The organism is Brevibacillus massiliensis, from assembly GCF_000311785.1.
GTDB lineage: Bacteria > Bacillota > Bacilli > Brevibacillales > Brevibacillaceae > Brevibacillus_C > Brevibacillus_C massiliensis.
Window position 1 is genome coordinate 1 of sequence record NZ_HE978542.1, and the last position, 57,250, is coordinate 57,250.

The following is a 57,250-nucleotide window of genomic DNA, read 5'->3' on the forward strand; positions in this document are numbered from 1 at the left end:
CAAAGAACATTCAAATTAGTATCGTCGGTATCAAGCGCCGACCTTTTTAATACTATCACATCGAACTCAACTTTGCAAGAGTTATTTTTTGCTATCGATTTCGTTCGCAGCGACAATGATTAATATAGCAAATCTATACGCTGTAGGTCAACAGGAAAATAATCACATGTAAAACATTTTCACGGGCAGATAAGTTTTGCATAAATACGCCATACTAACGTAACGAACCAAAGGCAGGTGATAGGAATGGGTAAACGGAAACACTTTAGCGAACTTCGCACAGTAGAATCCACGCGAAATGAGCTTGCCCGCGAAGAATTTCCCGAGGGTCCATACGGCGCCTCCACCAATGAAATCAGACTTGGCAAAGCAACTGGCTGGGAGGAAGGCCAATACTCTTCTCCCACGCAGTTTGGCTACGAAAATCGCGAATTGCATGAAGACATCAGCAGACAATTCCCTGGATCCCATCCGGCAAACGACCAGCCGGAGATGCCTGATGATTACTGAGGCCCGATTGAAATACACCCTCTTACTGGCGGTAAGAGGGTGCCTCTCATTAACTGTCTGCTACGACGCGATTCGTCAATGTTCCAATTCCTTCAATCGTCACGGAGACCTCATCGCCCGGCTGAAGCGGTCCTACTCCTGCGGGCGTCCCGGTAAGCACCACGTCACCCGGGAGGAGCGTCATTACGGAAGTAATCGCCTCGAGCAGCTGCGGAACCTTAAACACCATTTGGCTGGTATGAGAATCCTGGCGTACTTCCCTGTTTACTCTCGTCGTAATCCGCAAATTGTCGTAATCCAATTTTGAAGCGATAGCCGGCCCCAACGGACAAAAAGTGTCAAAGCCTTTGGCCCTGGTCCACTGTCCGTCATGGTTTTGCAGATCTCTCGCCGTCACGTCATTGGCACAGGTAAAACCGAGGATGTAGTCATCGGCTTCCTCTGCCTTGATTCGGTAAGCCTGTTTTTTTATGACGACCGCCAATTCCCCTTCGTAATGCAGGTTGCTCGTCAATGTCGGGTAAACGACAGCTTCCTCCGGGCCGATCACCGATGTAGACGGCTTGAGAAACATCAGCGGTTCCTCCGGCAGTTTCATCCCAACCTCTTCCGCGTGATCCTTGTAGTTGACACCGATGCAGACCACCTTGCTAGGTGTGCACGGGGTCAGCACCTTCACCTCGTTCAGCGGCAATTCCAGTCCGGTCATTACTGTAGATTTCCCGTCTCGCTTGTAAATGTCGCCTTCAATGACGCGTATCTTATTCTCTTCAGCTACAGTCCAACCGTGCTTGATCTTCCCGTTTCGTTCATAACGAATGATCATGGTTCTCCTCCCTGCTCTGCCTTCAAGCTAAAACAAATCGGCAACGGCCCCGCGCGGCTGTGTGGTGATTACTTCCACAGCCGTCTGTTCTACGGCACGCGAGACAAGATTCTCGATGTCAAGCTTCTCCTCGTATCGGCCGGCCATCTCCGGACGCGGCCGGGTTACCGGATTTTTCGGCGTAAAAATCGTACAGCAATCTTCATATGGCAAGATGGATAGTTCAAAGGTGTCGATTCGCTTGGCAATCTCGGTAATTTCCGTCTTGTCCGATGCTACCAGCGGCCGCAGGATCGGGATATTGACCACGCTGTTGATCGTGTTCATGCTCTCCAGCGTTTGCGAGGCGACTTGTCCCAGACTTTCCCCGGTAGCCAGGGCAAGCGCACCCGTTTTGGCTGCGATCCGTTCGGCGATCCTCATCATAAACCTGCGCATGATCGTGATCGTATAGTCTTCCGGACAGTGTTCGCGAATCGATGTCTGTATCTCGGTAAAGGGAACAACGTGCAGGTTAATCGAGCCCCCCCATTTGGTCAGCTTGTGGGCCAGATCCCGCACTTTTTCCAATGAGCGTTCACTTGTAAACGGATAGCTGTAAAAGTGGACGGCCTCAAGCGTAACCCCCCGTTTCATCATCGACCAGCCGGCAACCGGGCTGTCGATGCCTCCTGACAGCAAGAGCAGCACTTTTCCGGCCGTACCTACCGGCAAACCGCCTGCTCCGGGCAGCGTCTCGGTAGAAAGGAACGTCCCTTCCGTTCGGATTTCGATGCTGATGGTTGCCTGCGGCTGATGCAGGTCAACCTTGATCCCGGGCACATTTTTCAGGATGTGTCCTCCCACCAAACGGCTCACCTCCATCGATTGAAGCGGAAAACGCTTGTCGGCGCGCCTGGTCTCGACGCGGAAAGTGGCCGGCGGTGGGGACATGGAGGTGATCAGCTTCTCTGCTCCCTGTTTGATTGCCTCCTCGTTTGCTTCCACCTTAATGGTCGGACTGAGGGACGTAATGCCAAAAATGCGCTGCAGCCGCTCGGAGATCTCCCCGGCGCTCTCTCCGTTCAGTTCGACGTACATCCGTCCGTAATTGCGCCACACCCTGCAGCGGCGGAATTCTTTTAAGACCGATTTTACGCTTCGGAGCAGCGTCTCTTCAAACACCTCGCGATTGCGCCCCTTCAGGGCCAACTCGCCGTAACGTATTAAAATCGCATCGTACTCCATACCTGTCTCCTTCACTTGTTCATCAAAGGTCGAATATAGTTGATACAGTCCCTGAGCGCAAGTAAAAATTGTTCCATGTCCTGAAGCTGATTGTTTCGTCCAAGACTTACCCGTACGGCCGATACAGCCCGCTCATGCCCCATGCCTGCCGCGAGCAGAATGCGGCTGGGTTCCCCCGTTTTGGAGGAACACGCCGATTTGGTGGAGACGAGAAAGCCGCGTTCTTCCAACGCATGCAGCAGCACCTCCGCCTTTGCGCCCGGCACGGAGAAGTTCATGATGTGCGGGGCCACTTCTGTTTTAGGCGTATTGACGACGCATTCGGGAAGCTGTTCGATGCCCTCGCGAAGTGTCTGCAGCAGGCCGTACAGCCGTCCGGTTTCCCGGTTTCGATCTTCCTCGGCAAGACGGATCGCCTTGGCCATGCCGGCAATCCCTGGGATGTTTTCCGTTCCGGAGCGAAGCCCCGCTTCCTGCCCGCCTCCGATCAAGAGCGGTTGAATCTGCAAGCCTTCTCGTTTTGCCAGGACGCCTACTCCGCGGGGACCGTAAAATTTATGGGCGGACAAACTGAGCAAATCAATTCCCCATTCGTGCATGCGGATCGGCAATTTGCCGAAACTCTGCACGGCATCGACGTGAAAGACGATTTTTGGATGCTGCTTCAAGAGCTTTCCAATCTGATCAATGGGCTGAATGGTTCCCAGTTCGTTGTTTACATGCATCACCGACACGAGGATCGTATCAGGCCGAATCGCGCGTACAAGCTCGTCCGGCGATACCCGGCCATCCTGGTCGACGGGCAAATACGTCACGGAAAAGCCAAATTCCTCTAACTGTTTGCAAACGTCGTAAACACAGGGATGTTCCACCTGTGTCGTAATGATGTGTTTCCCGCGTTGTTGAAACTGAAAGGCAACTCCCTTTAAAGCGGTATTATTGCTTTCTGTCCCTCCAGAAGTAAAAAATACTTCAGAGGGCTTCACCTGCAGAGCCTGTGCCACAACCAGCCTGGCCTGCTTCAAGACGTTTTCCGCTTCGATCCCCAAGGAGTGAAGCGACGAGGGATTGCCGTAATAGCTGTCCATCGCCCGCTTTACAGCTTCGATAACCTGCGGATATGGCCGGGTTGTTGCGCTGTTGTCGAGGTAAATCACAAAAGACACCCTTCCTGCTAAACCTTCTTCTCCATTCAATTATCGTTCATCACGAAACAGATTCCAAGGTTTTTTCCTGTTCCTCTCCTATTTTACCCAAGGCGCACGGGCCGCACTCCGGCACGGCTGCTGCAGGGAAAACAGTATGTCAGTTTTCCATAATCTTCTCCTTTACTTTGCCAAAACAACTTGTTAGAATAATCTTTAAATTCAATTTGGATACAACGTCAAGGAGGAGAGACATCGATGACGGGAAGTACAGCCATACAAGAGAAAATAAAGAAAATGGAAGACGAGCTGAAACAGCTGCAGCGGGAGCTGGATCGCATGAAACGCTCTTCTGACCATTTTGAGCCGACGGATGTACAAACATACTTAACGGAGGTATACAACGGATAAATGGCGGGCAGATTCCAGTCTCCTTACGAATAAGTGGTTGTTTGCGCGAGCTGTAGGCAAACAACCACTTTTTTTGCATTATTTCTGCGGGATTTCCCCCAGGTATACCCCGGTAAATACCTCTGTTGCCGGTCCGGTCATGTAGACGTGATTGTCGCTTTCCCGCCATTCGATCTTAAGACTGCCCCCCGGCAAATGTACAGTTACATTTCGCTCAGTCCGGCCGCTCAAAATAGCCGCGACGGCAGCCGCACATGCTCCCGTACCGCACGCGAGGGTGATGCCAGAACCCCGCTCCCAGACCTTGAACAAGATCTCCCGGCGATTTTTGATCTGGATAAACTCGACATTGGTCCGTTCGGGAAACCATTCATGCGCTTCCAGCAGCGGTCCGTATTTTAAAACGTCCTGCTCGTCCAAACGATCGACCATCAACACAGCGTGCGGGTTGCCCATGGATACGGCAGTCATGTGAAACGTGCGGTCCGCCACCACAACGGGATATTGAATCACCTGTTCCTCCGCAGGACCAGTCATGGGGATCTGCCTTCGCGTCAACCGAGGCTCCCCCATATCGATGACGACCTGCTCGACCAGGCCGCCTGGGCCAAGCTCGACGACAGGTGTGACAATGCCGCCCAAGGTTTCAATCGTAAACTGAACGCGGTCAGTCAGGCCGTGGTCATGAACGTATTTGCTGACGCAGCGAAGTCCGTTGCCGCACGTTCTCCCTTCACTTCCGTCGATGTTGAAGATCCGCATGCGAAAATCAGCCTTGTCCGAAGGCAGGATCAAGATCATCCCGTCCCCGCCGACGCCAAAGTGGCGGTCGCTGATGCGCCGCGCGAGCTCGGGAAGATCGACCTGCGAGAGATCTTCCTCAAAGCCGTTTATATAAACATAGTCATTGCCGAGGCCATGCATTTTGGTAAACTTCATCAACCTGGCCCTCCCCATCTTTTTCCCCTCATCTTACCACACGGAGAGGGGAATCGTGAATGGAAGGAAATCTGCTCTTTTGTGGTATACTTTTGTTCGTTCAGATCGATTCCAGGAGGGGACATCAATGAAACTCGCACTGGGCACGACAAATCAAGCGAAACGCGCAGCCGTGGTGCTTGCCACGGGGGTTGAACCTGTTTGCCATTTTATGCCTTCAGGAGTGTCTGATCAACCGCTGTCGGAAGCCGAGACCATTCAAGGGGCGATTAACCGGGCGAAGGCAGTAGCCTCGGCAGTGCCCGGAGCAGATATCGGACTGGGCCTGGAAGGCGGACTCACTTATGATGCGCAGTTTACCCGGCAGTGGTACCTGCTCTCCGTCTGCGCCGCTTGGGACGGGCAGCAGTTATATCTCGGAAAAGGGCTGTATTTTCCCATCCCCTACCAGATCGGCGAGCGGATAAAAGCGGAGTCGCTTGAACTCAGCCAGATCATAGACGAACTCGGCGGCACATCCGGCAGAAACCATCGCGACGGGGCATACGGCCTGTTTACCAATGGACGGATTACGCGGGCCGGTGTTTTCAGTGAAGCGGTGATCGCTGCTTTAACCCCTTTCCATTCAGAGCTGTACAAGCAGTAAACGAACAAAACGGTCATGACCGTTTTGTTGACCGCAAGCGGTCATATCCAAGTTTTATGAAAAACGTCAAGACGTTTTTCACAAACAAAAAACTCCAAGGATGATCCTTGGAGCATGACGCACATCCAATTTTAGTAAGCCCGGTAGTACGGGTAAATGAGCAGCGCGCCCAAAATGGCCAGGGCACCGATTACCATGGCCCACGTACCTGTTGTACGGGCATTGCGGCGAAAAGCCAGATACCCGACAATGATTCCGGCAGGGGCCAGCAAATAGGGGAGCAAAAACAAGGAGAGTACGGACAGGCCGATTCCAACCATACCCATGGTGTTTCCTGCGGCATCTGTCTCTGTGTCTGCGCCATCCGATGAGCGAAGATCGTCTTCTCCCTCATTCCTGGGATCATTGATCCGACCCACCGTCGGGGTTAACTCTGAGCCCATTTCGTACTTGGTTTCCTTATCATCGGCAGCATCATCCGTCTGATCCATCGCTACCGGTACGCCAAGCAAGGACGTTGGCGCCTGGTAAGCGGGATTTGTCGCGACTTCGGCACTCTGGTCGACCGGAGAATCCGGCTTGTCCGCTTGTTCGTTTGCCTGCTGTTTGCCGGTGTAAGCCTGATTTCCATTCGGCCTTGCCGCTTCTGGATTTAATACGGCTCCCATCCAGGTATCAGCGGCAAACTCCGTATCGATGTCGTTGCCTCGATCCGTGTTGTTAACCGATTGGCCATTGATGCTGCCGTTGGCGGTGGTTTGGTTTGCTACTTCCTTTTGGCTGGTATTTTCGCGATCATGTTGATCGAACGCCACGTTGCTCATCCCCTTCACAAAGGATTGGTAAGGAAGCAGCTAACTCTGTTTCGGTGTAAAGGTATGGCAGCAGGTCTCGGCGCTGCTGACAGCAGCGTCCTGATGCCGGGTGTCATAAGCAAATTCGCCGGTAAATTCCGCTTTAAAATCCTTCTTCGAATGCCTGTCAATCTCCACCATAATCAGGTCGGCGATACAGTTATTGTCCTCTCCCCAATAGGTGCAGTTAGACACGCTGCATTTTACAATCGGCAAAGTAATTCACCCCCCTAGGGGGTATCCTGCACTATGTCAAGAATGCTTATGCACTGCGGAGCAAGAACCAAAAATGGAAATGAGGGACGAGGGATGAACGCAAAACAGCACATTGTGGTTATTACCGGCGGCTCAAGCGGATTGGGTCTGGCGCTTGCCCGGCTGCATCTGAAGGATGGCGATCACGTCGTCATTACCGGCCGCGACCCCCATAAACTGCTCACGGCCGGCCAAGCTCTTGACAGTCCAGCGCACCTCGATACATATCCGCTGCAGGTAGACGACAACGAAGCCGTCCGGCGCTTCGCCGCCTGGGTGCAAATCCGCTTTGGCGGCTGCGATATCCTGTACAACAACGCCGGTTCAACCGTTTTCAAACCGTTTTTGCAGATGAGTCTGGAGGAGATTAACGAAACGATCCGCGGGAATGTTGACGGATTGATCTACATGACCCGTGCTTTTTTGCCGATGATGGTGGCAGAGGGCCGGGGCCGCTTGGTCAACATCGCCTCTCTCGCCGGCAGTGTCGCGACAGCGAAAGCCTCTGTCTACGCCGCCAGCAAGGCAGCAGTGATTCGCTTCAGTGAAGGACTGCGTCACGAATTGGCGGGGACAGGCGTCAGTGTCACCTGCGTCATGCCCGGTCCGATCGACACTCCGTTTCTCGATGCCACCGACCCTTCAGGAGGCTACCGTTCCCGTGTTCGCCGGTATCTGCTCTCGCCCGAACGGACGGCGCTTTCGATCAAGCGCGCCGCGGAGGCAAACAAGCCGGAAATTGCCATGCCGTTTCGCCTGCATGCGATGTCGGTCGCTTATCAATTGCTGCCCGCGGGAGTAAGGCGCCTGTTCGCTCCGCTGCTCAACCGGAAGTGACGATGCGCTGGCCTAAGCCGCTGAGCTTACTTTGGTCTTTTTATGTTTGGCCGCCGTCAGCCAGGTTATTCCCGAGCCGACTGCCCACAGCGCCAACATCCAGGCGACAGCAGCACTGCCAAACTGTTCAGAGGTGTAGCCCACCACCAGGCAGCTTGCCGAATACGTGCCCATCGTCAGCATCTCTCTGGCAGAAAACAGGCGGGCCAGATAATCCGGGCTTGCCAATTGCTGCATACGGGTCACTGTGATAATGACTGTACTAAAAGAAGCCAATGCCAACAGTAAGGAGCTGAGCACCATCAACGAGAAGGGCTTCAGCTGAAACAATCCCAGAATGGCAACCCCTACAATCACAAGAGCGCCGCCAAGCACCTTGTCGACAGCTTCTCTGCCTAACCTGCCCGCCCAGCGGCCGACGATAATACCCGCGAGCACACCGCCGATCCCGAGCGGAATATCCATTAAGCCAAACACGGCCAATGACTCTTTTCGTTCCTGCAACAGGTAATACATCAATAAAATGTAATACGCCCCCGCTGCCCTCTCCGCCATTTGCAGCCACAGCACTCGGCTGATTTCCCCGTGTTTAAAAATGTAGCCAAATCCTCTGCGCAGCCGTTTCCCCAGCGAGCCCGTTTTCTGCCGATTCTGAACGACCAATTTTGGCAGCCTGATCAACAGCAGCAGAGAAAAGAAGTAACAGCCGGCATCGATCAAAAAGTTCAAGCGGTAGGAAAACAGGGTGACAAGCACGGCAGCAAGTCCTTGCCCCACGATAATCAGAAAGGAACTGGTCCCCTGCAGGAGCGAGTTGGCCGCCAGGCGCTGCTCTCTCTTGACGGATTCCACGATCACCACTTGCATCGCCGGTTGAAAGAATGCGGAACAGACATTGAGCAGTATCAAGATGACAAAGGCTATCCAAAGATAACGTGGATCCACAGGCTTACCAGGATTCTGATATGCTCCCCTTATAGTAGACAGGTTAAATAATAAAACCTGCTACTGTGAGGGGAGCTTTTTCATGCCTAAAGTACAGTATAGTGCGTCAGAGAAACTGGCCGTTCTACGAGAAATTGAAAGCGGCCAGATTGGCGTTAAGGCTGCAGCTAAAAAATATGGGATTACGAAAACAACCTTAGCGAAATGGCGACGTCGTTATGAGGTGTACGGATACGAAGGGTTAGAGATTCGAACCCGCAATAGAAGTTATTCTGCGGAGCTTAAGCTTCAAGCGGTGAAGGATTACCTCTATGGGGGATTGTCACAATATCAGGTCATCGATAAGTACAAGATAGCCAGCCGAACACAACTCTCCAACTGGGTTAAGAAGTATAATGGTCATAGCAGCTTAAAAACCTATACAGGGGGAGCAAAAGCTATGACAAAGGGTCGGTCTACAACTTGGCAGGAACGGATTGAGATTGTTCTTTATTGTCTTGCCCATCACTATGACTATCAAAAGGCAGCGGAGAAGTACCAGGTCTCCTACCAGCAAGTGTACCAATGGGTAAAGAAGTATGAAGATGGCGGTCAGGATGCCCTGCAGGATGGTCGGGGACGAAAAAAAGCGCCTGAGGAATTAACGGAAGCGGATTGCCAAAAGCTCGCGATGAAGAAGCTGGAGTATGAAAATGAGCGGCTTCGGGCAGAGAATGCTTTCTTAAAAAAGTTACAGGAATTCGAAAGGAGGCGACTCTAAGCCAATACCGACAGGAGAATGTCTACCTTGCCATTCAAGCCCTTCAGCAAGAAGGGCAGTTCAGCGTCCAGGTATTGTGTGAAATCGCACTTCGTCAACCTCTTGTTTTCAGGGCCGATTAATGTCGGGCTGCCCAGCTTGATCAAAAAGCTGGGGTGGGAAGGGAGCGCATATGGCTTTCTCGAAGGAGCTGTTGGAGCGGGAGCGATTGCCGGCGCCGCTGTCGTCTGGCTGGCAAAGGGGCTGCGGGGCCGCTTCCGGCTGATTGCGCATTTTCTGGGGCTGATGGGGATGGCCGTCGCCGCACTCGGAACGATGAAATCATTGGGATTCGGGCTGTCGATGATGTTCATCACGGGCCTGACCATCAGCCTGGTGGATCTGCCGATCATCACGTACATCCAGACGATCGCAGCCCCGCACATGCTGGGCAGGGTCATGTCACTGCTGACAACGACATCTCTTGGACTCACGCCAGTAGGCTATACCGTGACCGCGTTCCTTCTGCAGCATGGCCTCGTTTCCTCCCAGGGTATTCTGCTGCTGAGCGGCATTGCCATGAGTATCTTTGGACTCGCCACCATCCTGCTTCCCAGCTTTCGCCATATGGAGCAGCATCCGAAGTGGCAGCAGGCCGGGCCGGGCGGTGCTGCAAATGCAGGGATAGAGGGCTTGGCGCAGCAGGCAGGAAACTGAAAAATGAACGAGCAAAGCCGGCCTTCGCCACAGCGAAGACCGGCCCGCAACCAGCTTTTACGTATTTGTTCCGCACGTTTAAGACGTTTTCCACTTTTCCAATTCCGAGTGAAATTTGTCGTTCAGGACCTTGATGTAGGTTCCTTTCATCCCCAGCGAACGGGATTCCAGCACACCGGCCGATGCCAGCTTGCGCAGCGCGTTGACGATGACCGAACGGGTCAAGCCCGCCTGATCCGCCAATTGGCTGGCGACGAGCAAGCCTTCCTTGGCATCCAGCTGCTCCATGATCTTCTCGATTGCGATCTGCTCGCTGTAGGACAGAGAGGAAAGAGCAATTTTGGCAAACGTTTTTTCCCGCACTTCGGTCTCAATTTCCTCTGTACGCTGGCGGACGATTTTCATGCCGATCACGGTAGCGCCTATTTCGGCCAGGATCAGATCGTCTGTTTCAAACTGGCCCATCGGGCGCAGCAGGACAAGGGTGCCCAATCTGCTTCCTCCGGCGTTAATCGGCACGATCGTCGTCCGCATCAGCGGAAAGAGCGACTTCCACTCTGTCGACACCATGCTGTACGGGCTGTCAATGTCTTCATTCGCCAGCGATTGGCCTACTTCCAACAGTTTGACGTTGTAATCTTTCGGCAATGGACTGGTGAATCGTCCTTCCTCCTGCAATCCGATTTCGTGGGATAAACCGCTGCCCAGAATCATGCCGTCCGCAGTAATGATGTAGACGTTGGCTGACATCACGTCGGAAAACAGCTTGGCCATCTCCTGGTAACTTACACCGCTTCCTCCCATTGTCTTTTGCAACATGGAATTCACTTTTCTTGTTTTCTCTAACAAACTCACCTGAAAATTCCTCCTCAAAGGGTTTTATGCTCTTTAGTATTGTCAGAAAAATGTGCCTTCATACCCTCGCTGTAAAAAACTTTTTTGCTCTATGCAAAAGAAGCACAGATCTGCCCCTCTGTACTTCTTCCCTTCTTTTACTTTTATATATGAGAAAACAAACCAAGCTGCCAAGGCTAAGGGTTTTCATTCTTTACCCGAACCGTAACGAAAAGCTGAAGAATACGGGAGATAATCACGGACCTCAACTTCACTTCCACTACTTTGCCGTCGATGACGTACTCCCGCCGCTCCAGCAATTCATGCAGGATGACGTGCATGTCTGAGAATTGCTCCACCTTCTTGCCTTTGAGGGGAGCGAGGTCGCTCTTCAATTTGCGGATTAGCGCCGCTTCGATAAACGCGTTCGGCTTGGGTTCCTCTACCGTCGCCTCAATCTCCTCGATCACGAGCTCACGTTTTTTGCGCTCGGCCTTATTGGTATTTCGCAGAATTTCGATATCCTGCAGCAGTTGTTCGTTATGGAGGCTGAGCAGTTCATTGGCCTTCATCAAATTTTCCAGTCTCTCCGCGTACAGAAACTGAAACATGCTGGCCCCTGCGATCGCGCCGAAAAGGAACATAACGAAATACCTCAGCAGCCCTCGTACGCGTTTTTTTACAGTCGTCATGGACGCTCGGGGACCAGGGCGTGAATCGATACCGTACCGGCATGCGCCCCGAGAAAGGCGGCAAAAATCAAGAGCAGCTGCTTGGCGACCGGAGAAAAATTGCCAAAGAAGATCTTCTCGATCTGGTAAAACGAGTCAAACGTCCCGCCTAAAGCCCCGACCAGTCCCCAAATCTTTAGCTGAGTTGCCAGGTCGTGCATTGTCAGCAGGGAAGGCTTGTTGGTTAAAAAAGCGCCAATGCCGCCCGTGAGCGTTCCGCCGACGACAATGCCGTAGGCTACGAAAAACGTCATGATAAATTGGATGATAAACTGTCCCATTCTCCCACCCCCACAGTAGGCGTTTGCTTATCCCTACGCAACTCGTCCGAAAAATATGATGGCGGGTTGATAAAACGCTCAGGTAATACCAACACTAATTCTCATGGAAATCGCCCGTGATTCGTGCTATATTGCTGTATTGGTGAATTCCTGCAATTCACGGGCGGGAGAGGGGCTTTTGCAAGAAGGATAAGACATGCAACGATACTTAGGGCGGCTGTTCGCATTGCGAAGCCATGGAACCACGGTTAAGACAGAAATCCTTGCCGGATTGACCTCGTACTTGACCGTCGTTTACGTGATTGCTGTAAACGCGGCGATCCTGTTTGACGCTGGAATCCCCTATTCAGCCGGCATGCTGGCGACGATCCTGACCGGATGTATCGGCTGCCTGCTGATGGGATTGTGGGCGAACTCGCCGATCGTGCTCGTCCCTGGAATGGGTGTCAACGCGCTGTTCACCTACACGATCGTCCATTCCTTGGGACTTGCCTGGCAGGAGGCCCTCGCGGCTGTCTTCGTCTCCGGGCTGATCTTCACGATCACTGCCTTTACCCGCTACGCTGCCGTGCTGGCACTGGCGATCCCGCAGTCCTTGAAGGAGGGGATTACCGTCGGAATCGGTCTGTTCCTGACGTTCATCGGCCTGCAAAAAGGCGGCCTAGTCGTCCCGTCGGAAACGACGTTCGTCGCGATCGGCCATCTGGGCAGTCCGCAGGCGTTGACCGCGATCCTGACGCTGCTTCTGACTGTGCTTTTGTTCGCGCGGAAAGTGACGGGAACCTTTTTGATTGCGATGGGGGCGGGAACGCTCGTGGCCGCGTTGTTTGGCCTCGTCGATTTTAGCGGGCTCAACTGGGCTGGGATTTCCTTTGCCGAGTATGCATCGGTGTTCGGGCAGCTGTCTTTTGACCGACTTACTGCCCTGCCGTTTTGGATCGCAGCTTTTTCATTGACGATGGTCGTGTTGTTTGAAAACATGGGGCTACTGTACGGACTGCTTCCGCAGAAAATTTCAGCGCTCCTACCAGGCAAACGCGATATCTGTGATGACAGCCGGACTTTTGGGCACCAGCCCGACCATCTCTGCGGCAGAGAGCGCAGCCGGGGTGGCCGCTGGCGGTAAGACAGGCTTGACAGCAGTGACAACCGGCATCCTGATCCTCGGATCCGTCTTGTTTATTCCGGTGATGAAGCTCATCCCGGACAGCGCCATTGCCCCGGTACTGATCGTCGTGGGCGGCCTGATGCTGCAAAACGTGAAAAACATCCCGTTCGCAGACTTCTCGGAAGGGTTTCCGGCCTTTTTGATCATCGCTTTGATCCCCTTCACCTACAGCATCGTAGACGGCATTGCTTTCGGTTTTATCGCCTACCCGCTGATCAAATTGGCGCTGGGACGGACGAAGGAGCTTTCCCTGCCGCTTTGTCTGATCTCGGGACTGTTTTTGCTCGGGCTTGTATTGGGAAGCAAATTGTAACAGGAGTAAGAAGCGATTGGCGTGATTGCCAATCGCTTCTTTTTGTGAATAGCAAGATGACGAATATTTACCGCTGCCTTTCTCCCATACTAAACAGGAATTGAACGGGAGGGGAGGTGTAGCCCTGCAAGCCTTAACAAAGACCTTGCTGAAAAATCGCCCCTATGTTTTCCTGCTGTTCGGAGTTTTCATCGTTCACGTCGCTACGTACCTGATCACTCCCATCTTTCCCGTCTTTTTGAAAAAGGTCCACTCCTTGTCTCTGACGGAAGTGGGGACCGTGCTGGGAATCGGAAGCTTCGCCTTCCAGGCGGGGAGTCTGGTTGGCGGGGTACTGGCTGACCGCTTCGGAAGACGCGCAGTGATGACGACAGGTGCCGCTTTGCAAGGTGCAGCCATGCTGGGCTACAGTTTTAGCCAGCCCTATCTGGCGTTTCTGGCGTTCTCGCTGATCAACGGGATTGGCCTGGGATTTTACGCACCGGCACTCAAGGCGATGATGGCCAATGTCGTTGCGGAGAAATACCGCACCACAGCTTTTTCGGGACGGGCTATCTCCGCCAATCTGGGGATCATTATCGCCGGCCTGGTGGTGACTTTGTTTGCGCTGACGCCGAATCGCCGCTTGTTCCTCTACGCCGCCGGGCTGTTCTGGCTGGTGGCGCTGCTCGCCAGATTTTCTTTGCCGGGCGACCGCTGTACCCGGGACGACTGCCGGCCGCTGCCCCTGCCTGAGTATACGCGAATTTTGCGGCATCGCAGTTTTTTGCTCTTTTCCGCTGTATCCCTGTTGATCTGGGCGCTGTATGCCCAGTTTGCCTTCGTCCTGCCGCTGCGCGGGGAACACGTCCTCGGCACAGCTGCCACGATCGGCCTGATCTACACCATAAACTCCACGGTTGTCGTCCTGTTTCAAGGGCTGATTTTGCGGCTTGTACTCAACAGGATAAACCCGTATATCTCCTTGGTCGTCGGCACGCTGCTGATCGGGACGGGGCTGTTTTTGCTGGGCTTTGCCCACAGCTTTCCGATGCTGAGCGCGTCGGCCGTCATCTTTATTTTTGGAGAAATGATGTTTTTGCCGGTGCTGGACAGTTTGATCGGATACTTCTCGGAGACACAATGGCTCAGCGTATACTTTGCGATCGGGAATTTCATTTCCGGGATCGGCAGCGCCCTGGGCACCTCGATTGGCGGCTACCTCATCCAAAAGTTAGGCGGCGTGGGCAGCAGCACCCCCTGGATCGTTTACGGATTGGTTACGGTGTGCTTCGCCTCTCTGGTCGGCCTGTTTGCCCTTTACGCCAAACCGCGCTACCGGCAGGGGCGGCCCGAACAACTCATCTTTCGCCGAAGGGAGAAACTCCGATGAACCATCGACCTTATGAAGAATACGACTTTGAATCCCGCGCTGTGCCGCTCGTTTCCCTGCTTTATCGCATGGAAGACAAGCAGGCGGCCAGGTGGCATGAGGAACTGCAAAGACAAGATGACGATTATCGCTTCCTGTACTGGGAATAGCGCGGAGGGGCTGCCATGGAGTATTCCAAAGAACGTGTTTCCAATAACGTCGACGTCCGCAAGGAGACCAACCATCAGCCAAAATCCGTGCAAAACGACGAGCCGGGACATGGCAGCAAAAAACTGGAGGGGCCAAACCGCCCGTCAACCTGAAAACGCAGAAGGTGTTTGCGAACTCAAGTCGTAAACACCTTCTCTTATGCCGTCCTACTTTTGGATGTTCCGTATCTTATACGGCACCTGCCAGCTTTCGAGCTGATCGTAAAACTGCCGTTCCTCCGCAAGCGGAATCCGCAGCAGCAGGTACTGGCCAAAATGGAACAGGATGCGCTCCCGCTCCCCCTCTGACAACCGAAAGCGAGGAAACTGCGCCACGTCCAGCAGCTTGTAAAAGTATTGAAAGCGCTCCTCGGTCAGCTCTGCGTGAAAACTGCGGCTGACGACGACATCGCCGCTCCTGTGATCCACCAGGTTATCCCGGCTCGCCCCCAAAAACCGGAGCACCTCACCGGCCCGCCGTCCCAGCTTTTCGGCGAGCAGGCTGTCGTTGTACTCCACCTCCAGGCGGTCCAAACGCCGACGCACCGAGTCGAGCATCGCCCTGAACACTTTGTGGACGACGAGATTGGTCGGGGCGAACTGATTTTCGTAAAAGTCGTATTCCAGCCGGGCATCGCCGTCCTGCTCCCAGCGGTAAAACAAGATCCCGTTCATCTGATCCCGGTCCCTCTAGCGAGCGCGAATCGCATCCAGCGCAGCCCGGTCCATCTTCTTCGCAACGGCGATCAGCAGCCGTTTGGCAGCTTCGTAGTCGTCTCGGTTCATGATCGCCGCATGGCTGTGGATGTAGCGGGCAGGAATGCCGATAACGGCAGAGGGTACTCCTTTTCCATGCAGGTGAACCGCGCCGGCATCCGTACCGCCCTGGCTGATGAAGAACTGGTACTTGATCCCTTCGCTTTCACAGATGTCGATCAGAAAATCCCGCAGGCCGGGCAGCGTCACCATGGTCCGGTCAAAAATTCGCATCAGCAGCCCTTCTCCAAGCTTGCCCATGCCGTCCTTTACTCCCGGTATGTCGCCTGCCGGACTGGCATCAAGCGCCAGGAACAGCTCGGGGTCGATCAGGTTTGCCGCCGTTTTGGCGCCGCGCAATCCCACCTCTTCCTGTACGGTCGCACCCGCGTAGATGACGTTCGGGTGGCCGGGATGCTCGCTCAGTTCTTTCAGCAGTTCGATCGCCAGGGAGCAGCCATAGCGGTTGTCCCAAGCTTTGGCCATGATCTTCCGCTCATCTGCCATGACAGTAAACGGACAGACGGGAACGACCGGCTGGCCGGGGCGAACGCCCGCTTTTTCCGCCTCTTCCTTGTTATCCACCCCGATGTCGATGTACATGTTTTTGATCTCCATCGGCCGGTTCCGCACCTCGTCACTCAGGACGTGCGGCGGAATGGAGCTGATCACTCCATCGATCGGCCCCTTGTCTGTGATCACCTGCACGCGCTGGGCCAGCAGCACCTGGCTCCACCAGCCGCCAAGCGGTTGAAAAGACAGGAAGCCTTTTTCGGAGATGCGGGTAACCATGAAACCGACTTCGTCCATGTGGCCCGCCACCATGATCCGCGGCCCCTGCTCGTCACCCCGTTTGACGCCAAAGATGCTGCCCAGATTGTCATATGTAATCTCATCCGTGTATTTTTCCATGTACTCCCGCATGATGACGCGAACGGGCCCTTCAAAACCGGGAACGCCCGGCGCCTCAGTGAGCCGCTTCCACAATTCCAGTTGAAAATCAGCGGTCAAGCGAACAACCTCCTTCGATACGATCCAGCTTGGGAAACCTACCATTTATTATCTGCTAACCGAAGGGCAAATGCAACCGGCTTTACGGCACGCAAACCGGGCGGCTTCCCCGGCGAATGGCACCGAGGTCTGACCGCTAGCGGGGGCGAACGCTGTCAATCACTTCTTCGGCGTTAAACAACGGCTTTAGCCGATCCTGCTGGGTTTTCAGCGAAATGCCGTCGATGTGCCGGCGGTCCATCATGACGGAATCGGGCGTGTGTTTGAGATAGGGAGCCGGTCCAACCGAGCAGAGCACGGGAAAACCCGCTTTGACCAGATAGTTGTACTTGGCGCTGCCCGTCTCGACCCGGCTGCCGTATGGATAGATGTAGACCGAGGTAGGTCCGACCAGCGGCTCCACTTCCTTTTTCCACTGCTGGGTATCATTGGCCAAGCGATCGTAACTTACCCGAACGGCATCCAGATGGCCGTAGCCGTGTGAGGCAAACGTCCACCCGGTCTCCTTCAGGCGGGCGATGACCTGCAGCGCCTGCTTCTTGACGGACTCGTATCCGGGCGAATCAAGCTCGTTGGTCCGGTAGCCCAGCACCCCTTGGTATCCGGTCAAGGCAATCACGCCTTTTGCTCCGTGAAAAGAGAAGTCCGGATGCTGCCCCACAAACGCATCCAAGAGCGGGATAATCTCGTTATCATGGGAGATGACCTCTTCTCCTTTCGGATTCTTCGAATACGTCGCAACATTTCCATTATCATCCAGAATCAATCTGTACACGTTGCCGTTCTCCAGCATGTAATCGTAGTAGTTGAGATCGTCGATGGAGAGAATCAGCGGCTTCTTATTCCTTGGCAAAAGCAGCTCTTTGGGCACGATCACCTTTTTGCCGTTCTCCATTTTTTCCTCGTACAGCGCGTGAATGTCAATCAGCACGTAATCGTGTTCATAGAGAGCCTGGATGATCCGTTCAAATTCCTTTACGGTGACAAACCAATCGTCATATCCCTTGGCCATCGCATCACCGTCAAACGCCAGTTCCGGGTAGGCGATCAAGGGATGAAAAAAAATATGTTCCACGGGTCCTTTGTAGACGACCAAATCTTCCGCTTCCGTATTTTCCGCCGCTTGATCAGGCTGCTCCTGCTGCTCTGACGGCGCCTGCGGCTCAGGCGGCTTTGCCGGCGTTTCCGCGGGATCAGGCGGCACGCTCGCCGCTTGCTGCTGCTCTCGATGCTCCGGCACCTGCTGCGGAGTATCGACCCCCATTCCGGTCGCTGCCGAACATCCCGTCAATAGCACAAAAGAGAGCGCCCCGATCAGTGCAGAGGCTGCCCCAAAATGTCTCATCTCCATCACCCTCTCTTGCCTATTTGGACGAAAGGCACCGGGTCGCCGTTACAATTTTTTCACTCGTCCTCCTTGGAAAGCGTTTTGCTTTTGCGCTATGATAGTACCAATTGCATTTAGGTATAAAGGATGGTTGTAAAATGGACACGAGCAACTACGATGTGATCGTCGTCGGCGGCGGGCCGGCCGGGTTAATGGCGGCAGCCTCGGCCTCTGCTGAGGGAGCTGCTGTCTGCCTGGTGGAAAAGGGAGCGAAGCTGGGGCGGAAGCTGATCATCTCCGGAGGCGGGCGCTGCAATGTCACCAACGCCAAAGAGTTGGACGAACTGATCAAGATGATGCCAGGCAACGGGCGGTTTATGCACAGCGCATTTGCCCAGTTCGGCAATCAAGACATCATCAGCTATTTTGAAGGGCTGGGGGTGGCTTTAAAGGAAGAGGATCACGGCCGGATGTTTCCCGTCACGGACAAAGCGTCCACTGTCGCGGGCGCCTTGATCGACAAGGTACGGCAGCAGGGGGTGACGTTTCGCCTTGCCAGCCCGGTCCAGCGTGTGCTGTACGAGCAGGGCAGCGTCCGCGGCATCCAGCTAAAATCAGGGGAAACTCTGCTTGCTCCTTGTGTCATCATCGCCGTCGGCGGCTGCTCGGTCCCGCAGACAGGATCCACCGGGGACGGATACAGCTGGGCGGAAGAAGCCGGACATACGATAACCGACCTGTACCCGACCGAGGTGCCGCTGGTGGCCAGCGACCCTTTCATCCGGGACAGGGTACTGCAAGGGCTGTCGCTGCGCGAGGTGGTGCTGACCCTCTACCATCCCAAGGGGAAAAAAGTGAGCACACAGACAGGAGACGTGATTTTTACCCACTTTGGCCTGTCCGGTCCGGCCGCTTTGCGGATGGGCCATTACGTCTCGGTCACACAACGTTCGGTCGGACAGGTCCCGCTGTCCCTCACGGTCGACATCATGCCGGATAAAACGCAGGATGAGATCTTTGCCGAGAGCTGGAGCCGCATGGCGGATCAGCCGAAAAAGGCGGTAAAAAACGTCATGAAAGGCTTTCTGCCGGAACGCATGATTCCGCTCCTGCTGAAGCTGGCAGATATTCCCGAGGAAATGACTTATGACCATCTGTCCAAGCGACATTGGCAGAAGTTTTCCGCAGCCATCAAACGCTTTCCCCTGACGATAACCGGCACGCTGTCGCTTTCCGAAGCTTTCATCACGGGCGGAGGCGTCTCAGTGAAAGAGATTGATCCCCGGACGATGCAGTCCAAGCTGATGCCCGGACTCTTTTTCGCCGGTGAAGTGATGGACGTCCACGCTCACACCGGGGGCTACAACATCACGATCGCCTTCTCTTCCGGTTATGTAGCCGGATACCACAGCGCTCGTATGGCGCTCGAAGGAAAGACAGAAAAAAGTCTCTGACCGGCTGGCGGTGAGAGACTTTTTTCAACTCTACTGGGTTGTCGCCCGATACAAGAGGGCAAATCCTGAGAGAACAAAGCAAAAGCCGAGTAAAAAGAATGTATTGGCGCGCGATTTTACCCGTCTTTGATCCCCGCCCACGTGCGCGGAGATGCGCCGCTGCCACCTTTTCGTCTTCGGCTGCCACATCACAAGCAGTCCGATCAGGATGAGGAATACCGGGTAAAACAAGGGCACTAATTCCCCGCTCCCTTCTGCTTTTTCCGCAGCAGCCAGCGGCTTGCGGCAACCGGCTCTTCCTCCGGCTCTCCTTCGACGACCAGCCGCGCCTCCTCAGCCAGCTGCATCGCTTCCTGGAAGCGCAAATCGCGGAAGGCCAGCTCCGCCTTGCCGAGCAGCTCGTCCACCTGCCTGTTGTGCCGGCGGTAGCGGTTCGTATACTGAATCGCTCCCTCTGCCTTTTGGCAGTAGGAGATCGTTTCTTTTGCCGATTTTTCCGTCAGCCTGAGTTCTTCATTGGCTTCGCGCAGCAGGATGGCGATTTCATCCATGCTGTAGTTGTACCGCTCCATGGCAATCTTGACGCGGCCCAGCGCTTGCACCACGCTGTCAAAGTGCATCAACACGCTGGCCGGAACTCCCGGCAGGTAGCTTCGCTTGATCTGCTGGCGGATCCGAACCAATGAGCCGGAGATGCGCTCCATCTCGTCGAGGACGTCATCCTCTGTTTCGAGAATCAAGTGGTACACGGACAGTGCCTGCTTCTCCGCCGGCGGCTCAGGTTCAGGCGCGGGCTCACTGTTCTTCGGAATTACCAGTTCATACTCAACCTCTTCTGCGGGCTCGCCGGCCGGTTCCCGGGAGGGTCTGGCAACAGACTGTTTCCCGTGCCTTTGCGCTGTGGTATCGGCTGGATTTACCTCACGTTCCACTCCCGGCCCGGGCACGAAGATCCCTGGAGCTTCCTCTCTTGGTTTTGCTGCAGGTGCTTCCGCCGGTTCCTCCGCCATTTCTGCTTCCACCTGCTCTTCAATGGCCGGCTCTTCGGCTGCGAGCGGCAGATCGGCTGCTGGTGTTTCGGCTGCGGGTTCTTCTACCGCAGGAGCTTCGGCTGCAGATCCCGGCTCCTCCACCGCCGGTTCGCCTCTTGCTTCCTGCGGGACTTTCCCGAGATCCCTTGGCAGCACTTTTCCAACCGGCGCATCGGGTGCCGCTTGCACTGCCGCCGCGGCCTCCCGCTGCTGCAGCGCACTCTCCTCCAAGCTGCGGTAGACGGCTTCGCGCTTGATTTCAAACGCCTTGATATGCGTCTCGACGAGCTGTACATTTCCTTCTTCAAAAGCGGTTCTCGCCGCGATGAGCAGCTGCTTCACCTGCAGCAGGGAGTCGTCGAGGTAACTTCGGCCAAGATCGTATCCGCTGCCAGCATGCTCCAAGATGTCGTTTTCCAACTGCTTCAGATCCTCGGGCAGTTCCTTGTTCACACGCGTATACAGCCCCGGCAATTTTTCCAGCGACTCCGATAAGGCCGTCAACTGCTGCTGAGTGCTCACGCTGATCTCATACGCTTTCAGTTCATCGCCGCTGGCCAGCGCCCGCTTCACCTCGGAGCGCCTTTTTTCCGCTTCGTCCAAGGCCGCCTTCATCTCGTGAAATGACAGCCCGTAATCCAGGCGGACATTGGTCAGCTTTCGTTCCACGCTCTCCAGCAGCTTGCCGATTTCCGGAATGGCCGACTTGTTCTCTTTTTTTGCCGTGGCGACCTTTGCCGTCTCTGCCTTTAATTCGGCCAGCTCTGCTTCTATCGACTCGAGCAGTTCTCGCCCTTCCTCCAGCAGGTCCAAAGCCTGGCCGAAGCGCATCCGATAACATGCTTCCTCCGCATCCAAAATGATCATTTCCACATCCGGTATGCGGACACGCAGCAGGTTTTCCTTGCGGTTGATCAGCTGCGTGTACCATTCCTCGGTCGATCCAGCGGCGTGGCGGAGCGATTTTTCCAAATCGATCGCGTTGATTTTTTCCACCAGTTCGTCCTTCCAGTCCTCCACATCGTCCACCTGGAAATAGAGGCGGCGGCGGGCAAAGGCGAACATCATCGCCGCAATTCCCGCGACGATCAACAGAAAGATCAGATAGACCCACCAGGGCACGATGCTCCAGAGAGACTGCTTGTCCTCCACTTTCTTTTCATCATCTGGCGGGGTGGCAGAATCAGCGCTGCCCGGCGTGCCCGTCGTTCCCTTGCCGGCAGCAATCTGCTCAAGCTCGCGGTTTACCTCCGTGACGAACAGTTCGATGCCGGGCAAATACCTTTTTTGGTTGCGATACGGCTCATAGTAAGCTTTGACCATGTCGTGAAGCATATCCATCGTTGCGCCCCTCGCCTCATAGGCGGGCCCGGGATATACCCCCAACTCTTGTGTTTCCATATCGAGAACGATCATTAACGTGTCTTCGCTTAAGTTGTAGTTGTCGTACAGCTGCCCGGCGTAGGCGTCAGGGGAATCGGCTTCCGGCTTGGTGCTTTTGACCACGACCACCTTGTACTCCCCAGCAAGCTGTGAAACGTAATCGGAAAAATTCTGACGATCCTGCTGTTGAAAACTACCCGTGGCGTCCTGGACGACAGCGTCAGTCTTTTCTGGAAAAGGCGCTGCTTTCGCAGCGTGGGAAAAACAGAGAACTCCCGCTGTGACGAGCAGTAGTATCTTTTGTTTCACGGTAGACAACCCCTTTGACAACTTGCCTTCCCTGTCGTCAGGAAGGATGAGTGGGTACTGCACTTATGTATGACGGACGTTCGCCTAAATCGTCACGTTCCTCTGAATGTCATGAGATACCCGCTGCCGTTTTGGCACGGGCGTTTTTGACCTGGAAAAGACTGCCGGCAGTCTGGAAGAGAACCGTATCTTCCACGCGCCGGCTCCCAGATTCATTTACAGATCTTATATATTATAGTACAGATTTCCCTCCAAAAAAAGCATCCGTTCTCGCATATTCGACAGCTATTTCTGCAGCTTCGCTCCCCGCAACAACAAAAGCGCCTTCCTGTTGGGAGAAAGACGCTTGACTGTCCTGGTGTCACTTTTGTTTTTGGGCCGGATTGGGCAAGCGGTAGGTCTTGCCGTAATTTTGCAGATAGGTGTCTACTTCCGAGTGCTCATAGATTCGTTGACCGTTCAGATCGTACCGGGAATGAATCCTCATCAATGTGCGGGTTGGCAGCTTGCTTGTCTTGTCGTAATAAAGCGTGTACTCCGCATCCAGCACCATGTTATTCAGCAGTTCGTCGATGTCGCGGTGAGATTGCCCTGCCTGGATGTGGGCCCCGCTGGAATTCGTTCGCCAATCCCGTGCGGACAGCTGCCAGGCCAACTTTTGTTTAGGAAGATGAACGGATTGCACTCGACTGCTTGCTTGATCTTTCAACTGCCTGGCGAGCAGTTCCTTCAGCTTGTCTGAGTTAAGCACTACCCGCATGGCTTGTATGTTGTCCGTTTGCACGCGATCGCGAACAGGCAGCACCATCGCCCTCATATCGTCCATTTGCAGAAAGGTCGTTATCGGATTCCAGTTGGCAAACTCCTGGATCAGACCGACATGATCATCGCCAACCGGTTCCCACTCCTGCTGATTGCTCTGTTTGACGTACAGGTTTCGGCCTTGGGATAAAAGCGACATGTTTTTCGAGTGCTTCTGATCAGGATCCGCTATGTTGACATTGAGCACCATATCCGATCCCTGCTTGTGCCCGAAAAAGTTGACCGGGCTGGCATCCACTGTATTTCCCGTCAGCGCCCTTGTCGTCCCGTAAAATGAATAGCTGTTCTCCGAGAGAAACTGGTTCCGCACCTGCTTGAATTCCGCCTCTGGACTTTGCGCGGTTTTCACCTGTGAACACCCCGCGATAACGGCCAGGGCGAGAATCAGACAAATGCCGTTACGCATCTGTTTCATCGCGGCTCCCTCCTTGTCCTGCTGTTAGGGTTTCCTTTGGACAGGAGGGTTATTCCAAGTCATGATCCGCCCATGCTGTTCGTCATGCCAGACAGATCTGGTTTCTGCCTTTGTTTTTCGCCTCATAGAGGGCGAGGTCGGCCAAATGAAACAGCCTGCTCACCGTCATCTCTTTCTGGACGGTCCGATCCCACTGCACAACGCCGCTGGAGATCGTCACCTGCGGCTTTGTCTCGGTCTCAACGCGGCTGCGGATGCGGTTGGCTATATTGAGCGCAGTCAACAAATCCACGTTGGGCAGGTAGATCGCCATCTCCTCTCCCCCCCAGCGCGCCGCAATGTCGCCCTCCCTGATATTCTGCTTGATCAGGCCTGCTACCTGAACCAGCACTTCGTCACCCATCTGGTGCCCGTACGTGTCGTTTACCTCTTTAAACAGGTCGATATCGACGAGGATAAGCGAACCGAAACTGTCCTGCTCCAAAGATGCCGCTATCTGCTCGTCCAGATAGCGGCGAACGAACAATCCGGTCAGGTTGTCCGTTATGGCCATCCGCTCCACTTCGCTGTGCAGCAGGGCATTGGTCATCGCCAGACTGGTGTGTTGGCCGAAGATCTGCAGCAGTTTAAAATCGTCAAAGCCAAAAAAATTCCGGCGCGAATCCAGGACGAGCAAAAGACCGACCACCTCTGCTTCATGCAGCAGTGGAACAGCCATTAAAGAAGCGTATGGCATGAGCGAAAACTCCCCCGACTCCGGGCGGGGACTGGCCAAAATAATCGGCTCTTTGTCCCGGACAATCTCGGAGAGCAGCGATTCCTCCACAGAAATCGTCCTGCCGATCTGTTCCGGCAAAGAGCTGGACAGCACAGTGAAGCAATCATCCGATTTTTCCAGTATGGCACAGTACTCGGCCGCAAAGTTGTCCAGCATCAGCGAGGTGACGAACCGCAGGATTTCCTGGACATCCAGACTGCGATTGAGCTGTTTGGCCATTTCGTTGATCAAGCGAAGCTCGCGGATGAGATTGCGGGATTGCTGATATAACTGCGCATTTTCAAAGGCCGTTCCGGCCGTTTCAGCCAAAATGCCGATCTGCTCCATCCCGTTGTCATCGATCTCAACTAGTTTTCCGGAAGTCAACTGCAGCACGCCGTAAATGCCCTGTTTTCCCATCAGCGGCGCTGCCACGATCGTCACCTGCCTGCCTGAGATGTGTTTGCTGCCGACGATCAAGCTTCCCTGCATGTACGCCTTGCTGCTGAAATCGCAGGCTTCGTCTTGAAAGGACAGCTGTTTTACCGGCAATGTCGTATTGGTATCGACCGTCAAATAGATATCCAGTTCGAAGCCGGGGTAGAGCTGGCCGACACTCTCCATGATCTCGGTAAGGACATCGTTGACATCGATGGATGCGAGCATCTTTCTCGTCAAACTGTACAGCATGTCTTTCTTTTGGGCCTTCTTCAGGATGTCGCCGGTAGTGACTGCCCGCAGCAGCACATTTTTCAGTTTTTCGCCCACGTTCGCCAGGAAAGCGGCATCCTGCTCGTCAAATCCACTGAACCATTGCTCAGAAGATTCGTGCAGAAAAAATGCGTAAAGTGGTTTATCCTCGCAGAAAACGGGTATTAAAACCAAGTGACCATTTTTCTCGTTTACCTGCTCAGTACACTTGATGCTGTTTTGGAAGAGGTACTCGCTCAGCAGATCATGGGCCCGCTGGTCCGTGCAGACCAATTCGCCCGGCATGACATATCCATTTTCATCCAATTTGGCTGCTGAGCAGTACCCTTTCCCAATTTTTTCCTGCACGTGTTCGATCACATACTTGACCATATCCCGTTCCCGGTCGCACTGGCTGGCGTACATCACGATCTCGGCTGCTGCCTGATCCAGGTAAGCTTCATAGCCAAGGCTCAGGAGCGATTCGACTCCGAGCAGACAACCGGCGATGTCGAACTGATTCCCTCCAGGGGGAACCACCATGCCGATCGTCGCACACACACTACCGTCGTCGCCAAGCAGCGGTACCACGCCCCAGTACAGATTGCTGTCCGCAGCCTTTACGGCAACCTGCTTGCTGCGGATCGCCTGGGCCACGGCTGTGTCGCCGCCTTCGGCAAGATTTACTCCGACGGCTATCGGCGGCAAAGACGGCGTCCAGGATTGTCTGCTTTTAAGCGGCGCAGCTTTCAACACACGACCATCCCTGTCGGTCAGGAAGAGGAAGCCGGAGTGGCGTTCCTGCCAAGTACGCAGGAAAAAGCGGCTCATGTATGTAAAGGCTATTTCTATTTTTCCAACTATTTTTTTGTTGATGACCACATAATCCCCCCTCTCCTTTTCCGCTCTTCCCGCCCAAGAACCGTTCAGCCGGATTTTCGCAAATGCTGAATGTCATTTACCTTTAACACTTCCCATTCCTTTTGATCGTAGCGCAGTACGTTAATCGAAGTATTCTCAAGCCGCGTCACGCCCGTCCCGCATGCACCGCCCGAGACGTAATGAAGGAACGAATTGATCAGACCGCCGTGACTGACTACCGCCAGCGTTTCGCCCGGATGAGCTTCTGCCAATGAGGTCAGACATTCATAGGCGCGCCTTTGCATAGCTTCGAATGGCTCGATGCCAAAGCGCGCTTCGTCTTGCTGCGGATTTTTGAGTTTCTTCCTGATTTCTTCATAAGAAAGGCCTTCCAGTTTCCCGTAACAGCGTTCGCGCAGGACAGGCAGCGTAAACAAAGGGCAACTGACTTTTTCAGCCACCCGTTTGGCCGTTTCGTATGCACGCTGCAGATCACTGCAGTAAACAGCGGAAAACGCCTGTCCGGCAAGGTGCTCAGCCAGTCGTTCAGCCTGTTCGATGCCCGCGGGTGTCAGGGCGATGTCGCTATGTCCCTGAATCCGTCGCGCTTTGTTCCACTCAGTCTCTCCGTGTCTGATAAAGTAGATGGTTGTACTCACGTGCAGATCCCCCGATGTAAAACATATCATTACTATTATAAGGGATTGGCTCGGGCACTGCTATAACCTCTTTTTGTCGAAAAAAGAGGTTTGAAGGAAAAAAGAAAATTCGCTCCTTTGAAACAAACGAACTTCTTACACGTCCATAGGAGTAGAAAAAACTCTGCTGTTAGGGAGGGACATTCATGAGAAAACTCTGGAAACAATCCTGCTTCATCTTGCTGTCAGCTTCCTTGGCGCTTCCCGCCACGACAGCCTTTGCCCAGTCTGCCTCAACCTCGGCTTCATCAGGGGCTGCCGTTTCCGTGAACAGCGTCAAGCTGAACAAGACGCAGGCACTGGCAGCAGCCACCCGCTTTGCCCAACCGCCGGATGATTACAAACTGACAGACACCTACCTGCGTTCCGCCGATCCCTGGCGCCCCTTCCCCGAGTGGTCCTTTCAATGGACGAAGGTAAACGACAAAGGGGAGCGGGGCAGCGGTTCGATCAGTGTCGGCGTCAATGCCGACACAGGTGAATTGACGAGCTATTATTCGTACGATGACAGCGACAATCAATCCTCCACCGGCAAACGCATCTCCCGGCAGGAGGCCCAGCAAGTGGCGGAGCGGTACCTGCAGCAGGTCGCGTCCGAGCGTGCAGGCCAGGTCAAACTGGATACTGCGGGTCCTGCACCAAAAACTCCGCTTGGCCCCAACGTCTATCACTCGTTCCATTACGTTCGGATGGTCGACGGGATCGCTGTCCTGGACAACGGCATCGACATTACGGTCAACGGTGCCGGCAAGGTGACCAATTACGGGCTGAACTGGGATGATCGGGCGCAGTTTGCCAAACCTGCCGACACGATCAGCACAGAAGCTGCGCTGGAACAGTTTACAAAAAACACCGCCGCCAAACCGATTTTCTTCATCCCGTGGGAGCGTCAGTCAGGCAAACAGACGGCCCGTCTCGCTTACCGCAACCCCTTTACCTTTTACGTGGATGCGGAAACCGGAGAAGCGCTGAACCAAATGATGCAGCCGCTGAAACAAGCTGCTCCCCCGGAGGCGGTCAGCAAGAACCCGCTCAGTCAGCGGAACAGAGGGGGCGAGCTCAACCAGGCGGAAGCGGTCAAGATGGCTGAGTCTGTACTCGGATTGTCCGGTTACCAACTGGAGGGGGCCAATTACTCGGAGAACGATTACCGCGGCACCCCCTTTTGGAGTCTGCAGTTTGCCAAAGGAAAGGACTCGGAGGAAAAGAAAGCCCTGTACGTGTCAATCTCGGCAACCACCGGTGACATCATGTCCTATTCGACCGACAGTATACGGCCCCTTGAAACCAAAGAGTCAAGCAAATTGACCGTCGAGCAGGCCAAGGAAAAGGCGATGGAAACCATCCGCAAGTGGTCTCCATCCGTTGCCTCGCAGCTGTTTTATACCAAGAACGAGGATGAAAAAGGGTTCGACCCGCGCTCCGAATGGGCCTATGTCCAATTCCAACGCCATGTCAACGGCATTCAAGCAGCGACGGGGGGCGCGTATGTCCACTTTGACGTCCGGACCGGCGAAATCAATTCCTACGACATCAACTGGGGGAACGAAACCTACCCGAGCAACCTGCCGGCTCACAAGCAGCCGGATGAAGCGGCAGAAGCGTGGTTGAAAGAAGGCCAGGTGGAACCGGTTTACATGTTCTACTCGGATGTTGATACGATCAACCGGATGAAAAAAGGCGAAGCGGTCGACCCCAACACCCCGCGCCGGGCCAAACTGGTCTACCGGGTGAATGTGACTCCATCGGAGGAATCGTACCTCTACGATGCGCAATCCGGCGAATGGGTCAGCGAACAAACCGGCAAGCCGATTGTCCTGCACAAAGAGATGCCGACTGACATCAAAGGCCACCCTGCCGAACAAGAGCTGATGCTGATGTACGAATACGACGCCATTTCCCTGATCGACGGCAAACTGATGCCAAGCAGGCCGATCAGCCGCGGCGAAATGATCGAGATGCTGATCATCAGTATGAATCAGGGTTCCTTCTACAGAGCCCAGTACGCCAACCGCAAAGCGACATTTAGCGACGTGGCCAGCGGCTCTCCCTATTTCGCATCCGTCGAGGCGGCGGTAGACAGCGGTCTGGTCGACAAGTCGCAAAAAGAACTGAAGCCGGATGAACAGATTACTCGCGGGGAACTGGCAGAGATGCTGGTGCGGGCACTGGGATACTCCAAGCTGGCAACCTATGACTCGATGTTCAAAACCGACCTGCAGGACGTGCAGGATTCCAAATACCGCGGACCGATCGCGATCGTCACCACACTGGGGATCATGACGCCGCAGGATCAGAAGTTTAATGTCCAAGGTGTCGTCTCCCGCGCCGATGCCGCCGTTGCCTTCTCCCGCTTCCTGGAGAAGAGAAACGAACTGTCAAGTCAGAGACTTCCCTTCATCGCTTACTAAGGGTGTCCACTAATTTCTCCTTGACTTTCCGGGGGGCAAGCGTATACTATTGATTGTATGTGTCAGGGTAGCATTGATTGTAGGTAAAAACGGGAGGAACCCTCTTAGTTTCATCCCTTTAGGCAGCGGCTGACTTCCCTAAATGGAGCACGATGCGGAAACGCTACCGTCCGACGTTCGTGTAGTTAAAGATGGAACTAACCTTCTGGAAGTAAACACCTACGAATCCACATTAAAGGAGAATGAATTCATGGCTCGTTACACAGGACCTCGCCACAAGTTGGCTCGTCGCCTGGGAATCTCCCTCGACGGAACCGGAAAAGACATTAAGCGCAACTTCCCGCCCGGACAACACGGCCACAGCCGCCGCAAGTTGAGCGAATACGGGATCCAGCTGCAAGAAAAGCAAAAACTGCGCCATATGTTTGGCATCAACGAAAAACAATTCCGCCGCACCTTCGAGCAGGCTTCCAAAATGCCTGGCGTCGTCGGCGAAAACTTCATGAAATTGCTCGAGTCCCGCCTGGACAACGTCGTATACCGCATGGGCTTCGCCCCTACCCGTCCGGCAGCTCGCCAATTGGTGAACCACGGTCACTTCCTGGTGAACGGCAAGAAGGTAGACATCCCTTCCTACCGCGTACAACCGGGTGATGTCATCAGCCTGCGCGAGAAATCCCGCAACCTGGCTATTGTAAAAGAATCTGTGGAAAACCGCAATTTCCTGCCGAATTACATCACCTTCAACGACAATGCAATGGAGGGTACTTTCACCCGCATGCCTTCTCGTGAAGAGATGCCGGCAGAAATCAATGAAACGCTGATCGTCGAGTTTTACAGCCGTTAATGGCCGTATACAACAACACGAAAGTCCTCAGAATTGCCCGCAGGCGATTCTGAGGACTTTCTTTTTACAACTCCCCGCTGTACCAAGACAATTGGCCTAATCTTCCCGAGATATAAAAACTGACCAGTACGAAGGCGACGACCGCCGCGAGAAACAGCCAGTCTTTTGCCGTTACAGACAGGCGCAGGTAAAACGTCCGCTGCCTGCTGCCGGTAAATCCCTTGGACTCCATCGCCATCGCCGTCCGTTCTGCCTTGCGGATCGCGCTCGCCAGCAGGGGGATCGCATAACGGCCAAGCTGTTTCACCTGATCGGCCCAGCCGCCTGTTACCCCCATTCTGCGGATCCGATGAGCCGTACGGATCACGGCAAGTTCCTCCTTCAGCAATGGCAAAAAACGGTACCCTGCCAAAATTCCGTATGCGATTTTCGGAGAGAAGCGGCATTGCTGCATCAGGCTGAACATAAAGTGACTGGGGCTTGTCGTCAGTACGAACAGCAGAGACAGCGCCGCAAACGACATCACTCTCAGCCCCAGGGAAATCCCCCGGGACACTCCGGCAGCAGTCACCTGCAGCGGTCCAAAGCTCCACAGGATCTGGGCATGTGCACCGGACGGGACGCGCCCGAACAGCATCGCCGACCAGACGTAGCCGATGGCGATGAGCAGAAACGGGCTGAGGCAGAGCAGCCACTTTTTGACCGAAACGCCTCCGAAGCGGCATGCGGCTGCACTGCTTCCCAGCAAGACCAACAGCGGCGTGACCGGATCAAAGGCGAACGCCAGCAGGATAATGGCGATGACGACTGCACCCGCTTTGACGCTCGGGTTAATCTCCTGCAGCCGCATGGCATTCCCTCCTTGAACCCGCATCAGCCGCAGCCTGGAACTGCTTGCGCAGCGACCAGCGAAACGGCGGGAGCAGCTGTGCCGCCTTCCAGGGCTCATCCTGCCGCGACCAAAGCTCGTTCGGCGGCCCGTCGAAGGCGATCCGGCCCTCATCCAAAAGAACAATCCGGTCGGCGTAGCGATCCGCCAGATTCATGTCGTGCGTAATCATGCAGACGCTGCCGCCTTGGCCCGTCACCTCTTGCAGCAGCGACATCAACATTTCGGTCGAGTGCGCATCCTGGCCGGCCGTCGGCTCATCGAGGATCAACAAATCCTGGTGGTTCGCAAGCATCGCAGCGATGCTCAGTCTGCGCTTTTGACCGAAGCTCAATGCGAATGGATGGGCCTTGGCCACCCCCGTCAAGCGGCAGCACTCCAGCAGTTCGGCTACTCTGTGGTCAATCTGCTCCGGCGTCCACTGCAGCAGCCGCAGGGAAAAGGCAATCTCTTCGTAGACGCTGTCAGTCACAAACTGGTGTTCGGGATTTTGAAACACATAGCCGATCCGCCGCCGCAGCGCAGATTCATTCCAGCTCTCCAACTCCTTCCCCGCAAAACAGATGCGCCCTTTCTGCAGCGGCAAAACGTTGGCCAACAGCCCAGCCAATGTCGTCTTGCCCGCCCCGTTGCGCCCGGCCAGCATCACCCACTCCCCGGAATACAGGCAAAGGTCCACCGATTCCAGCACCTGGACGCCGCCTCTGGCATACGCGAGCCGCTCCGCCGCAAGAAGCGGCGGACCTGCAGGCTTCATCCCGCCGCGGGAACGCTTGTGTTCCGCTCTCCAGTCTGCTTCTTGCTGATCCAATAACGCTTCCGCCATGGCGGGATGCCCCACCCCAGAGACCAGCTCGCCCTCTGTAATCGGCGGCAGAGATCCCCGGTAAATCCCTCTCGCCATCCATTCCCGCCCCAGCTTGTACGCCTCCGGCAAGCAGACTCCCTCTGCATCAGGGCGCTCTTGCAAAAAAGCGAAAGCAGAGCGCGGATCGCCTTCGAACACCAGTGAACCGCTTCGGTCAAGCAGCGCACAGCGGTTCGCCGCATCCATCCATTCGTCCAACCGGTGTTCGATAATGATGACAGTCAGTTTTTCCTCATGATGGAGTCGCTTTACCAGCCGGACAAACTCCCGTGCCGAGTGGGGGTCCAGACTGGCCGTCGGCTCATCGAGAATGAGAATACGCGGCTTCATCGCGATGACACAAGCGAGCGCCAGTTTTTGCTTCATCCCGCCAGACAGGGAATGGATCGGGGCGCGACGGTAAGGCGTCAAGCCGAACAAATCCAGTGTCTCCCCCGCGACCTTCTCGATGGCCTCCGGCGGCATCCCGAGGTTTTCCAGACCAAAGACAATTTCTTCCTCGACGCTGATCATGCAGAATTGACTCTCCGGATCCTGGAACACGACGCCGATCTCCCGGCAAACTTCTCCGAGGCGATACTCGCTCAGGCTTCGCCCCGACAGCGTGATGCTCCCGGCCAGAACGCCGTCTACCGCCTCGGGATACAGCCCGTTCAGGCAGAGGGCAAGCGTGCTTTTGCCCGAACCGCTCGGTCCGAGCAAAAGCAGCACGTCTCCCGGCTGAATGTCCAGATTGACCCCGTGCAGTACAGGAGCCTCCCCTTCGGCGAAGCGAAAGGTCAAATCGCGAACGCCGATCATGCCAGGCTCTCTCCCCGCCCTGCCCGTCCTTGGTTCCGCTCGGCCGAAGCGATAGCGAAGCCGCGCAGCGCCCCGGTCTTGAGCAGGGCATCGCAGATCCACTTGCCCAGCAGGCCGGCCAGCAAGGCACCGCTAATCAAGCGAACGGCAAACATGGCTGCAACATAGCCGGGGGCGAGGGCGGCAAAGCCGGAAATGAAGTATCCCCAGATAAAACTGGTCACGGCAGACCCCATACCGGCCGCCATCAGAACCGGCGTGCCAAATCGCTTGTAACGGACAGCGGCAAATACCAGTTCGGCACCAACTCCCTGGATGAAGCCGGACAGGATCAGACGCGGTCCAACGGCGTTGCCGATCAATAGTTCCACGATGGAGGCGACCACTTCCGCCAGCAACGCCGCTCCCGGCTTGCGAATGACGTTGGCCGCGATCACCGACACGATAAACCAGATGCCGAAGATCACCTCATACCCCATCGGCCCCATGAAGCCGGTCAAAACATTGCCGAGCTGCAAAAACAAAAGATAGATGACGGCGAATACCACCGACAGGACGGACATCATCACGATCTCTTTCAGCTTCCAACGGCTCATCCTACTTCGCCTCCTGGTTTTGGCGCGAAGGGCTGTTTGCAGACACCGCCGCCGTCATCACCACATGGGAAGCGCCGCTCTCTTGCGCCCGGGCAAAGGATTCCTCCAGGCTTTTGAACACGTGCCGGGCATCGCCGTCCAGACGGGTTGCGTAGTGAATCCCCTTGGTATAGGTGCCGAGTTCTTTGCAGTGCTCTACCTGATCGTAGATGACCGACATGTAGTCAGCCGTACCGAGCGGATACAGGGCGAACTGCGCGGCAGCCGGGACTGAGCGATCCGCCAACTTTGGTTCGTTCAGCCTGACGTCATCCACCTCCAGATATGCGTCTTGCTGCGAATCCCCAGGGCAGCCAACCGAAAACGTTCCGTTCCATACCACGTGAATCCCTCTGTCGGCAGCCAGGACAAACATCGCCTTGGCCACGTCAAACACGTGTTCAGCCCGGCCGCGGATGCAGGTGCTGACATCGTCTGTCATCATCCACACTTTTGACGTGTCCACCTCCTGCAGCGTATCCAGGATTACCTCTACGAAATGATCGCACATCGGATACAGGGAAAACCTGCATCCGACAATCCTGCTTGTTCCACAACATTCTGCAGCCATACCTCACGTCTCCTCGCCAAATTTTTTTATTTGGCAATAAAAAAACTGCACCCGGGTAGGTGCAGCCGATCAGGCGAGGTTGCTTGCAAATGCCAACCTTTTTGACAGATGACTACACTTCCCCACGCTAGTATTATCTAGATCGGGTAGTAAGGGATCGGAACAAAGCGTTCCATCTCAGCCCGCAAGAGCACCCCTAGTGTATTTCACGTATGCAGTTTTTTTATTGCTACCGTAGACTTTAACAAACCTGTCAAAGAAGTTCAAGAGGGTACGGCCGCGGTTTTTACGCCAGCGTGATCCGGACGAACTTGCGCTTGCCGACCTGAACCACCATGCCTTCCGCAAGCTCGATCAGCGCATCGATATCCGTCACTTTCTGTTCGTTCACCTTTACCGCCCCCTGTTGGACGCTGCGGCGCGCCTCGCCTTTGCTGGCGGCCAGCTTGACGTCGAAGAGCAGATTGACGATACCCACCTTGCCGTCCGCATATTGCGCGGGGTCGACTGTGACCTCCGGGATGTCGGTCGGCAGAGCGCCTTGCTGGAATACCGTCTTGAAGTGATTTTCCGCTTCTTCTGCGGCCTGCTCGCCGTGGAACATGCGGACAAAAGTCCGGGCCAGCCGCATCTTGGCATCGCGCGGATGCAGGGTGCCGTCCGCCAGAGCGCTGCGAATCGCTTCCACTTCCTCCATCGGAATATCGGTCGCCAGTTCGTAGTACTTCACCATCAGCTCATCCGGTACGGACATGGTCTTCCCGTAGATTTCGTTGGCCGGCTCGCTGATTCCGATGTAGTTGCCGAGACTCTTGGACATCTTTTGCACCCCGTCCAGGCCTTCGAGAATCGGCATCGTCAGGATCACCTGCTGTTCCTGTCCAAATTCTTTTTGCAGGTGGCGGCCCATCAACAGGTTGAACTTCTGGTCCGTTCCTCCCAGCTCCACGTCGCTCTTCAGCGCGATGGAATCATATCCCTGCATCAGCGGGTAGAAAAACTCGTGGATGGAGATCGGCTGCCCGCTTTGGTAGCGTTTCTCAAAGTCGTCACGCTCCAGCATGCGGGCGACCGTCGTCTTCGCCGCCAGTTCGACGACATCGGCAAAGGTAAGCGGCGACAGCCAGGTGGAGTTGTAGTTTACCTCCATTTTGCTCGCATCCAGCACTTTGCCGAACTGCTCCACGTAGGAAGCGGCGTTGGCCTTCACCTGTTCCTCCGTCAACTGTTTGCGGGTCTCCGACTTGCCTGTCGGATCGCCGATGCGGCCGGTAAAATCGCCGATCACCAACTGCACGGTATGGCCCAGCTCCTGGAACTGGCGCAGTTTTTGCAGGACCACGGTGTGGCCGATGTGGATGTCAGGCGCAGAAGGGTCAAGCCCCAATTTGACCCGCAGCGGTTCGCCGGTCGTGACAAAGCGCTCCAGCTTCTTTCGCAAATCCTCTTCCGGGATAATCTCTGCAACCCCGCGGCGAATCACCTCAAGCTGCCGCTCCACCTCCCGGCGTTGTTCCTCCGTCAATTTCACTTGCTCGTTGTTTGCCATCTTCTTTTCGCTCCCTGCTAGCAGAATCATTTGTTTAAAACACAAAAAAACCCGCCCCCATAGGGACGAGATTGGACTCGCGGTACCACCCTAATTGGAAATCGGTTCGCTTGCCTATGCCGACTTCCCGCTTAAACAGAATAACGGTCTGCTTCCGTCCGGCGCCTGCCGAACCGCTCCCGGCGTGTACTTCGCCAAAGGAACGATGCTGGTTCGCACCTGCCACCAGCTCTCTTGGATCGTCAGCCCTCTCGCTACTGTCGCCGTTCAACGCGTCTGTGGTTGATGAAGTTACCTACGATCTTACCACCGACAATTTGCAGTGTCAACAAGCCCGGCATTGTTCCGAGAACGGATATGGACCGCCTTCAGCCAAATTCAGCCTTCAGCCAAATTCAACTTTTTCGAATGTACAAAAAACCATCCGAATACGGTATTTTGGCGACTGCCAGTGTATGGTATAATTCTTGTGATTGTCTAGGAGGGGACGTACATATATGGAGAAAAACCAAGCGCCTGCCGCAGGGAAGACCAAGCGCAAGCGACGCCGGGGGAACAGACAGGGACACCCGATTTTCACCGTCCTGAAAGTAGTCCTTCTGCTCGGCTGCATGGGCGTGGTCGCCGCGGGAGGAGTAGTCGCCGGCTACGTGGCATCGCTGGTGAAGGACGAACCCGTGCTAAGCCGCGAAGAGATTCAGCAGAAGATCTTCAACGTCTACCAGACCGGCTTTGCCTACTACAACGACGGTACGCTGATCGGGCAGTTGCGGGCAGGGGGGGAAGACCGCCGCGTCGTAAAAAAATCAGAGGTGTCGCCCTATTTGATCAATGCCATTATCGCTACCGAAGACAAGTACTTTTACGAGCATCACGGCATTGTCTTTCAATCAACGCTGCGGGCCGCTTACCAGGAATTCACCCATCAGCCTGTTGTGACCGGCGGCAGCACCTTGACCCAGCAGTTGATTAAAAATACCATCCTTTCGCAGGAGGTAAGCCACAAGCGCAAAGCAACAGAGATTTTTTACGCCTTGCGAATTGAACAGATGTTTTCCAAGGACCAGATTTTGGAAGCCTACATAAACGAGATTTACTTTGGCAAAGGTGCCAACGGATCTAACATATACGGCGTTCAAGCGGCCGCAAAGGGGATTTTTAACAAGGACGTCAAGGATCTCACGCTGGCTGAGGCCAGTTACCTCGCCGGAATACCGCAGAACCCGATCGGTTATTCGCCCTTTTCCAGCGAGGGCTACGCCAACGGGAAAAAGCGGCAGAAAACCGTGCTGGACCGCATGCTGGAAAACGGTTATATCACACAAGCGCAGTACGATCAGGCTCTCAACACTGATCTCAAGGCAAACCTGGCCAAGCCCGAGGCGCAAGCCTACAGCAAACACCCCTTCCTGATGATGGAGATCGAGGAGCGGGCTGCGAAGGCTCTGGTCGATACGAAGCTCGCCCAGGAAGGACGTGACAAGTCCAGCGTCGGCAGCAACGAATACCGCCAGATGACGGAGGACAAGCGCAGGGAAATGCTGCGCAACGGCTACCATGTATATACCACGATCGACAAAGACGTAAACGACATCATGGAGCAGATCGCGTCCGATCCGAAAAACTTCGGCAAGAACATCAGCTATACGGTGCGCCGTTCCAACGGCAAGACCGAGAAGATCGAAAACGCTCTGGAAGAAGTAGGTTCCATGCTGATTCAGAACAAGACGGGCAGGATCCTCGGCATGATGGGAGGCCGCGACTTCCAGGTGGAGCAGACCAACCACGCGACTGCCCCCCGCCAGCCGGGATCGGCGATGAAGCCGCTTGCCGCTTACGCTCCCGCCTTCGAGCTGGGGTACCTGCAGCCCGGATCGCCCATTGACGACTCGCCGCTGCTGCTCTCCGACGGAACCAAGGGCAGCCATCTGCCGATGAACTGGGACAACAAGTTCCGCGGTGTCATCAGCGCCCGGGAAGCCCTGCGCCAATCGTGGAACGTGCCCGCGATCAAGACCTATCTGCAGGTTGGCATCCCGACCGCACTGGAGTACGTCAAGAAAATGGGCGTAACCACGCTCGCCGACAGTGACAATTACGCGGCAACCGGAGCCATCGGCGGACTTGCCTACGGGCTGACCGCTGAAGAGATTACCAATGCCTATGCGACGTTTGCCAATGGCGGCACGTTCATCGACGCTTACATGATCGAACGCATCGAAGACAGCCAGGGGCGGGTCGTCTATCAGCACACCCCGCAGCCTGTACCGGTGTTCAGCCCGCAGACGGCCTACCTCATCACAGATATGATGAGAACCGTCGTCAACTCCGGGACGGGCGCAAGCGTCCGCAATTTTGTTCCGCGCAGCGTCGATGTGGCCGGAAAGACGGGGACGACCAACAGCTCTTACGACTTGTGGTTTGTCGGCTATACCCCGGAGTTGTCGATGGGAGTATGGACGGGGTATGACGATCCCTATATGCTGCCGAGTTCGGCGTCCAGGCGGCCGATGGAGATCTGGGGGAAAGTGATGAAGCAGGTCTTGGAAAAGAAACCTGACCTCGCATCGCCGACAGACAAGTTTGAGCGGCCAAGCGGGATCGTCAGCCTGACGGTAGACAGCAAGTCAGGGCTTTTGCCGAGCGAGCTGTCCAAGGAGAGCGGCGACTTGATCACCGATTTGTTCAACCGCCAATTCGTCCCGACAAAAGTGGACGATTCGCACCAGAAGGTAAAAGTGGTCCAGTTTGACAACAAGCGGTATCTGGCGAAAGAAGGAACACCTGACGACTTTGTCTCGGAAGGCGTGTTCTTCAAGAGCCCGGACAAAGCGGCTGCCAACCTTGACGAGGTTCTAGCGAAGAATCCCAAAGCGGCACGACCCGCGGACTGGGAGCGCCGCCTGCCGGAAAAAGAAGATCCGCGAACAGGTGACGGCAGTGTGCCAAGCGCGCCGAGCGGCCTTACGGTTGCGGCGGGCGACAAGCAGCTGACGCTCAACTGGAAGTCGGCCGGTGAAGCGGATTTGCTGGGTTACCGCATCTATCGCGCCGATGCCAGCGGGGTTTTTACCAAGTTGGCCACGGTAAAAGACCCGAAAGTGACGACCTATCAGGATGCTTCCGGCGGAGGCGGTCCGTTCGGCTACTACGTCACCTCGGTCGACGTCGAGGGGAATGAATCTGCACCTTCCGCCGTCGCTTCTGCCAGTGCGGGAACCTGGGAAATACCTGTTTCGCCGCCAGGGGAAGTACCGCCGCAGCCCGGCCAGGAGGTGCCCGATATCCCGGACATCACCGATCTCCCCCCCGGCGAGCCGGAGCCGTCCAATCCGGCCGGCCCTGCACGTGCTCCCGAGACGCCCAAGCAGATAGCGATCAGCAAAGCGAACGGCGGGTTCCAGCTTTCCTGGAAGGCCAATCCGGCCAGCGATCACGTTGTCGCTTACAACATTTACTACGCGACCGATCCGGCTGCAGGATTCCAGCTGCTGGATACGGTATCGTCCACGACTTACCTGCATAAATCGGCAAATGCCGGCGTTTACCGCATCACTGCCATCAACAGTTACGGGGAGTCCCCGCAAAGCGGAAACGTCAGCGCTCGCTAAATCCACATCTCGTTCAGGCTGCCAGGCATACGTGGCAGCCTGTTTTTCCATGTGGTGACGTTTTTCTGAATATTCGCTTTGCCGAGGGTTCAGGCTTGTGTCCTTCAGGTATAATAGAAGGAGAAGCAAAAGGGAAGCAGAGGTGGACTGAGTGCTCCACATGAAAAGATACGCGGCTTGCGAGATGGATGTACGGGGTCATAGACTTGTCATCGAAGGTCCGGTAGAACCGGAGCGTCTGGCGGCTTTGCGGTTTGACGAGGGCCTGCGGGCCTTTCGCGTACCCGCGGAACAACAAAAAGCGCTGGTGGAAATTGCCGCGCTGCCGGAAGGGTGGATCATCATCGCCCGCGAAGATGATCTCGTCTTGGCTTATGTAACCATTCTCTACCCGGATCCATTGGAGAGATGGTCTGAGGCGAAGATGGACGACTTGCTGGAGCTGGGCGCCATCGAAGTGAGTCACCAGGTGCGGGGATGCGGGGTCAGCAAAGCGATGCTGGGTGTGGCCTTTTCTGACGATGCGCTGGAAGACTTCATCGTCATTACCACGGAGTATTACTGGCACTGGGATTTAAAAGGAACAGGGCTCAATGTCTGGCAGTACCGCAAAGTGATGGAAAAAGTCATGGGCAGTGTCGGGATGGTATGGATGGCCACGGATGACCCCGAAATCTGCTCTCATCCTGCCAACTGCCTGATGGTTCGCATCGGCAAGCGCGTACCGCAGGAGAGCATTGAAAAGTTTGACAGCATTCGGTTCCAGAACCGATTTATGTACTAGGGAAAGGGGATTTGCCGATGCGGCTAGAGGATATGATGAAAAAACAGCTCATCACGGTGACTCCTGCCACCAGTATTGGCGAAGCGCTCACCTTGATCAGGCACAACCGGATTCGCCACTTGCCGGTGATCGAAGGAGAAAAACTGGTCGGCATCGTCTCCGACCGCGATTTGCGCGATGCCCTCCCCTCCCGTTTTTCTCCGCATGAGGGCGGCAATGCCATACTGACCAAGCCGGTGGAAGACATCATGCAGCGAAATGTGATTACGGCCCATCCCCTGGATTTTATCGAGGACGCGGCCAAAACCGTCTACGATCATAAAATCGGCGCCCTGCCTGTCGTCTCGGACGGTCAACTGAGAGGGATCGTCACTGAATCGGATCTGCTGTACAAACTAATCGAGCTGTTTGGGGTGGCGGGGCCCAGCTCCTGTTTCGAGGTGGAGGTAGACGACCGGGTCGGCATGTTGGCAGAAGTAAGCCAGGCATTCCAGGCTGCCGGGGTAAATGTGGTCAGCGTGATCGTCTATCCCGGCAAGACGCCTGGCAAGAAAAAACTGATTTTTCGCGCGCAGACGATCGACCCGCGTACCGTGATTGAGCTGCTTCAGGCAAAGGGCTACACCGTACCCGACCCAATCGAAGGGAGGCATCGCTCTTGAGCCGCCGTTCGCGCCTGATCTATTCACCTGACTATACGAAGTACTACTTTCACGATGAGCATCCATTCAACCAGCATCGCCTGCTGCTGACGCACGACTTGATGACGTCCTACGGGCTTTTGTCCGAACAGGATATCGTCCCGCCGCGCCCCGCTACCGATGAAGAACTGGCGCTGGTTCACGATCCAGGCTACATCGAAACGGTTCGGGCCCAAGGGCATAGCGAGACGGAGCTGCCGCAGGCAGCCAGCTACGGCCTTGGCACAGAAGACGTCCCCTGCTTCCCGCGCATGCATGAAGCCAGCGCGCTGATCGTCGGCGGAACCCTGCAGGCGGTCGATCTGGTCATGAACGGCGAAGCCGATCACGCCTTTAATCCGGCCGGCGGATTGCATCACGCTCTGCGGGCGCGGGCATCCGGTTTCTGCATCTACAATGACTGTTCGGTTGCAATCGCTTACTTGCGCAAACGCTGGAAGGCGCGCGTCCTGTACATCGACACCGACGCCCACCACGGCGACGGCGTTCAGTGGTCGTTCTACGACGATCCCGACGTCTTGACGATCTCCCTGCACGAGACGGGCAAGTATCTCTTCCCCGGAACCGGCAATGTGTCCGAACGCGGCGAGGGCAGCGGCTACGGCTTTTCCGTCAACGTTCCATTGGATGCGTTTACAGAAGACGAGTCGTTCCTGGAAGTGTATCAGACCCTGGTTCCCAAACTGGCAAGAGCTTTCAAGCCGGATGTGATCGTGACGCAAAACGGCTGTGATGCCCACGCTTACGACCCGCTCACCCACCTCTCCTGCAGCATGAGAATCTACCAGGAGATCCCCCGGCTCGCTCACCGCCTGGCCCATGAGCTGTGCGGCGGCCGCTGGATCGCCGTCGGCGGCGGAGGCTACGATATCTGGCGGGTCGTTCCCCGCGCCTGGACGCTGCTTTGGAGCGAAATGACCGACCAGTGCCTGGAAGATTCGCCATTGCCGGAAAATTGGGGAAAGCGCTGGAGGGATAAGAGCAAACTGCCGCTGCCGACGCATCTGTTTGACGATGTCCAGCCGTTCCCGCCGATTCCCCGCCGGGGGGAAATTACCCAGAAAAACCGTCTGATCCTGGAGCGAGCGATGATGTACGCTCCTTTGGGGTAAAACATCCCGGACCGAAAAAAACCACCAGCTTTGAACTGCACCCCGATTGTTAGACACAACGAACAATTGGAGGTGCAGTTCAGAAGGCCTGGTGGTTTTGCGTTTACTTTTTCAAACCGTCAAGCAGCGCCTGCAGTTCTTCCGGTTGAAATCCTTTTACCGCCTTGCCGCCGACAACGGTGACCGGCACGCCGAGGAAGCCGAACTTCTCCACCTCGTCGCGGTACTGTTGACTGGTCATTACATCCCTCACTTCAAACGGGATGCCCTGTTCCGTCAGCAGCTTTTTCACCATATCGCATTCAATGCAGCCAGCCGTGGAGTAGACAATGACACCCGCTCCCGCGGCAGGGGACTCGTGTTTCAGCATGCTGCTGACGATCTCGAACGAACGGCGGGAAGCCAGCTTCGTAAATTCGGCGAAGTTGACGTCAGCCGAGCCGTCGGCCTTGTCCGACATGGAGCGGACGATGACGAACGGCACGTCGTTCATCGTGCACACCTGGGCAGCCGCCGCTCCCTCCATCTCCGTACAGTAGGCGTCAAAGCGCTCATAAAGCCTCCTCACCTTGTCCCTGTCAGCGATAAACTGGTCGCCGGAAAGCACCTTCCCTTTGACGATATTTACGTCATCCCCGATGGCTTCCCCCGACTTCATAGCCAGCTCGATGAGGCGGGGATCCGCTTGCCACTCCCAAATTTTAGCATAAGGGATCTCTCCCGGTTGAAATCCGAGGGCAGTGGCGTCCACATCGTGCTGCAAACAAGTTGTAGAGATGACGATATCCCCGATTTCGAGGTCGGGATGGACCGCTCCCGCCACGCCGGTGAAGATCACCTGGTCGACGCCAAACCGGTCGATCAGAATTTGTGTGCAGACTCCGGCGTTTACCTTTCCCACGCCTGATTTGCACAGCACGACTTCCCTTGACTCAAGCTTCCCCTGATAATAGGTGATTCCCGCTTTTACGGTCTTTTTCGTCTCTTCCATCGCTTCCAGAAACAGGACGATTTCTTCATCCATCGCCCCGATGATGCCTGTGCGCATATCGTTTCCTCCTCTCTCGTTCAGCCCTCAAGGGGGCGTGTGCTTTGCCGGTACTCGATGCGGTGAGGCAGAAGTACGACGTGTTCCTCCACGTGTTCATTGTTCATGTACTTGGTCAACAGGCGCATGGCAACTGCCCCGATATCGTACATGGGCTGCACCACCGTCGTCAGGCGGGGGCGAACCATCTCGGCCAGTCGGGTGTTGTCAAACCCGATCACTTCGATGTCCTCCGGAACAGACAGCCCTGCGTCCTGTACGGCGTGAATGGCGCCGATGGCCATCTCGTCACTGGCGGCGAACACGGCGGTCGGCGGATTTTTCAAGGACAAGAACTGAGTCATGGCCCGCAGTGCCGCGTCGTGCCGGTAGTTTCCATTCATCGCCAACGACTCATCAAACGAAATCCCTGCGTCCGCCAGCGCTTTTTTGTACCCCTCAAAGCGGAGCAGCCCGCCCAGCGGATCGTCCAGCGGTCCGGTTATCATCGCAATGCGTTTGTGGCCTCTCGACAACAGGGCCTCGGTCGCATCGTACCCCGCCTGATAGTGATCGATCGTGACGGACGGCAGGATATTGTCGGCGTCCCTGGTAGCAGCCAGAACGACCGGTACGGAAGCGGTGGAGAACACCTGCATGTGGTCTTCCTTGATCTCCGCGCCCATGAACAACAGTCCGTCCACCTGTTTTTCCAACATCGTATTGATCAGCTGCAGTTCTTTGTCAAGGCGCTGATCGGAGTTGCACAGAATGATGTTGTATTTATACATCGTGGCGATATCCTCGATCCCCCTGGCCAATTCCGAGAAGAACATGCTGGCGATGTCGGGGATGATGACGCCCACTGTCGTCGTTTTTTTGCTGGCCAGTCCCCTCGCCACTGCGTTGGGACGATACCCCAGCCGTTCAATGGCAGCCATCACTTTTTTCCGCGTAGTCGGCTTGACGTTGGGATTTCCGTTTACGACACGGGAGACGGTAGCCATCGAGACGCCGGCTTCCCGCGCTACATCATAGATTGTAATTGGCATCGCGAACCACTCGCTTTCACCCAAAATTTGGCTTTCAATACTATTTTCAAAAATTATAGGCATATCATACGACATGCTGGAAGCAGTTGCAATCGTTTTCTTTGAAGTTATTGTAACAAATCGGCGCGATCTTATCAGTTTTTTTCTATACCCTCGGGAACATTCAACAGATCGTCACACATTCCAACATCCGAGTGATTGAAACAAAGGGATAAACCCACTACAATTCTTGATAGTTACGGATTGTTATATTTTGTTGGAATATGATAAAAAGCGAGGTGAATCCCATGATGCTGCCCAAAGAGCGGCAGGCGAAGATACGCGAATGGCTGGAAAGCAAACACAGCCTGAAAATCTCCGAATTGAGCAAATGGCTCGGCGTTTCCGAGATGACCGTCCACCGCGACCTCAAACCGTTGATTGAATCGGGAGTGGCTGAAAAGGTGTTCGGCGGCATAGCACTGGCCAGGCCAAAACCAGGGTCGGCAGAACAGCCGCCGGCAGCAGACGAATGCGCTCTGTGCCAGCGCAAAATTGAGCAGCGGCTGGCCTATCGGCTGATCCTCGAAGGCAACCGAATCGAGAGCACTTGCTGCGCTCACTGCGGACTTTTGCGGCAAAAACAATGGGGAGATCAGGTCATCCAGGCGATCTGCTACGACTTCCTGTCCCATACGACGGTAAGCGCACGGACTGCCTGGTACGTGCTGGAAACCTCTATCGACATCCGCTGCTGTCAGCCTCAGGTGCTGACGTTTGAACGTCGGAATCACGCCGAAGGCATCGTGAAAGGATTTGGCGGCATCGTCATGTCTTTTGAAGAGGCGCTCGCCTACATCGACAAAAGCATGGGAAGAGAGTGTCCGGGATGCTCGTAAACGCGGCGGCTGCCAGACGGCTGTTTCTTTGCTGCTGCAGTCTGCTGCTCGTCTTTTGCCTGGGATATACGCCGGCGTCGGCACACGCCTACCTGATCAGCAGCACTCCCGCCAACGGGGAGGTCATGGAAAACAGCCCGGCACTGCTTGCGCTCTCCTTCAGCGAACCCTTGGAACAGGGGTTGTACGAGGTACAGCTGTACGATTGGAACGCCCGGCTGGTCGAATTGCCCAGCGTCGGCTTGACCCCGGGCAACGCCTCCAAGGTGACGGCGCTCCTGCCCGACCTGCCGCAGGGTACCTATACGGTGCGCTGGAATGTGCTTTCAGCAGACGGACATCCCGTTCACGGCGTGTTCTCCTTTTTTGTCGGACAGCCGTCAAACGGCTCCGTTTCGCCGCTCCCTGCCGAACGGCCGGCATCGGAAGCGCTGCTCCCCTATCTTCGCTTTCCCGTCGAAAGCCTGCTGTTGCTGGGCGGCGGTCTTTCCTGGCTGGTTTGGCCCATCCGCCGGCGAGGGCTGCCTGACCTCTGGCACCGCTGCAAAAAGCCGCGGCAGTTCATATGGGTTCTGCTGCTGATCGGAACCATTGGCGAATGCGCCCTTTCCCTTGCCAGCCTGCCTGGAGCCAATCCGCTTTCGCTGCTGTCATCAGGAAAGTGGGAACTGCTCTTGCAGCCGCCTTTTATCCGCATGGCGCTGATCCAGCTGCTGCTCCTGCTGCTGGCTGCCCTGCCGAATATGGTGTCAGGATGGTACCCGGCCGTCTGGCTGCTGCTCGTCTGCAACCTCGCCATCGGCGGCCACGTCTGGGGCACAGAGCATGTCTTGCCTGCGATCGCCGCCCGCATGCTGCACCTGATCGGCATCGCCATCTGGCTTTCGGCTCTGGCCTGCCTTGCGTTTGTTCTCGCTTGCCGCAAAGTGACAGGAGACAGGGAACAGCTGGACGGATTCCGCCCCTTCTTCGTCCGCCTCGCCGCCGTCGCGGCCGGCTTTGTCACCGTCAGCGGTGCGGGGATGGTCATGCTGCAGACGGACTGGGCCGCTCTGCTGGGCAGCTTGCAGCTGTGGAACCTGCTCCTGCTGCTGAAAATCGTGCTCATGCTCGCCATGCTGCTCCTTGCTTTGCTGCAAACTGTCCGTTGGCGCAGCAGCAGCAAACGTCTCTCGCGGTCCCTGCTGTACGGCGAGCTGACCGCCGGCATTGCTGCGCTGCTGGCGGGCGTGTTGATGAGCCAGACAGCTTATCCCCTTCCGGCAAAAGGGTACAGCGAGAGTCTGGGCAGCGGTCACGTTCAGGTTCAAGTCGACATCCCCAGACTGCAGGTCGGCAAGCAGACAATGCAGATGCGCTTGGCGGACATGCCTGGCCAACTGCCTGAACAGGTCGTTGTTCATCTGGAGATGGCTGACATGGACATGGGGAACATTGAAATACCGGCAACAGCCACAGGCAGCGGAACGTACCAGGCCGAGCTTCTCTTCAGCATGACGGGCTACTGGCGCTTTACCATTGACGCCCGCTATCCTGACGGGACCCGGCAGCAGTGGCGGGATACCGTGTTAGTCCGGTTCTCCCGCTGATGATTACCGAATAGGAGGTCTTATATATGAAGTTGAAAAAGTGGATCAGTATATTCGTTTTGACCGGCGTCTTGTGTTCAACCGCCGGCATCGCCAGCGCTCACGTGACTGTCTGGCCGAAAACCTCCACAACGGGGGCTTATGAAAAATACACCGTTCGCGTCCCTGTCGAAAAAGAGAGCAATACGACAGAGGTCCGCCTTGAATTCCCCGAGGGCGTAAAGGTGGGGACGGTCATGCCGACCCCCGGCTGGTCGTACGCGTTTGAAAACGATTCGGAAGGACGCCCCAAGGCGCTGGTCTGGAAGGCTGAAAACGGGGGGATCAAGCCCCATGAATTTATGGAATTCTCGTTCGTCGGCGCCAATCCCAAGACTGCCGGCTCGCTGGCCTGGAAGGCCTACCAAACCTACGCTGACGGCTCTGTCGTCGAGTGGACAGGCGCCCCCGGCACAGAGACTCCGGCCTCTGTGACAACCATCGAAGCCGGGCAAGCGGAAGGCGACGGCCACGATCACGGGACCGAGAAGGCTGCCGAGCCGCAAAATCCGGCTGCTTCGGACACACCGGCTAATGCGGCCGCTCCTGCCCCGGCAGCAGACAAAAACGGCACAGGCAGCACGCTTCCGCTCGTACTGTCCGGTCTTGCGCTTCTCCTCTCTATCATCAGCTTGCTGAGAAAGCGGCAGTAAATGAAAAAACGTCCCGTCTCAACTGACGGGATGTTTTTTGCTATTTTTGAAAAGCGGGATCGAGAATTTGAATGTCGGCATTTTTCTTCAAATCATCCACCCAACTGTTAATTTGACTTTTATCGGCTCCCGGTTTTGCCTTTTCATACGTTTTGTTGGCCAGCAGTAGCATGTACATCTGCTCCTTCATCTGCTGCTCGGTCATACCGCGCATCTTCAGGAACTCCGAGAAGTTGCCGCCAAGCTGCGCTTTGATCGAGTCGACCTCCTTGATTACCTCCTCGTCGGTTACAGTCACCCCTTGTCTTTTCGCTTCCTGTTTGACAAGCGTGTCGGAGATGATGTTGTCGAGGACCCTTTTGCCATACAGATTTTTCAGTTCTGATGTCAATTGTTCCTCGGTGATCACCGTTCCGTTTACCTTGGCGGCAGCTGTCTCTTTGTGCATCAACGGCGACATGTGCAGCAGCACCAGGGCGATAATCAAAATGGCCAAAGCAAGAATAGACAGATCGAATTTTTTCATGAGTACCTCCGATGTTTACTTCTTGTCCGCGTCTGCAAACAGGATCAATTATACACGGAAAATGTGTAATTTGTATGTAATCTATGCTATCCGACAACAAAACAAGCCATTCCCGAGAAGGTTCGGGAATGGCATCTTCTCATACAGACAGCGATCAACGGCTGGCCGCGGGAGCTTCCAATTTGTACAAGCCGGAAGCGAGCAATTCATCCAGAAACTCGTTAAATTGCGGGATGTTCAGCTGCTGTTTGGCGTCGGACAGGGCCACGTCCGGATCAGGATGGACTTCCACCATCACACCGTCAGCGCCTACGGCAAACCCTGCTTTGGCCGTCGGCAAGAGCAGATCGCGGCGTCCGGTCGAGTGAGTCACATCGACGAACACGGGCAAGTGGGTCTCCTGCTTCAACAGCGGCACAGCGGAAATGTCCAGCGTATTGCGGGTCGCCTTTTCGTACGTGCGAATCCCCCGCTCGCAAAGCATGACCTGCTGATTTCCTTCGGAGAGGATGTACTCTGCCGCGTAAATGAACTCTTCGATCGTGGCCGACAATCCCCGTTTCAACAGGACAGGGTGGTTGATCCGGCCTACTGCTTTGAGCAGTTCGAAGTTTTGCATGTTGCGTGCGCCAATTTGAATGACGTCGATGTACTGTGTCGCCATCTCGACATCGGCAGGAGTGACGATCTCACTGATGGTGACCAGATTGAATTCTTCGCCGATGCGCTTTAAAATTTCCAATCCTTCGACGCCGAGACCCTGGAAGTCGTATGGCGAAGTGCGGGGCTTGTAGGCGCCGCCGCGAATGACGCGCAGACCGCGCTTCACATGGTTTTCGGCAACGGCCCGCACCTGCTCGTAGCTCTCCACGGAGCACGGTCCGGCGATCAGGATCGGGGCTTTTCCGCCGAATTCCACACCTTTCACGGACAAAACAGTATCTTCCATTTTTTTCTTGCGGCTGACCAGAAGCACTTTCTTGTTGTCATCCTTTTGCAAATCAAGGGAAGCTTTGAAAATTTGTTTAAACAGGTGACGAATGGTATCGTCGCTGAACGGGCCGTCGTTGTTTTCTACGAGCAGATTCAGCATCTGCCTCTCCCGTTCGGGATCAAAGCGGTTAATCCCCTGTTTTAGCTTCTCCTTGCCAATCTCCTGCACCAATTCGGCGCGCTTGTTGATCAACCCCAGGATCTGCAGGTTGATTTCGTCCAGCTGTTGCCGCAGCAAATCTACTTCCTTGCTCATGTGTCTCTCCACCTCTCCATCGCAATATTCCTATTGTACAATAAGTACGGGAAAAAGTTAGGGTTTATTATAAGGGATGTTAACTCGTTTGTCAGTATTTTAGCGCCAAAAAGCGCGAAAGTGTTTGTAAAGAAATATAAACCGCTTTCATTTTGGTCGAATCTTCCCGCTTCTCCATGAAATAGGTTTCATTTCAAGAGAAATATGTCTAATATTAATTAGAAGAGATAGTACAGGCACGTCCTGTAAAAGGAGAGTCGAAAGGGTTGTCAAATGAAGCAGTTGCCGCACAAGAGAAAATATTTGCTTTGGATATTGGCACCCGCAGCGTCGTCGGCCTGATCGTAGAAGTGTCCGGGGAACAGTTTCGCGTCCTCGATTACGCCATTCAAGAGCACACAGAACGATCGATGCTGGACGGTCAGATTCACGATGTCCCCGCCGTCGCCAGGGTGATTGAACAGATAAAAGTCCAACTGGAGGAAAAACACGGGCCGCTGCAGCAGGTGGCGATCGCCGCCGCCGGGCGAACACTGCGGACGCGCCGCCTCCGCGTCGACCGAGAGGTTCACAGACATACCTTGCTGACCAAAGATGATGCCGTCATGCTGGAATTTACCGCTGTACAGGAAGCGCAAAAGTCGCTGGCGCAAGAGCTGAACGAATCGGATGCGACCCGCTACTACTGCGTCGGTTACAGCGTGGTCAACTACTTTCTGGACGGCGAGCCGATCGGAAGCCTGATCGACCAGCGCGGTGAGATCGCCAGCGTCGAGGTGATCGCCACCTTTCTCCCGCGAATCGTCGTCGACTCGCTGTTCGCTGCGCTGAAGCGCTGCGATCTGGAAATGCAGGCGCTGACCCTGGAGCCGATCGCCGCCATTAACGTCTTGATCCCCCCTACCATGCGGCGCCTGAACATTGCCCTGGTGGACATCGGCGCCGGCACATCGGACGTTGCGCTGACGGCGGAAGGAGCGATTACCGCATACGGAATGGTCCCGGTCGCCGGCGACGAGATCACCGACGCCTTGATGAACGCCTTCCTGCTCGACTTTCCCGTCGCCGAATCAGTCAAGCGGCAGCTCACGTCCGGCGATAAGGTGCAGTTTCAAGACATACTCGGGATCGAGCACAGCTTGACGGGAGACGAAGTCGTCTCCGCCATCGAGAATGACGTCGATCAGCTGGCGGGGAAGATCGCGGAGAAAATCATCGAGCTCAACGGCAAAGCCCCGCAAGCAGTCATGCTGATCGGCGGCGGCAGCCTCACCCCGCTGCTGCCGGAAAAAGTGGCGGCCCGCCTGCGCCTGCCCGCTGCCCGCGTCGCCGTGCGCGGCGCCGATGCGCTTCGCCAGTACATCGGAGAACTGGACGAGCTGTCTGGCCCGGAATTTGTCACACCGGTCGGCATTGCCGTCGCGGCGCGGCGCCACCCGCTGAAGTATATCACTGTTACCGTAAACGAAAACACCCTGCGCATTTTCGACCTGCGGACCATGACCGTCGGCGACGCGCTTATCACGCTGGGAATGGACATCAAGCGCCTGTACGGTCGGCCTGGCCTGGCCATGACGCTAACCGTAAACGGACGGATGCGCATCATCCCGGGCGGACACGGCACGGCGCCGCAGATTACGTTAAACGGTCGGCCCGCCGGCATAGACGAGCCACTCGCAAACGGCGACGTGATCACCGTCGTGCCGGGGGAGGACGGCAAAGAGGCGAAAGCCGCTGTCGTCGATCTGGTGGAAGAAGTGGACACGCTCGATTTCTTCTACAATGGAGAACCCGTTTCCCTCGGCCCGCTGGCATTTGTCGGCGGACAGCAGGTCCCCCTCGATACTCCGCTTAACGATCGCGACCAGGTCGAGATTCGGCTGCCTCGGACCATACGGGAGGTCTCACGGGAAATCGGATTGGCATTGCCGACAGGCCAGACCGCAAAGCACGAGATCCAATTCAGCATTAACGGACAGTCCCACACGATCAGCGACCATCTGAGCCAACTGCTGCTGGACGGCAGGCCGGTCTCCCCTGATGACCGCATCAAGTCTGGCGATTCGCTGGTGTACCGCGATGAACCGCTGCCGATTCCCTCGATCCGGGACTTGATTTCACCGGAAGATTGGGCGCAGGAAGAAATCAGAGTCAGATTTAACGGCCAACCGGTTGCGATCAAGACGAGTCTGCTCACCGTCATGATGGATGGAGAGACGGTGTCGCTTGATGAGAAGGTCCGGCATGGCGCAATCATTTTGGTCAAGGTAACGCCCGGCCCCGCCCCTGTCTTCAGCGATGTGTTTCGCTATGTAAATGTCTCCCTGGAAGCGAAGGAAGGGGAAGGAAGGACAAAACTCTGCACCTTGATCAACGGCAGTCCCGCCTCCTTTCAATCGCCGATTGTCAGCGGCGACGAGCTGGAGCTCTACTGGGAATAGAACAAAAAAGTTGTCCGCTCGAAACTGGCAATCGAGTGGACAACTTTTTCTTTGACCAATGGGGGCCTTCGTCAGCTGTATGTTACGCCCCGACGGCTTCGCTAATCGCCTGTTGGGTAATTTTCCAGTGGGAAGTGTGCCACTTGACAACGCCGTCTTCCAAGAGGAAAATCTGCGGTGACTCGTGTTTGATCCCGTAACGGTCGGCCACCTCGTTGGACACGGGGCGGTCTTCCCGGACCAAGATAATCGCCGCCGGTATGTCCGATTGCTTGACGTACGACTGAAATTCATCAAACGCAGCCGTGCTGATCGGACAGACTGTGCTGTGTTTGAACAGCAGGCGCTTCCCTTGTTGGCTCACAAATTGATCTAATTCCTCGATGAAATGCAGATAGCCGGTTTCTTCCATAACCTGTTTCCCCTTCCTCGGTAAACTGATGCAATACCTGTATTATAGGCAAATTTTACGGTTTAAGCCAGCGGACAAGACAGCTGGCGGCCAACGAAAGGCTCTGTTTTGTGGAATTTATTGGTTATGTAATGGCAATTAAACATTTCCATATATTTTTGTTAAGCGCTTCCTGATATCATTCATCCACTGTTGGTCGCCTAGTGACTGCGCCAGGAGGAACAGGTCCAAAAGATCGTTGATCCGCTGCTCCATCAACCGGGTGACATCTACTTCTTCTGTTTGGTCTGCAATGCTTACCAGAAGATGGGATAATTCAGAAACCTCGTCAAATCCGATATCCTGCCGTATCGGCGACTGTCCCAGGTCATTCATCAATTTTTTCAGATCCTCTTTGATCGCTTCAACCACCTGTGAGTTGGTGCAGTTCGCCGACGTACAGATGTGAACCGGTACATTGCGAATCCTGACCCGGTTGCGATACATGACGCTGCGAAGCATCAGAGACATTTCCCCTCCGCAACGGCTGCATTTCTTCGACATGTCAATCCCCTCTCTGCCAAATCAATCTCTGTTCTACCCTTTTTGTATTTCGGTCGAGGCCTTCGGAATCCTTGTGGTACTTGGTGGGTGCAGTTCCAAGAAAAAACGTCCGACGAAAACATCGGACGTCATTCCTGCGAAGCTGGAAAACGGCTCATTACGTGTAGACCGCATTTACCTTTTCACAGCGGGGACAGACAGCCACTTTGCCCGCGTGCCCCTGTTCGTCTTCCACGCGATAACCGGTGATCCGGTCGGAAAAACAGAAGAGGCACTCTGTGTTAAAGTCCATGTCGTACTGCGCTTTCCAAACGATGGATTTAAATCCTTCGCCCACGCTGATTTCTATGGAGAGGCTGTTTTCTGCCTCCGAAAGGGAAGGCGTCCTTCTCATGCAATTTCATCCTTTCCTCTTGCATACTCAACTCATTTTGTATCCTTTAGCTTTTCCTTGTTTTCTGAATAATAAACCTTTGTCCTTTAAAAAAATGGAAGCGAAAAAGGATGCGAAAATGGGCATATGCCGTGCCGTTCTTTTGCCCAGACCCATATCTTATGGGTGTAAGGCCAGAGAAATCACTTAAGGAGGATGACTGCACGTATGAGTAGCATGTTTAAAGGGAGCTTCTTTGAAGAGTTCGATATCGTTTTGGTTCTGTTCATTCTGCTGGTTATCATCGGTCAGTCCGAGAATTAATGTTGGTTGAACGGCAAAAAAGCTACTCGCGTCGAGTAGCTTTTTACCGTTTTCCGCAAGTCCGCACGTCAGATCAAATCGATGACCGGAATGGCTTCCGGCAATTGTTTTTGGCAGCCAATCCGTCTCCCTCCGGCGCGAACCAGCGAGTAGTATTCATAATTGCCGATCACGCCGAAGTCGCCTTGCATTACGCCCGGATAGGCGCGATCCACCGAGTACACCTGACTCTTGTGGGCCTGCAGCGCCCGGCCCTTGCACTCGCGGTAGGCGGCAATGTCTACTTTGCCGGTAATCGGGAATGCTTCCTTGGGGCCGTCATCCCGGCAGTAGTCGTAATAGTTCGGAATGGACACGTAATAGAGCGCCAGTTTGATCCCGGATGCTTCTTCTGCCAGAATCACCGCCTGCTCTGTCGCCTTGGAGATGGTGATGTGATCCGGGTGCCTCGTCACCCCGTCAGGAGGAAACGTAATCACTGCGTCCGGCCCCGCTTCGGATATCGTCGCAGCAATTCGCCGAGCCATCTGTCCCGTGTCCAGTTCCTGCAAGCTTCCATCCGGATACCGGTAAAAATAGAGACGGTTGACGCCCAAAATATCGCAGGCTGCGCGCAGTTCCTGTTCCCGGTGGCTTGCCAGTTCCTCGCGCGACGACAGGTCAAACCCGCCAGTCCTGCCTTTGCAGCCAGAAGTGGCGCAGATCAGGAATACTTCATGCCCTTGGGCGCGGTACTTGGCCATCGTCCCTGCACTGGCAAACGATTCATCATCCGGATGGGCAAATACAAACAACAGCTTTTTCCCCAATTTCGTTCACCTCACTACGGTTTATGAGCCTTCCGCTCCTTCTCCTTTCAAATAGGCATGTCCCATCGCAATCATGCCGTAAATCGGTTCGCGCTTTGCCTTGTCCACCTGGACAAACGGAGCGTATTCCGTGATCCTGTCGATCAGCCTCTGCCGGACATAGCTGTCGTTTTGCAGTACCCCGCCTTGCAAAACCAGCTTAAACCGCCGATTTTGCAGCTGAAGCCTGCCGGCCACGGCACTTACCGCGAGGAACAGTTCATCGCCGGCACAGGTCAAAATGCTCCTGGCCGCGTGATCACCCGCGAAGGCAGCCATGGTGACAAGGCGGGACAGCTCTGCGACTTTCCGGGCGGAGTATTCACTGCTGTAGATCCAAATAAACAAAGCCTCTACATCAGGCAATCCCAGATGGGGCAAAATCCACTCCCCCAGCCGCGTCCACACTCCCCGGCCATCATGCGCCTTCAAGACAGCGGCAATCGCCTGCTTGCCAATCCAGTATCCGCTTCCTTCATCGCCGATGCGGTGACCCCACCCACCGGCTCGTACGGAGCGGCCGTGCTCGTCGATGCCGTATACGATCGAACCGGTGCCGGCGATCGCGAGAATGCCGGGGCCGGCTTCGACCGCGCCGAGCAGGGCAGCAAAGCCGTCGTTTTCCACGATGAGATGATTGACTTGAATATGTAAACGCTGCAACACTTCTTCCACGATGCTGCGGACCTTTTTCCGGTCGTGTTCTGTATCCAGTCCGGCCAGGCCGAAAACGGCGCATTCCACCTCGATGCCAGAGCCGGTCGACAAATCGGAATAATTACGCTTTGTTCCCGCATCCTCCATCGCCGCCCGGATCGCCTGTACCAGCTCTCTCGCGGCCGCTTCCTTGCCGATCCCCTGATAGTTGCAGGAACCTGCCCTTCCCTGGCCTACGATGACGTCCTGTTCATCGACGAATACGGCGAGGCATTTGGTTCCGCCCCCATCCACTGCGAGCAGAGGGATCTTTCTGTCACTCATCTACCTTTCACTCCATCCTGCTAACACGTCGTCAAGATGCTGCAAGGCACAGCGGCATTTCTCCCGCGCCGCTTGCAGCCACTGCCTGCTGTCCGCCAACTGGGCCTGCCGAAGCCGGATCACCCGCGTAATCTCACTCGGGCTGGGACCTCCGGGAAGGGAACGAATCGCGACGAAGTGAACCGGGTCAAGCGATTTTTTCAGTGTCTCCTCATCCAGCAGCAGATTCCGGCCAATGATCTCCCCGGCAGCTTCGTTGACCAGGGCCAACGTCACCTGATCAGCCCGCAGTCCCTTGGCTAGCGCTTTTTTTACCACCGAACTGACGATCTGATGGGCTTTGCGAAAGGAGAGACCCCCCGTTCCTACCAATGTGTCGGCCAGCTCCGTGACGGTTGCAAAGCTGCCGAGAGCCCGTTCGCGCAGTACTTTCCTGTCGACTTCGAGCGTGCCGATTACGGTAGCCAGCAAGCGGTAAATCCTGTCCATCTGGTCCAGTCCCTTCCAGGCGTACGGCTGCATGTCGTCTTCCGTATCTACAATATCACCGAACGGCGTATTGTGCAGCATCGTCAATACCGTATGGGCATTCCCGGCACAGCTCGACAAGAGGGCTCGGATGTGTTCCAACGAGACTGGATTGCGCTTTTGCGGCATGATCGAACTGATTTGCACATATGGATTGGCCACTTTCAGCGCAGCAAATTCCTGCGTGCACCAGAGCAGCAAATCTTGTACCACCCGTCCGAGATTGACCGCGGCCAGCTGGATGGCCGAAGCGATTTCCCCAATGTAGTCCGCCCCTGCGATCGCGTCGTAGGAATTCTCGATCATCTCGTCAAACCCCAGCAAATCCATCATTCTTTCCCTGCTGATGGCAAAGCCGGTCGTGGTAAGAGCCGCCGCTCCCATGCTGCTGCGGTTGCAATTCCCGTAAGCGGCCTGCATGCGGCGAATATCTCTGAAGAGCGAATCCACCGCCGCCATGACGTAATGGGCAAGGGTAGTGGGCTGGGCCTGCTGCGTGTGGGTATAGCCAATCATCAGCGTATCGACGTGTTCCTCTGCGAAAGACAGCAGGTGTTCCTGCAAATACAGAGCCGAGGCCAGCACCGTCAGCAATTTCTCCCGCAGCACCATGCGGTAGATCGCGATCCCCATGTCGTTGCGGCTTCTCGCCAAATGAAGATTCCCGGCGATATCTCCCGCCGCCTGCAGCAGCCCCTGCTCTACCTGAAAGAACAAATCCTCAAATTCTCCTGTGTAGACACCGCTCTTTACACTCTCCAAATCCAGCTCACGCAGCGCCTTGGCGAGCTGCACCGCCTCGTCTTTGGCGACCAGGTTCTGCTCACACAGCATGATCAAATGAGCCTTGTTGATCGCCATCATCGGCCCGAGCAACTGCTGTTTCGCTTCGTTATAGGCCGGTTCCAACACGGTTTCGACATACGTTTTCCCCGGAAAAACTGCTCCTTCGCTGTCAAACAATCGTTGACGGTAATCCATGCGGTCCTTCCTTTCCCGTTGCTGATTCTCTGTACGGGACAGGCACGATGGCGGCGCCTCCTCCTCTGTCACAAGCACATGGGAAGCGCCGCCGCCCGCGCCAGTCTCCGTTTCTCTTCCTCTTTGCGGTCTACTGTTTCAGGCTGACCATGTTGACAAACATCCGGATCGCCCCCGGCACCATGCTGGGGATTTCACGGTACCAGACCAGCGAACTGTAGGTGTACGTTCCCCTGCCGTAGGGAGCTGTCAAGAAGGTGCCGGCAAATTCGTCCTCGCCGGGATCGCCGGTCGAGATCAGGGCTGTGTACTCCCGGCCCCACTCTGCAGGGTTGTATGCCGCCCGGTCCTGAATCCAGTTGTCCCAATCCGCCTCGGTAATCTTGTTGGGCTGGTTAAAGATCTTGTGATCCGGGGCCAGCATCGTCACTTTGGAATTTTCGTCGGTGACCCGCCATTCGATCAGCGGCTCGCCGATCTTGATCGGGTAAGGCGCCAGAGAAGGCGACCATTTGTCTTCCGGCTTGTGGTACTGCACCACCAGATTGCCGCCGTTTTTCACGTAGTCGAGCAGGCGCTGGTTGCTGGGGATCAGCTCCGGCCGAAAGGCGTAAGCGCGGATGCCCAGCACAATCGTGTCGTATTGGGAGAGATCGCCAAACTGGATGTCTTTTTCCTCCAGATTGACGACGTTAAGGCCCACTTCGCGCAGGTATTGGTCGATGTTGTCAAAGCCGCTGGAGACGTAGCCAATCTTGATGTTCTCTGGCAGCTTCAAGTCGAATGCCTGGATATCAACCTTGGCCGGCTGAATGTAGTAGGTCTTGCCGATGTGCGGATAGGAAATCACCTGCACGTTCTCTGTGCTTTGTCCTTGCGCGCCTTTTGCCACCGCTTGAATCTCGTACTTGCCGTTGGCCACCTGGGAACCTGCCGTAACGGTAAAGGACAGCGATTTCGTCTCTCCTTTGGACGAAAACTGCAGCTGCTTCGACGCGGGTTCTGCCTTCCAGCCGTTCGGCACGGCAAGGGAAATCGTCGCCTGAGACGCGCCGGGCGCGTAGTTGCGAACGCTCACTTTCACGGGAATCGGCTGATCGGGTTTGAGCGTGTTGAGAATCGTCGCATTCGGACTCAGGTTCATGGCGTACGGCGGCAGGACGCCAACGGCATTCTCCGGCGTCGCGTGCACGGCAGCCGAAGTGCCAAAGGCTTCATACGTGACATCGGCGCTGACAATCGACGGTTCGTACGGGTGAAACTTCTCCGCGTTGGCCGGCACGTTAACCTCGTAGGTGACGGAAGCCGTCTGACTGTTCTTCAGTTGTTCAAACGACTCCGGACCTGTGGCCCTGGCTGTCCAGCCTGCGGGAAAATTCAACTTGACCTTGAGCTTTTTCAGCTCTACCGCTCCGCCGTTGTACGCTGTGACAGTGATCCTGGTTGCTTGACCGGCGACCAGCTCGCCCGTGTCCGGCTTCACCTTGACGACCAGCGAAGCTGCCTCTGCGCTCGCCCGATCCAGCTGTCCCGCTTTCACCTGCAGACGGTGCAGCAGGTCTGTCTTGAGCGCAT

General features: G+C 55.4%; 55 protein-coding genes, 1 pseudogene, 1 riboswitch and 1 other annotated feature (1 of these 58 cut by a window edge). Of the genes and pseudogenes, 22 read left to right on the top strand and 34 right to left on the bottom strand.

The features are described from left to right. Positions 1-246: 246 nt before the first annotated feature. Positions 247-510 (top strand): hypothetical protein, encoded by a 264-nt coding sequence (locus HGBM_RS15520; protein ID WP_019122007.1) that lies wholly within the window; start codon positions 247-249, stop codon positions 508-510. A 49-nt stretch (positions 511-559) separates the two neighbouring features. On the opposite strand, the gene HGBM_RS15525 is transcribed toward HGBM_RS15520, so the two are convergent. The 3 genes from HGBM_RS15525 to HGBM_RS15535 are packed head-to-tail and all read right to left on the bottom strand — an operon-like array spanning position 560 to position 3,720. Next, positions 560-1,336, bottom strand: a complete 777-nt coding sequence (locus HGBM_RS15525; RefSeq protein ID WP_019122008.1) for a fumarylacetoacetate hydrolase family protein — start codon at positions 1,334-1,336, stop codon at positions 560-562. Between the two features lie 27 nt (positions 1,337-1,363). Then, positions 1,364-2,563, bottom strand: a complete 1,200-nt coding sequence (gene thiI / locus HGBM_RS15530; RefSeq protein ID WP_019122009.1) for a tRNA uracil 4-sulfurtransferase ThiI — start codon at positions 2,561-2,563, stop codon at positions 1,364-1,366. An 11-nt stretch (positions 2,564-2,574) separates the two neighbouring features. Then, a complete protein-coding gene (locus HGBM_RS15535; protein WP_019122010.1) occupies positions 2,575-3,720 on the bottom strand; it encodes a cysteine desulfurase family protein in 1,146 nt (381 codons plus the stop codon). A gap of 246 nt (positions 3,721-3,966) precedes the next feature. Between HGBM_RS15535 and HGBM_RS31110 the strand changes: the two genes are divergently transcribed. Then, the gene (locus HGBM_RS31110; RefSeq protein ID WP_019122011.1) at positions 3,967-4,119 is read left to right on the top strand and encodes a hypothetical protein; all 153 of its coding nucleotides are present in this window, start codon (positions 3,967-3,969) and stop codon (positions 4,117-4,119) included. Between the two features lie 78 nt (positions 4,120-4,197). Here the strand turns inward: HGBM_RS31110 and dapF are convergent, their stop codons facing one another. Continuing rightward, positions 4,198-5,058: a diaminopimelate epimerase gene (dapF, locus tag HGBM_RS15545; RefSeq protein ID WP_019122012.1), complete on the bottom strand. Its 861-nt coding sequence runs from the start codon at positions 5,056-5,058 to the stop codon at positions 4,198-4,200. Between the two features lie 127 nt (positions 5,059-5,185). Between dapF and HGBM_RS15550 the strand changes: the two genes are divergently transcribed. Continuing rightward, on the top strand, positions 5,186-5,704 hold the full coding sequence (locus HGBM_RS15550; protein ID WP_019122013.1) for a DUF84 family protein: 519 nt from the start codon (positions 5,186-5,188) through the stop codon (positions 5,702-5,704). A gap of 131 nt (positions 5,705-5,835) precedes the next feature. Here HGBM_RS15550 and HGBM_RS28975 read toward each other — a convergent pair whose 3' ends face one another. Together HGBM_RS28975 and HGBM_RS15560 are read right to left on the bottom strand one after the other, a co-directional pair. Continuing rightward, complete coding sequence (locus HGBM_RS28975) at positions 5,836-6,519, bottom strand: hypothetical protein (protein ID WP_019122014.1); 684 nt, start codon at positions 6,517-6,519, stop codon at positions 5,836-5,838. A 39-nt stretch (positions 6,520-6,558) separates the two neighbouring features. Continuing rightward, positions 6,559-6,774, bottom strand: coding sequence for a DUF1540 domain-containing protein (locus HGBM_RS15560; RefSeq protein ID WP_019122015.1), 216 nt, complete (start codon positions 6,772-6,774; stop codon positions 6,559-6,561). 93 nt (positions 6,775-6,867) lie between these two features. Here HGBM_RS15560 and HGBM_RS15565 point away from each other — a divergent pair, with 93 nt between their 5' ends. Next, complete coding sequence (locus tag HGBM_RS15565) at positions 6,868-7,650, top strand: SDR family NAD(P)-dependent oxidoreductase (protein ID WP_019122016.1); 783 nt, start codon at positions 6,868-6,870, stop codon at positions 7,648-7,650. A 12-nt stretch (positions 7,651-7,662) separates the two neighbouring features. Here HGBM_RS15565 and HGBM_RS15570 read toward each other — a convergent pair whose 3' ends face one another. Continuing rightward, on the bottom strand, positions 7,663-8,595 hold the full coding sequence (locus HGBM_RS15570) for an MFS transporter (protein ID WP_019122017.1): 933 nt from the start codon (positions 8,593-8,595) through the stop codon (positions 7,663-7,665). An 82-nt stretch (positions 8,596-8,677) separates the two neighbouring features. On the opposite strand from HGBM_RS15570, the gene HGBM_RS32555 reads away from it, so the two are divergent. Together HGBM_RS32555 and HGBM_RS27635 are read left to right on the top strand one after the other, a co-directional pair. Beyond that, positions 8,678-9,355: a helix-turn-helix domain-containing protein gene (locus HGBM_RS32555; protein ID WP_019122018.1), complete on the top strand. Its 678-nt coding sequence runs from the start codon at positions 8,678-8,680 to the stop codon at positions 9,353-9,355. A gap of 27 nt (positions 9,356-9,382) precedes the next feature. Continuing rightward, complete coding sequence (locus HGBM_RS27635; protein ID WP_019122019.1) at positions 9,383-10,051, top strand: MFS transporter; 669 nt, start codon at positions 9,383-9,385, stop codon at positions 10,049-10,051. Between the two features lie 78 nt (positions 10,052-10,129). On the opposite strand, the gene codY is transcribed toward HGBM_RS27635, so the two are convergent. From codY to HGBM_RS15595, 3 genes are all read right to left on the bottom strand, one after another. After that, positions 10,130-10,906, bottom strand: coding sequence for a GTP-sensing pleiotropic transcriptional regulator CodY (codY, locus tag HGBM_RS15585; RefSeq protein WP_019122020.1), 777 nt, complete (start codon positions 10,904-10,906; stop codon positions 10,130-10,132). 176 nt (positions 10,907-11,082) lie between these two features. After that, entirely contained in the window at positions 11,083-11,496 is a 414-nt protein-coding gene (locus HGBM_RS15590) for a sporulation membrane protein YtrI (RefSeq protein ID WP_147512900.1), read from the bottom strand. 77 nt (positions 11,497-11,573) lie between these two features. Continuing rightward, a complete protein-coding gene (locus HGBM_RS15595) occupies positions 11,574-11,897 on the bottom strand; it encodes a YtrH family sporulation protein (RefSeq protein WP_019122022.1) in 324 nt (107 codons plus the stop codon). A gap of 196 nt (positions 11,898-12,093) precedes the next feature. Here HGBM_RS15595 and HGBM_RS27640 point away from each other — a divergent pair. The 4 genes and pseudogenes from HGBM_RS27640 (at position 12,094) to HGBM_RS31115 (ending at position 15,052) form a co-directional block, all read left to right on the top strand. Then, a pseudogene (locus tag HGBM_RS27640) lies at positions 12,094-13,378 on the top strand (NCS2 family permease). 100 nt (positions 13,379-13,478) lie between these two features. After that, positions 13,479-14,750 carry an MFS transporter gene (locus HGBM_RS27645; protein ID WP_245552997.1) on the top strand — a complete coding sequence of 424 codons (1,272 nt, stop codon included), beginning with the start codon at positions 13,479-13,481 and terminating at the stop codon, positions 14,748-14,750. Then, the gene (locus HGBM_RS30425; RefSeq protein WP_019122024.1) at positions 14,747-14,899 is read left to right on the top strand and encodes a hypothetical protein; all 153 of its coding nucleotides are present in this window, start codon (positions 14,747-14,749) and stop codon (positions 14,897-14,899) included. Before HGBM_RS27645 ends, HGBM_RS30425 begins: the two co-directional genes overlap by 4 nt. Before the next feature lie 15 nt (positions 14,900-14,914). Next, positions 14,915-15,052: a hypothetical protein gene (locus HGBM_RS31115; protein ID WP_019122025.1), complete on the top strand. Its 138-nt coding sequence runs from the start codon at positions 14,915-14,917 to the stop codon at positions 15,050-15,052. Between the two features lie 54 nt (positions 15,053-15,106). On the opposite strand, the gene HGBM_RS15620 is transcribed toward HGBM_RS31115, so the two are convergent. The 3 genes from HGBM_RS15620 to HGBM_RS15630 form a co-directional block, all read right to left on the bottom strand. After that, on the bottom strand, positions 15,107-15,613 hold the full coding sequence (locus tag HGBM_RS15620; protein WP_019122026.1) for a hypothetical protein: 507 nt from the start codon (positions 15,611-15,613) through the stop codon (positions 15,107-15,109). Between the two features lie 15 nt (positions 15,614-15,628). After that, positions 15,629-16,705, bottom strand: coding sequence for a M42 family metallopeptidase (locus tag HGBM_RS15625; protein WP_019122027.1), 1,077 nt, complete (start codon positions 16,703-16,705; stop codon positions 15,629-15,631). A 136-nt stretch (positions 16,706-16,841) separates the two neighbouring features. Then, on the bottom strand, positions 16,842-18,050 hold the full coding sequence (locus HGBM_RS15630) for a polysaccharide deacetylase family protein (RefSeq protein ID WP_218917000.1): 1,209 nt from the start codon (positions 18,048-18,050) through the stop codon (positions 16,842-16,844). Positions 18,051-18,190: 140 nt separating this feature from the next. Here HGBM_RS15630 and HGBM_RS15635 point away from each other — a divergent pair, with 140 nt between their 5' ends. Further along, entirely contained in the window at positions 18,191-19,486 is a 1,296-nt protein-coding gene (locus HGBM_RS15635) for a BaiN/RdsA family NAD(P)/FAD-dependent oxidoreductase (RefSeq protein WP_019122029.1), read from the top strand. 30 nt (positions 19,487-19,516) lie between these two features. Here HGBM_RS15635 and HGBM_RS30975 read toward each other — a convergent pair whose 3' ends face one another. The 5 genes from HGBM_RS30975 to HGBM_RS15660 all read right to left on the bottom strand — a co-directional run bounded on the left by HGBM_RS30975 (position 19,517) and on the right by HGBM_RS15660 (position 26,413). Further along, on the bottom strand, positions 19,517-19,723 hold the full coding sequence (locus HGBM_RS30975) for a hypothetical protein (protein ID WP_019122030.1): 207 nt from the start codon (positions 19,721-19,723) through the stop codon (positions 19,517-19,519). Then, positions 19,723-22,209 (bottom strand): septation ring formation regulator EzrA, encoded by a 2,487-nt coding sequence (locus tag HGBM_RS15645; RefSeq protein WP_019122031.1) that lies wholly within the window; start codon positions 22,207-22,209, stop codon positions 19,723-19,725. Before HGBM_RS15645 ends, HGBM_RS30975 begins: the two co-directional genes overlap by 1 nt. Before the next feature lie 361 nt (positions 22,210-22,570). Further along, complete coding sequence (locus HGBM_RS15650; RefSeq protein WP_019122032.1) at positions 22,571-23,446, bottom strand: hypothetical protein; 876 nt, start codon at positions 23,444-23,446, stop codon at positions 22,571-22,573. An 82-nt stretch (positions 23,447-23,528) separates the two neighbouring features. Next, positions 23,529-25,775: a sensor domain-containing diguanylate cyclase gene (locus HGBM_RS15655; protein ID WP_019122033.1), complete on the bottom strand. Its 2,247-nt coding sequence runs from the start codon at positions 25,773-25,775 to the stop codon at positions 23,529-23,531. A 44-nt stretch (positions 25,776-25,819) separates the two neighbouring features. After that, positions 25,820-26,413, bottom strand: a complete 594-nt coding sequence (locus tag HGBM_RS15660; RefSeq protein ID WP_019122034.1) for a histidine phosphatase family protein — start codon at positions 26,411-26,413, stop codon at positions 25,820-25,822. A 185-nt stretch (positions 26,414-26,598) separates the two neighbouring features. On the opposite strand from HGBM_RS15660, the gene HGBM_RS15665 reads away from it, so the two are divergent. Further along, positions 26,599-28,863 carry a YcdB/YcdC domain-containing protein gene (locus HGBM_RS15665; protein ID WP_019122035.1) on the top strand — a complete coding sequence of 755 codons (2,265 nt, stop codon included), beginning with the start codon at positions 26,599-26,601 and terminating at the stop codon, positions 28,861-28,863. A gap of 250 nt (positions 28,864-29,113) precedes the next feature. Then, a complete protein-coding gene (gene rpsD / locus HGBM_RS15670) occupies positions 29,114-29,710 on the top strand; it encodes a 30S ribosomal protein S4 (protein ID WP_019122036.1) in 597 nt (198 codons plus the stop codon). A gap of 64 nt (positions 29,711-29,774) precedes the next feature. Here the strand turns inward: rpsD and HGBM_RS15675 are convergent, their stop codons facing one another. The 5 genes from HGBM_RS15675 to tyrS form a co-directional block, all read right to left on the bottom strand. Then, positions 29,775-30,560 carry an energy-coupling factor transporter transmembrane component T family protein gene (locus HGBM_RS15675; protein ID WP_019122037.1) on the bottom strand — a complete coding sequence of 262 codons (786 nt, stop codon included), beginning with the start codon at positions 30,558-30,560 and terminating at the stop codon, positions 29,775-29,777. Beyond that, positions 30,541-32,268, bottom strand: a complete 1,728-nt coding sequence (locus HGBM_RS27650; RefSeq protein WP_019122038.1) for an ABC transporter ATP-binding protein — start codon at positions 32,266-32,268, stop codon at positions 30,541-30,543. The genes HGBM_RS15675 and HGBM_RS27650 overlap by 20 nt, the downstream gene beginning before the upstream one ends. Continuing rightward, positions 32,265-32,864, bottom strand: a complete 600-nt coding sequence (locus tag HGBM_RS15685; RefSeq protein WP_019122039.1) for an ECF transporter S component — start codon at positions 32,862-32,864, stop codon at positions 32,265-32,267. Before HGBM_RS15685 ends, HGBM_RS27650 begins: the two co-directional genes overlap by 4 nt. Position 32,865: 1 nt before the next feature. Then, positions 32,866-33,474, bottom strand: a complete 609-nt coding sequence (locus HGBM_RS15690; protein ID WP_019122040.1) for a YkoF family thiamine/hydroxymethylpyrimidine-binding protein — start codon at positions 33,472-33,474, stop codon at positions 32,866-32,868. Positions 33,475-33,576: 102 nt separating this feature from the next. Continuing rightward, positions 33,577-33,682: riboswitch (TPP riboswitch) on the bottom strand. Between the two features lie 78 nt (positions 33,683-33,760). Next, the gene (tyrS, locus tag HGBM_RS15695) at positions 33,761-35,023 is read right to left on the bottom strand and encodes a tyrosine--tRNA ligase (protein WP_026074461.1); all 1,263 of its coding nucleotides are present in this window, start codon (positions 35,021-35,023) and stop codon (positions 33,761-33,763) included. 58 nt (positions 35,024-35,081) lie between these two features. Beyond that, positions 35,082-35,303: a binding site (T-box leader), on the bottom strand. Positions 35,304-35,520: 217 nt separating this feature from the next. On the opposite strand from tyrS, the gene HGBM_RS15705 reads away from it, so the two are divergent. The 4 genes from HGBM_RS15705 (at position 35,521) to HGBM_RS15720 (ending at position 41,231) form a co-directional block, all read left to right on the top strand. Next, on the top strand, positions 35,521-38,634 hold the full coding sequence (locus HGBM_RS15705) for a PBP1A family penicillin-binding protein (protein WP_019122043.1): 3,114 nt from the start codon (positions 35,521-35,523) through the stop codon (positions 38,632-38,634). A 151-nt stretch (positions 38,635-38,785) separates the two neighbouring features. Further along, positions 38,786-39,418: a hypothetical protein gene (locus tag HGBM_RS15710; RefSeq protein WP_035287256.1), complete on the top strand. Its 633-nt coding sequence runs from the start codon at positions 38,786-38,788 to the stop codon at positions 39,416-39,418. 17 nt (positions 39,419-39,435) lie between these two features. After that, a complete protein-coding gene (locus HGBM_RS15715) occupies positions 39,436-40,080 on the top strand; it encodes a CBS and ACT domain-containing protein (RefSeq protein ID WP_019122045.1) in 645 nt (214 codons plus the stop codon). After that, entirely contained in the window at positions 40,077-41,231 is a 1,155-nt protein-coding gene (locus HGBM_RS15720) for an acetoin utilization protein AcuC (RefSeq protein WP_019122046.1), read from the top strand. The genes HGBM_RS15715 and HGBM_RS15720 overlap by 4 nt, the downstream gene beginning before the upstream one ends. Positions 41,232-41,334: 103 nt before the next feature. On the opposite strand, the gene HGBM_RS15725 is transcribed toward HGBM_RS15720, so the two are convergent. Both HGBM_RS15725 and ccpA read right to left on the bottom strand, forming a co-directional pair. Continuing rightward, on the bottom strand, positions 41,335-42,279 hold the full coding sequence (locus HGBM_RS15725; protein WP_019122047.1) for a 5'-methylthioadenosine/adenosylhomocysteine nucleosidase: 945 nt from the start codon (positions 42,277-42,279) through the stop codon (positions 41,335-41,337). A 20-nt stretch (positions 42,280-42,299) separates the two neighbouring features. After that, positions 42,300-43,310: a catabolite control protein A gene (ccpA, locus tag HGBM_RS15730; protein WP_019122048.1), complete on the bottom strand. Its 1,011-nt coding sequence runs from the start codon at positions 43,308-43,310 to the stop codon at positions 42,300-42,302. Between the two features lie 287 nt (positions 43,311-43,597). On the opposite strand from ccpA, the gene HGBM_RS15735 reads away from it, so the two are divergent. Genes HGBM_RS15735 through HGBM_RS15745 form a run of 3 tightly spaced genes read left to right on the top strand, consistent with a single transcriptional unit; the run spans position 43,598 to position 46,469 of the window. Further along, positions 43,598-44,188: a DeoR family transcriptional regulator gene (locus tag HGBM_RS15735; protein WP_245552998.1), complete on the top strand. Its 591-nt coding sequence runs from the start codon at positions 43,598-43,600 to the stop codon at positions 44,186-44,188. Then, positions 44,179-45,777 (top strand): copper resistance protein CopC, encoded by a 1,599-nt coding sequence (locus HGBM_RS27655; RefSeq protein WP_019122050.1) that lies wholly within the window; start codon positions 44,179-44,181, stop codon positions 45,775-45,777. The genes HGBM_RS15735 and HGBM_RS27655 overlap by 10 nt, the downstream gene beginning before the upstream one ends. Before the next feature lie 26 nt (positions 45,778-45,803). Continuing rightward, positions 45,804-46,469 carry a YcnI family copper-binding membrane protein gene (locus HGBM_RS15745; protein ID WP_019122051.1) on the top strand — a complete coding sequence of 222 codons (666 nt, stop codon included), beginning with the start codon at positions 45,804-45,806 and terminating at the stop codon, positions 46,467-46,469. Between the two features lie 40 nt (positions 46,470-46,509). On the opposite strand, the gene HGBM_RS15750 is transcribed toward HGBM_RS15745, so the two are convergent. Together HGBM_RS15750 and HGBM_RS15755 are read right to left on the bottom strand one after the other, a co-directional pair. Then, positions 46,510-46,995, bottom strand: a complete 486-nt coding sequence (locus tag HGBM_RS15750) for a SurA N-terminal domain-containing protein (protein WP_019122052.1) — start codon at positions 46,993-46,995, stop codon at positions 46,510-46,512. Positions 46,996-47,149: 154 nt separating this feature from the next. Next, positions 47,150-48,244, bottom strand: a complete 1,095-nt coding sequence (locus tag HGBM_RS15755) for a bifunctional 3-deoxy-7-phosphoheptulonate synthase/chorismate mutase (RefSeq protein ID WP_019122053.1) — start codon at positions 48,242-48,244, stop codon at positions 47,150-47,152. Positions 48,245-48,510: 266 nt separating this feature from the next. Here HGBM_RS15755 and HGBM_RS15760 point away from each other — a divergent pair, with 266 nt between their 5' ends. Then, the gene (locus HGBM_RS15760) at positions 48,511-50,685 is read left to right on the top strand and encodes a cell division FtsA domain-containing protein (protein ID WP_019122054.1); all 2,175 of its coding nucleotides are present in this window, start codon (positions 48,511-48,513) and stop codon (positions 50,683-50,685) included. Between the two features lie 82 nt (positions 50,686-50,767). Here HGBM_RS15760 and ytxJ read toward each other — a convergent pair whose 3' ends face one another. The 3 genes from ytxJ to HGBM_RS15775 form a co-directional block, all read right to left on the bottom strand. Next, the gene (ytxJ, locus tag HGBM_RS15765) at positions 50,768-51,097 is read right to left on the bottom strand and encodes a bacillithiol system redox-active protein YtxJ (protein WP_019122055.1); all 330 of its coding nucleotides are present in this window, start codon (positions 51,095-51,097) and stop codon (positions 50,768-50,770) included. 138 nt (positions 51,098-51,235) lie between these two features. Beyond that, complete coding sequence (locus HGBM_RS15770) at positions 51,236-51,607, bottom strand: hypothetical protein (RefSeq protein WP_245552999.1); 372 nt, start codon at positions 51,605-51,607, stop codon at positions 51,236-51,238. Between the two features lie 190 nt (positions 51,608-51,797). After that, entirely contained in the window at positions 51,798-52,034 is a 237-nt protein-coding gene (locus HGBM_RS15775; protein WP_019122057.1) for a hypothetical protein, read from the bottom strand. A gap of 207 nt (positions 52,035-52,241) precedes the next feature. Between HGBM_RS15775 and HGBM_RS29690 the strand changes: the two genes are divergently transcribed. Next, complete coding sequence (locus tag HGBM_RS29690) at positions 52,242-52,337, top strand: YjcZ family sporulation protein (RefSeq protein ID WP_019122058.1); 96 nt, start codon at positions 52,242-52,244, stop codon at positions 52,335-52,337. Positions 52,338-52,405: 68 nt separating this feature from the next. Here the strand turns inward: HGBM_RS29690 and HGBM_RS15785 are convergent, their stop codons facing one another. From HGBM_RS15785 to HGBM_RS15800, 4 genes are all read right to left on the bottom strand, one after another. Next, positions 52,406-53,146, bottom strand: coding sequence for a PIG-L deacetylase family protein (locus HGBM_RS15785; RefSeq protein ID WP_019122059.1), 741 nt, complete (start codon positions 53,144-53,146; stop codon positions 52,406-52,408). Positions 53,147-53,167: 21 nt separating this feature from the next. After that, positions 53,168-54,166 (bottom strand): N-acetylglucosamine kinase, encoded by a 999-nt coding sequence (locus HGBM_RS15790; RefSeq protein ID WP_019122060.1) that lies wholly within the window; start codon positions 54,164-54,166, stop codon positions 53,168-53,170. Beyond that, on the bottom strand, positions 54,167-55,675 hold the full coding sequence (gene argH, locus HGBM_RS15795) for an argininosuccinate lyase (protein ID WP_019122061.1): 1,509 nt from the start codon (positions 55,673-55,675) through the stop codon (positions 54,167-54,169). It lies immediately after the preceding gene. Between the two features lie 130 nt (positions 55,676-55,805). Beyond that, positions 55,806-57,250, bottom strand: the 3' portion of a protein-coding gene (locus HGBM_RS15800; RefSeq protein WP_019122062.1) for an NEW3 domain-containing protein. 1,096 nt of this gene lie beyond the right edge of the window; only the last 1,445 of its 2,541 coding nucleotides appear in the window; the start codon falls outside the window, past its right edge; it ends in the stop codon at positions 55,806-55,808.

Excerpts from the sequence above, each read along its gene's own strand:
- HGBM_RS15520 (WP_019122007.1), top strand. The coding sequence starts at position 247 with ATGGGTAAACGGAAACACTTTAGCGAACTTCGCACAGTAGAATCCACG.
- HGBM_RS15525 (WP_019122008.1), bottom strand. The coding sequence starts at position 1,336 with ATGATCATTCGTTATGAACGAAACGGGAAGATCAAGCACGGTTGGACT.
- thiI (WP_019122009.1), bottom strand. The coding sequence starts at position 2,563 with ATGGAGTACGATGCGATTTTAATACGTTACGGCGAGTTGGCCCTGAAG.
- HGBM_RS31110 (WP_019122011.1), top strand. The coding sequence starts at position 3,967 with ATGACGGGAAGTACAGCCATACAAGAGAAAATAAAGAAAATGGAAGAC.
- dapF (WP_019122012.1), bottom strand. The coding sequence starts at position 5,058 with ATGAAGTTTACCAAAATGCATGGCCTCGGCAATGACTATGTTTATATA.
- HGBM_RS15550 (WP_019122013.1), top strand. The coding sequence starts at position 5,186 with ATGAAACTCGCACTGGGCACGACAAATCAAGCGAAACGCGCAGCCGTG.
- HGBM_RS15565 (WP_019122016.1), top strand. The coding sequence starts at position 6,868 with ATGAACGCAAAACAGCACATTGTGGTTATTACCGGCGGCTCAAGCGGA.
- HGBM_RS32555 (WP_019122018.1), top strand. The coding sequence starts at position 8,678 with ATGCCTAAAGTACAGTATAGTGCGTCAGAGAAACTGGCCGTTCTACGA.
- HGBM_RS15590 (WP_147512900.1), bottom strand. The coding sequence starts at position 11,496 with ATGTTTCAGTTTCTGTACGCGGAGAGACTGGAAAATTTGATGAAGGCC.
- HGBM_RS15595 (WP_019122022.1), bottom strand. The coding sequence starts at position 11,897 with ATGGGACAGTTTATCATCCAATTTATCATGACGTTTTTCGTAGCCTAC.
- HGBM_RS30425 (WP_019122024.1), top strand. The coding sequence starts at position 14,747 with ATGAACCATCGACCTTATGAAGAATACGACTTTGAATCCCGCGCTGTG.
- HGBM_RS31115 (WP_019122025.1), top strand. The coding sequence starts at position 14,915 with ATGGAGTATTCCAAAGAACGTGTTTCCAATAACGTCGACGTCCGCAAG.
- HGBM_RS15620 (WP_019122026.1), bottom strand. The coding sequence starts at position 15,613 with ATGAACGGGATCTTGTTTTACCGCTGGGAGCAGGACGGCGATGCCCGG.
- HGBM_RS15630 (WP_218917000.1), bottom strand. The coding sequence starts at position 18,050 with ATGAGACATTTTGGGGCAGCCTCTGCACTGATCGGGGCGCTCTCTTTT.
- HGBM_RS15635 (WP_019122029.1), top strand. The coding sequence starts at position 18,191 with ATGGACACGAGCAACTACGATGTGATCGTCGTCGGCGGCGGGCCGGCC.
- HGBM_RS15650 (WP_019122032.1), bottom strand. The coding sequence starts at position 23,446 with ATGAAACAGATGCGTAACGGCATTTGTCTGATTCTCGCCCTGGCCGTT.
- HGBM_RS15665 (WP_019122035.1), top strand. The coding sequence starts at position 26,599 with ATGAGAAAACTCTGGAAACAATCCTGCTTCATCTTGCTGTCAGCTTCC.
- rpsD (WP_019122036.1), top strand. The coding sequence starts at position 29,114 with ATGGCTCGTTACACAGGACCTCGCCACAAGTTGGCTCGTCGCCTGGGA.
- HGBM_RS15675 (WP_019122037.1), bottom strand. The coding sequence starts at position 30,560 with ATGCGGCTGCAGGAGATTAACCCGAGCGTCAAAGCGGGTGCAGTCGTC.
- HGBM_RS27650 (WP_019122038.1), bottom strand. The coding sequence starts at position 32,268 with ATGATCGGCGTTCGCGATTTGACCTTTCGCTTCGCCGAAGGGGAGGCT.
- HGBM_RS15685 (WP_019122039.1), bottom strand. The coding sequence starts at position 32,864 with ATGAGCCGTTGGAAGCTGAAAGAGATCGTGATGATGTCCGTCCTGTCG.
- HGBM_RS15690 (WP_019122040.1), bottom strand. The coding sequence starts at position 33,474 with ATGGCTGCAGAATGTTGTGGAACAAGCAGGATTGTCGGATGCAGGTTT.
- tyrS (WP_026074461.1), bottom strand. The coding sequence starts at position 35,023 with ATGGCAAACAACGAGCAAGTGAAATTGACGGAGGAACAACGCCGGGAG.
- HGBM_RS15705 (WP_019122043.1), top strand. The coding sequence starts at position 35,521 with ATGGAGAAAAACCAAGCGCCTGCCGCAGGGAAGACCAAGCGCAAGCGA.
- HGBM_RS15715 (WP_019122045.1), top strand. The coding sequence starts at position 39,436 with ATGCGGCTAGAGGATATGATGAAAAAACAGCTCATCACGGTGACTCCT.
- HGBM_RS15725 (WP_019122047.1), bottom strand. The coding sequence starts at position 42,279 with ATGCGCACAGGCATCATCGGGGCGATGGATGAAGAAATCGTCCTGTTT.
- ccpA (WP_019122048.1), bottom strand. The coding sequence starts at position 43,310 with ATGCCAATTACAATCTATGATGTAGCGCGGGAAGCCGGCGTCTCGATG.
- HGBM_RS15735 (WP_245552998.1), top strand. The coding sequence starts at position 43,598 with ATGATGCTGCCCAAAGAGCGGCAGGCGAAGATACGCGAATGGCTGGAA.
- HGBM_RS27655 (WP_019122050.1), top strand. The coding sequence starts at position 44,179 with ATGCTCGTAAACGCGGCGGCTGCCAGACGGCTGTTTCTTTGCTGCTGC.
- HGBM_RS15745 (WP_019122051.1), top strand. The coding sequence starts at position 45,804 with ATGAAGTTGAAAAAGTGGATCAGTATATTCGTTTTGACCGGCGTCTTG.
- HGBM_RS15750 (WP_019122052.1), bottom strand. The coding sequence starts at position 46,995 with ATGAAAAAATTCGATCTGTCTATTCTTGCTTTGGCCATTTTGATTATC.
- HGBM_RS15755 (WP_019122053.1), bottom strand. The coding sequence starts at position 48,244 with ATGAGCAAGGAAGTAGATTTGCTGCGGCAACAGCTGGACGAAATCAAC.
- ytxJ (WP_019122055.1), bottom strand. The coding sequence starts at position 51,097 with ATGGAAGAAACCGGCTATCTGCATTTCATCGAGGAATTAGATCAATTT.
- HGBM_RS15770 (WP_245552999.1), bottom strand. The coding sequence starts at position 51,607 with ATGTCTCTGATGCTTCGCAGCGTCATGTATCGCAACCGGGTCAGGATT.
- HGBM_RS15775 (WP_019122057.1), bottom strand. The coding sequence starts at position 52,034 with ATGAGAAGGACGCCTTCCCTTTCGGAGGCAGAAAACAGCCTCTCCATA.
- HGBM_RS29690 (WP_019122058.1), top strand. The coding sequence starts at position 52,242 with ATGAGTAGCATGTTTAAAGGGAGCTTCTTTGAAGAGTTCGATATCGTT.
- HGBM_RS15790 (WP_019122060.1), bottom strand. The coding sequence starts at position 54,166 with ATGAGTGACAGAAAGATCCCTCTGCTCGCAGTGGATGGGGGCGGAACC.
- argH (WP_019122061.1), bottom strand. The coding sequence starts at position 55,675 with ATGGATTACCGTCAACGATTGTTTGACAGCGAAGGAGCAGTTTTTCCG.